Origin of the sequence: Lentzea sokolovensis, assembly GCF_033949975.1 — a bacterium.
Classification (GTDB): Bacteria; Actinomycetota; Actinomycetes; order Mycobacteriales; family Pseudonocardiaceae; genus Lentzea; species Lentzea sokolovensis.
Genome location: NZ_JAXAVU010000010.1, coordinates 280,533 through 337,750, shown reverse-complemented (window position 1 = coordinate 337,750; position 57,218 = coordinate 280,533). Strand labels below are relative to the sequence as shown.

53 protein-coding genes and 2 riboswitches (2 of these 55 cut by a window edge) are annotated in these 57,218 nt (G+C 68.7%); of the genes, 36 read left to right on the top strand and 17 right to left on the bottom strand.

Annotated features, from left to right (window positions below; translation table 11 throughout):
- Positions 1-648: the end of a SulP family inorganic anion transporter gene (locus tag SK854_RS23530; RefSeq protein WP_319977247.1), read on the top strand. Its footprint begins 681 nt before the window's first position; 648 of the gene's 1,329 nt are visible here — the last part of the coding sequence; the start codon falls outside the window, past its left edge; it ends in the stop codon at positions 646-648.
- 55 nt (positions 649-703) lie between these two features.
- Here the strand turns inward: SK854_RS23530 and SK854_RS23525 are convergent, their stop codons facing one another.
- Entirely contained in the window at positions 704-1,939 is a 1,236-nt protein-coding gene (locus SK854_RS23525) for a CHRD domain-containing protein (protein WP_319977246.1), read from the bottom strand.
- 165 nt (positions 1,940-2,104) lie between these two features.
- Between SK854_RS23525 and SK854_RS23520 the strand changes: the two genes are divergently transcribed.
- Both SK854_RS23520 and SK854_RS23515 read left to right on the top strand, forming a co-directional pair.
- Positions 2,105-2,542: a COG4315 family predicted lipoprotein gene (locus SK854_RS23520; protein ID WP_319977245.1), complete on the top strand. Its 438-nt coding sequence runs from the start codon at positions 2,105-2,107 to the stop codon at positions 2,540-2,542.
- 84 nt (positions 2,543-2,626) lie between these two features.
- A complete protein-coding gene (locus SK854_RS23515; RefSeq protein ID WP_319977244.1) occupies positions 2,627-3,439 on the top strand; it encodes a DNA/RNA non-specific endonuclease in 813 nt (270 codons plus the stop codon).
- Between the two features lie 58 nt (positions 3,440-3,497).
- On the opposite strand, the gene SK854_RS23510 is transcribed toward SK854_RS23515, so the two are convergent.
- Entirely contained in the window at positions 3,498-5,417 is a 1,920-nt protein-coding gene (locus tag SK854_RS23510) for a helicase-associated domain-containing protein (protein ID WP_319977243.1), read from the bottom strand.
- A gap of 75 nt (positions 5,418-5,492) precedes the next feature.
- Between SK854_RS23510 and SK854_RS23505 the strand changes: the two genes are divergently transcribed.
- Positions 5,493-6,143: a DUF2461 domain-containing protein gene (locus SK854_RS23505; protein ID WP_319977242.1), complete on the top strand. Its 651-nt coding sequence runs from the start codon at positions 5,493-5,495 to the stop codon at positions 6,141-6,143.
- Here the strand turns inward: SK854_RS23505 and SK854_RS23500 are convergent.
- Complete coding sequence (locus SK854_RS23500) at positions 6,088-6,435, bottom strand: VanZ family protein (protein WP_319977241.1); 348 nt, start codon at positions 6,433-6,435, stop codon at positions 6,088-6,090. The genes SK854_RS23505 and SK854_RS23500 overlap by 56 nt on opposite strands.
- Before the next feature lie 64 nt (positions 6,436-6,499).
- Between SK854_RS23500 and pyk the strand changes: the two genes are divergently transcribed.
- Together pyk and tesB are read left to right on the top strand one after the other, a co-directional pair.
- Positions 6,500-7,924: a pyruvate kinase gene (gene pyk / locus SK854_RS23495; protein WP_319977240.1), complete on the top strand. Its 1,425-nt coding sequence runs from the start codon at positions 6,500-6,502 to the stop codon at positions 7,922-7,924.
- A 109-nt stretch (positions 7,925-8,033) separates the two neighbouring features.
- Positions 8,034-8,945: an acyl-CoA thioesterase II gene (gene tesB / locus SK854_RS23490; protein ID WP_319977239.1), complete on the top strand. Its 912-nt coding sequence runs from the start codon at positions 8,034-8,036 to the stop codon at positions 8,943-8,945.
- Between the two features lie 117 nt (positions 8,946-9,062).
- Here tesB and SK854_RS23485 read toward each other — a convergent pair whose 3' ends face one another.
- A complete protein-coding gene (locus SK854_RS23485; protein ID WP_319977238.1) occupies positions 9,063-9,569 on the bottom strand; it encodes an Lrp/AsnC family transcriptional regulator in 507 nt (168 codons plus the stop codon).
- 60 nt (positions 9,570-9,629) lie between these two features.
- Between SK854_RS23485 and SK854_RS23480 the strand changes: the two genes are divergently transcribed.
- Positions 9,630-10,223, top strand: a complete 594-nt coding sequence (locus SK854_RS23480) for a LysE family translocator (RefSeq protein WP_319977237.1) — start codon at positions 9,630-9,632, stop codon at positions 10,221-10,223.
- Here the strand turns inward: SK854_RS23480 and SK854_RS23475 are convergent.
- Positions 10,206-10,508, bottom strand: coding sequence for a DUF2218 domain-containing protein (locus tag SK854_RS23475; RefSeq protein WP_189158634.1), 303 nt, complete (start codon positions 10,506-10,508; stop codon positions 10,206-10,208). The two genes, SK854_RS23480 and SK854_RS23475, sit on opposite strands and share 18 nt — an antisense overlap.
- Positions 10,509-10,629: 121 nt before the next feature.
- Here SK854_RS23475 and gndA point away from each other — a divergent pair, with 121 nt between their 5' ends.
- Positions 10,630-12,060, top strand: coding sequence for an NADP-dependent phosphogluconate dehydrogenase (gene gndA, locus SK854_RS23470; protein ID WP_319977236.1), 1,431 nt, complete (start codon positions 10,630-10,632; stop codon positions 12,058-12,060).
- Positions 12,057-13,592 (top strand): D-alanyl-D-alanine carboxypeptidase/D-alanyl-D-alanine endopeptidase, encoded by a 1,536-nt coding sequence (gene dacB, locus SK854_RS23465; protein ID WP_319977235.1) that lies wholly within the window; start codon positions 12,057-12,059, stop codon positions 13,590-13,592. Before gndA ends, dacB begins: the two co-directional genes overlap by 4 nt.
- A 54-nt stretch (positions 13,593-13,646) precedes the next feature.
- On the opposite strand, the gene SK854_RS23460 is transcribed toward dacB, so the two are convergent.
- Positions 13,647-15,860, bottom strand: a complete 2,214-nt coding sequence (locus SK854_RS23460; RefSeq protein WP_319977234.1) for a SulP family inorganic anion transporter — start codon at positions 15,858-15,860, stop codon at positions 13,647-13,649.
- A gap of 386 nt (positions 15,861-16,246) precedes the next feature.
- A complete protein-coding gene (locus tag SK854_RS23455; RefSeq protein WP_093597178.1) occupies positions 16,247-16,564 on the bottom strand; it encodes a hypothetical protein in 318 nt (105 codons plus the stop codon).
- A 166-nt stretch (positions 16,565-16,730) separates the two neighbouring features.
- On the opposite strand from SK854_RS23455, the gene SK854_RS23450 reads away from it, so the two are divergent.
- From SK854_RS23450 to SK854_RS23400, 11 genes are all read left to right on the top strand, one after another.
- The gene (locus tag SK854_RS23450) at positions 16,731-17,576 is read left to right on the top strand and encodes a helix-turn-helix domain-containing protein (RefSeq protein WP_319977233.1); all 846 of its coding nucleotides are present in this window, start codon (positions 16,731-16,733) and stop codon (positions 17,574-17,576) included.
- A 22-nt stretch (positions 17,577-17,598) separates the two neighbouring features.
- Entirely contained in the window at positions 17,599-17,790 is a 192-nt protein-coding gene (locus SK854_RS23445) for a DUF397 domain-containing protein (protein ID WP_319977232.1), read from the top strand.
- Between the two features lie 323 nt (positions 17,791-18,113).
- Entirely contained in the window at positions 18,114-20,948 is a 2,835-nt protein-coding gene (locus tag SK854_RS23440) for an AfsR/SARP family transcriptional regulator (protein WP_319977231.1), read from the top strand.
- Between the two features lie 70 nt (positions 20,949-21,018).
- On the top strand, positions 21,019-21,174 hold the full coding sequence (locus SK854_RS23435) for a hypothetical protein (protein WP_319977230.1): 156 nt from the start codon (positions 21,019-21,021) through the stop codon (positions 21,172-21,174).
- 11 nt (positions 21,175-21,185) lie between these two features.
- Positions 21,186-24,158 carry a helix-turn-helix transcriptional regulator gene (locus tag SK854_RS23430; protein WP_319977229.1) on the top strand — a complete coding sequence of 991 codons (2,973 nt, stop codon included), beginning with the start codon at positions 21,186-21,188 and terminating at the stop codon, positions 24,156-24,158.
- A 119-nt stretch (positions 24,159-24,277) separates the two neighbouring features.
- The gene (locus SK854_RS23425; RefSeq protein ID WP_319977228.1) at positions 24,278-25,030 is read left to right on the top strand and encodes an ABC transporter ATP-binding protein; all 753 of its coding nucleotides are present in this window, start codon (positions 24,278-24,280) and stop codon (positions 25,028-25,030) included.
- A 7-nt stretch (positions 25,031-25,037) separates the two neighbouring features.
- Complete coding sequence (locus tag SK854_RS23420) at positions 25,038-27,554, top strand: ABC transporter permease (protein WP_319977227.1); 2,517 nt, start codon at positions 25,038-25,040, stop codon at positions 27,552-27,554.
- 580 nt (positions 27,555-28,134) lie between these two features.
- Positions 28,135-29,397, top strand: a complete 1,263-nt coding sequence (locus SK854_RS23415) for an ABC transporter substrate-binding protein (protein WP_319977226.1) — start codon at positions 28,135-28,137, stop codon at positions 29,395-29,397.
- Positions 29,398-29,471: 74 nt separating this feature from the next.
- The gene (locus tag SK854_RS23410) at positions 29,472-30,371 is read left to right on the top strand and encodes a carbohydrate ABC transporter permease (RefSeq protein WP_319977842.1); all 900 of its coding nucleotides are present in this window, start codon (positions 29,472-29,474) and stop codon (positions 30,369-30,371) included.
- Positions 30,372-30,373: 2 nt separating this feature from the next.
- On the top strand, positions 30,374-31,198 hold the full coding sequence (locus SK854_RS23405; protein ID WP_319977225.1) for a carbohydrate ABC transporter permease: 825 nt from the start codon (positions 30,374-30,376) through the stop codon (positions 31,196-31,198).
- 2 nt (positions 31,199-31,200) lie between these two features.
- Positions 31,201-32,622, top strand: a complete 1,422-nt coding sequence (locus SK854_RS23400; RefSeq protein ID WP_319977224.1) for a GH1 family beta-glucosidase — start codon at positions 31,201-31,203, stop codon at positions 32,620-32,622.
- 76 nt (positions 32,623-32,698) lie between these two features.
- Here SK854_RS23400 and SK854_RS23395 read toward each other — a convergent pair whose 3' ends face one another.
- A complete protein-coding gene (locus SK854_RS23395) occupies positions 32,699-33,898 on the bottom strand; it encodes an esterase-like activity of phytase family protein (protein WP_319977223.1) in 1,200 nt (399 codons plus the stop codon).
- A 72-nt stretch (positions 33,899-33,970) separates the two neighbouring features.
- Here SK854_RS23395 and SK854_RS23390 point away from each other — a divergent pair, with 72 nt between their 5' ends.
- The 3 genes from SK854_RS23390 (at position 33,971) to SK854_RS23380 (ending at position 36,609) form a co-directional block, all read left to right on the top strand.
- Positions 33,971-34,993, top strand: a complete 1,023-nt coding sequence (locus SK854_RS23390; RefSeq protein WP_319977222.1) for a GNAT family N-acetyltransferase — start codon at positions 33,971-33,973, stop codon at positions 34,991-34,993.
- Positions 34,994-35,068: 75 nt separating this feature from the next.
- Positions 35,069-36,097: a LacI family DNA-binding transcriptional regulator gene (locus SK854_RS23385; protein ID WP_406601810.1), complete on the top strand. Its 1,029-nt coding sequence runs from the start codon at positions 35,069-35,071 to the stop codon at positions 36,095-36,097.
- A 53-nt stretch (positions 36,098-36,150) separates the two neighbouring features.
- On the top strand, positions 36,151-36,609 hold the full coding sequence (locus SK854_RS23380; RefSeq protein ID WP_319977220.1) for a hypothetical protein: 459 nt from the start codon (positions 36,151-36,153) through the stop codon (positions 36,607-36,609).
- Between the two features lie 70 nt (positions 36,610-36,679).
- Here the strand turns inward: SK854_RS23380 and SK854_RS23375 are convergent, their stop codons facing one another.
- Positions 36,680-37,030: a hypothetical protein gene (locus SK854_RS23375; RefSeq protein ID WP_319977219.1), complete on the bottom strand. Its 351-nt coding sequence runs from the start codon at positions 37,028-37,030 to the stop codon at positions 36,680-36,682.
- Positions 37,031-37,119: 89 nt separating this feature from the next.
- Here SK854_RS23375 and SK854_RS23370 point away from each other — a divergent pair, with 89 nt between their 5' ends.
- Positions 37,120-37,641 (top strand): DM13 domain-containing protein, encoded by a 522-nt coding sequence (locus SK854_RS23370; protein ID WP_319977218.1) that lies wholly within the window; start codon positions 37,120-37,122, stop codon positions 37,639-37,641.
- A 217-nt stretch (positions 37,642-37,858) separates the two neighbouring features.
- Complete coding sequence (locus tag SK854_RS23365; RefSeq protein ID WP_319977217.1) at positions 37,859-38,809, top strand: AraC family transcriptional regulator; 951 nt, start codon at positions 37,859-37,861, stop codon at positions 38,807-38,809.
- A gap of 1 nt (position 38,810) precedes the next feature.
- Here SK854_RS23365 and SK854_RS23360 read toward each other — a convergent pair whose 3' ends face one another.
- The 4 genes from SK854_RS23360 to SK854_RS23345 are packed head-to-tail and all read right to left on the bottom strand — an operon-like array spanning position 38,811 to position 42,723.
- Complete coding sequence (locus SK854_RS23360; RefSeq protein WP_319977216.1) at positions 38,811-38,939, bottom strand: hypothetical protein; 129 nt, start codon at positions 38,937-38,939, stop codon at positions 38,811-38,813.
- Positions 38,940-38,999: 60 nt separating this feature from the next.
- The gene (locus SK854_RS23355) at positions 39,000-41,027 is read right to left on the bottom strand and encodes a 3-hydroxyacyl-CoA dehydrogenase NAD-binding domain-containing protein (protein WP_319977215.1); all 2,028 of its coding nucleotides are present in this window, start codon (positions 41,025-41,027) and stop codon (positions 39,000-39,002) included.
- 3 nt (positions 41,028-41,030) lie between these two features.
- On the bottom strand, positions 41,031-42,233 hold the full coding sequence (locus tag SK854_RS23350) for an acetyl-CoA C-acetyltransferase (protein WP_319977214.1): 1,203 nt from the start codon (positions 42,231-42,233) through the stop codon (positions 41,031-41,033).
- A 55-nt stretch (positions 42,234-42,288) separates the two neighbouring features.
- Complete coding sequence (locus SK854_RS23345) at positions 42,289-42,723, bottom strand: GNAT family N-acetyltransferase (RefSeq protein ID WP_319977213.1); 435 nt, start codon at positions 42,721-42,723, stop codon at positions 42,289-42,291.
- Between the two features lie 106 nt (positions 42,724-42,829).
- Here SK854_RS23345 and SK854_RS23340 point away from each other — a divergent pair, with 106 nt between their 5' ends.
- From SK854_RS23340 to glyA, 8 genes are all read left to right on the top strand, one after another.
- The gene (locus SK854_RS23340) at positions 42,830-43,966 is read left to right on the top strand and encodes an acyl-CoA dehydrogenase family protein (RefSeq protein ID WP_319977212.1); all 1,137 of its coding nucleotides are present in this window, start codon (positions 42,830-42,832) and stop codon (positions 43,964-43,966) included.
- A complete protein-coding gene (locus SK854_RS23335) occupies positions 43,963-45,087 on the top strand; it encodes a CaiB/BaiF CoA transferase family protein (RefSeq protein ID WP_319977211.1) in 1,125 nt (374 codons plus the stop codon). Before SK854_RS23340 ends, SK854_RS23335 begins: the two co-directional genes overlap by 4 nt.
- Positions 45,088-45,424: 337 nt before the next feature.
- The gene (locus SK854_RS23330; RefSeq protein WP_319977210.1) at positions 45,425-45,604 is read left to right on the top strand and encodes a hypothetical protein; all 180 of its coding nucleotides are present in this window, start codon (positions 45,425-45,427) and stop codon (positions 45,602-45,604) included.
- Positions 45,605-45,768: 164 nt separating this feature from the next.
- Positions 45,769-46,260: a transcriptional regulator gene (locus SK854_RS23325; RefSeq protein ID WP_090012227.1), complete on the top strand. Its 492-nt coding sequence runs from the start codon at positions 45,769-45,771 to the stop codon at positions 46,258-46,260.
- Between the two features lie 172 nt (positions 46,261-46,432).
- Complete coding sequence (locus SK854_RS23320; RefSeq protein ID WP_319977209.1) at positions 46,433-46,813, top strand: hypothetical protein; 381 nt, start codon at positions 46,433-46,435, stop codon at positions 46,811-46,813.
- A 14-nt stretch (positions 46,814-46,827) separates the two neighbouring features.
- Complete coding sequence (locus tag SK854_RS23315) at positions 46,828-47,130, top strand: DUF3817 domain-containing protein (protein WP_093597120.1); 303 nt, start codon at positions 46,828-46,830, stop codon at positions 47,128-47,130.
- A gap of 45 nt (positions 47,131-47,175) precedes the next feature.
- Positions 47,176-47,266, top strand: a riboswitch (glycine riboswitch).
- Position 47,267: 1 nt separating this feature from the next.
- Positions 47,268-47,355, top strand: a riboswitch (glycine riboswitch).
- Positions 47,356-47,454: 99 nt separating this feature from the next.
- The gene (gene gcvT, locus SK854_RS23310) at positions 47,455-48,549 is read left to right on the top strand and encodes a glycine cleavage system aminomethyltransferase GcvT (protein WP_319977208.1); all 1,095 of its coding nucleotides are present in this window, start codon (positions 47,455-47,457) and stop codon (positions 48,547-48,549) included.
- A gap of 13 nt (positions 48,550-48,562) precedes the next feature.
- On the top strand, positions 48,563-49,828 hold the full coding sequence (gene glyA / locus SK854_RS23305) for a serine hydroxymethyltransferase (RefSeq protein ID WP_319977207.1): 1,266 nt from the start codon (positions 48,563-48,565) through the stop codon (positions 49,826-49,828).
- A gap of 166 nt (positions 49,829-49,994) precedes the next feature.
- Here glyA and SK854_RS23300 read toward each other — a convergent pair whose 3' ends face one another.
- Positions 49,995-50,672, bottom strand: coding sequence for a COG4315 family predicted lipoprotein (locus SK854_RS23300; protein ID WP_245822058.1), 678 nt, complete (start codon positions 50,670-50,672; stop codon positions 49,995-49,997).
- Positions 50,673-50,826: 154 nt separating this feature from the next.
- On the opposite strand from SK854_RS23300, the gene SK854_RS23295 reads away from it, so the two are divergent.
- From SK854_RS23295 to SK854_RS23285, 3 genes are all read left to right on the top strand, one after another.
- Positions 50,827-52,053 carry a cyclopropane-fatty-acyl-phospholipid synthase family protein gene (locus SK854_RS23295; protein ID WP_319977841.1) on the top strand — a complete coding sequence of 409 codons (1,227 nt, stop codon included), beginning with the start codon at positions 50,827-50,829 and terminating at the stop codon, positions 52,051-52,053.
- Positions 52,050-52,820 carry a DUF1295 domain-containing protein gene (locus SK854_RS23290; RefSeq protein ID WP_319977206.1) on the top strand — a complete coding sequence of 257 codons (771 nt, stop codon included), beginning with the start codon at positions 52,050-52,052 and terminating at the stop codon, positions 52,818-52,820. The genes SK854_RS23295 and SK854_RS23290 overlap by 4 nt, the downstream gene beginning before the upstream one ends.
- Positions 52,821-53,414: 594 nt before the next feature.
- Positions 53,415-55,463 carry a S9 family peptidase gene (locus SK854_RS23285; protein WP_319977205.1) on the top strand — a complete coding sequence of 683 codons (2,049 nt, stop codon included), beginning with the start codon at positions 53,415-53,417 and terminating at the stop codon, positions 55,461-55,463.
- Positions 55,464-55,523: 60 nt separating this feature from the next.
- Here SK854_RS23285 and SK854_RS23280 read toward each other — a convergent pair whose 3' ends face one another.
- The 3 genes in view from SK854_RS23280 to SK854_RS23270 are tightly spaced (at most 34 nt apart) and all read right to left on the bottom strand, a layout consistent with a single transcriptional unit that may run on beyond the window.
- Positions 55,524-56,339 (bottom strand): spermidine synthase, encoded by an 816-nt coding sequence (locus tag SK854_RS23280; protein WP_319977840.1) that lies wholly within the window; start codon positions 56,337-56,339, stop codon positions 55,524-55,526.
- A 29-nt stretch (positions 56,340-56,368) separates the two neighbouring features.
- Entirely contained in the window at positions 56,369-56,764 is a 396-nt protein-coding gene (gene speD / locus SK854_RS23275; protein WP_319977204.1) for an adenosylmethionine decarboxylase, read from the bottom strand.
- A gap of 34 nt (positions 56,765-56,798) precedes the next feature.
- Positions 56,799-57,218: the end of a type III PLP-dependent enzyme gene (locus SK854_RS23270; RefSeq protein ID WP_319977203.1), read on the bottom strand. The gene runs 747 nt beyond the window's last position; the window shows 420 of its 1,167 coding nt (coding positions 748-1,167); its start codon lies off the right edge, out of view; it ends in the stop codon at positions 56,799-56,801.

Genomic DNA, 57,218 nt, shown 5'->3' with positions numbered 1-57,218 from the left:
ATGCACAACGGCCCGCGCACTCAGTACAACAAGGAACTGGTCGCGCAGGGCGTCGGCAACACGATCTGCGGCCTGCTCGGCGCGTTGCCCATGACGGCGGTGATCGTGCGCAGCGCGGCCAACGTGTCGGCAGGAGCCCGGACGAAGGCGTCCAGGGTGCTGCACGGCGTGTGGCTGCTGCTGTTCGTGGTGCTGCTGCCGGGGTTGCTGACGCTGATCCCGGTCGCCGTGCTGGCGGCCGTCCTGGTCCACGCGGGCTGGAAGCTGCTGGGCCTGCGGGAAGTGGTCACGTCGTGGCGCACGGACAAGGCCGAGAGCTTCATCTTCGTGCTGACCGCCGGGCTCATCGTGGCGACCGATCTGCTGACCGGCACCGTTGCCGGTCTGCTGGCCGCCGTCATCAAGACGGCCTGGGACGTGTCCAGGCTGCAGGTGACCGTGACGCCGGAGGGTGTGGCGTTGCGAGGCAACGCGACGTTCCTGAAGTTGCCCGTGCTGCTCGACGAACTGGACCGCGTGGACCGGGAGCACGTCCGGATGGATCTGAGCGGGGTCCGGCACCTCGACCAGGCCTGCGGACAGGCGATCGACCAGTGGGTGGACGAGTCGCGGCGGGCGGGCAAGACCGTCGACCTCGTCGGCAGGTAGCGAAAGGCGCCGCGACCGTGGGGGTCGCGGTCGCGGCGCCTTTCCATTCAGTTGGCTAGTGAGTGGTGAACTGGCCGCGCACCGCGCCGCCGGGGAACGCCGCCGTGTGGAGGTTGGAGTAGAAGTCCTTCGGGGACTGCTTCAGCGCGTCCAGCGTGGCCTTGTCTGCGGTGGCCGTGCCCGAGACCGCGAAGATGCCGTTCGGGACGGCCGTGCCGAAGAACGTGATCTTCACGGCGCCGTTCACGCCCTTCGCGCCCTGGTGGACGTGGCCGAGCGTCGGTGCGTCGACGTTCACCCAGGCCAGTGAGAAGTCGACGCCGGTGGCGGTGGGTCGCACGAACGTGATGGCCTGGCCGTCCGGGTCGCCGGCCTTCGGGCCGTCCTGCACCGGAACCTCGTTGCGGCCGTTGGAGAACGCGCGGAGCTTGCCGCCCTTGATGATGTCCAGCGGGTTGATCTGCTTGCTCAGAGGCTTGAGCTGCCCGCGGACCGCGCCACCGGGCTTCTCGGTGCTGTGCAGGTTCACGTAGAAGCCGGCCGGGTTCCTGCGGATGTCCTCGGCGAGCTTCGCGTCGACCACGGTCTGGCCGGCGGCCGCGCCCAGCGTCTCCGGCATCGGGGTGGTGAAGAGGCCGACCTTCACCGCGCCGTTCTGGCCCGCCGCGCCCTGGTGGATGTGGCCGAGGGTGAGCTGGGCCGTCTTCTTCCACTCCAGCGCGAACGTCACGCGGTCGCCGCGCACCTCGACCAGTGCCTTCGCCGAGGCGTCCGCGTCGCCCACGGCGGGACCGCCGGCGGTCGGGACCTCCTGGCGGCCGTCCAGTTCGGCGGAGAAGAACACGGGCTTGCCGGTGGCGGGCTTGACCGGCGGGGTCTGGTCCGGTGCGGGAGAGGTCGTGTCGTGGCCGCCGTGCGAGGTGCTGTGATCCGGTGCGCCGCCGGACTTCGTGGCGGTCGGCTTCTGCGCGGAACCACCGGCGTCGATGTTCAGCGTGGGGCCGTCGGCGGAGAAGAACTCGAAGGCAGAGCCGCCGTTCTTCACGACCACGCGGACCTCGATCCGGCCACGGCCGGGCTTCACGGTGAAGGTGCGCGACTCGCCCTTCTTGGCGCCGTCGAGGCAACGGCCTTCCAGCTGGTCCGCGGCGCAGAGGCTCGCCTCGTAGCCGGCCGTGTTCGTGATCTTCACGGTGACGGTGTCCTGGGCGGCGGACGCCGGTGTCACCACGGCGAGTCCGAGCGTGGCGCCCAGAAGGCATGCGGCAGCGACGTTTTTGTTGACAGACATGGGATGTGCTCCAAGGCTCCGCTGTGGGAGTCGGGGGGTCTGGCGGACCCGACATGACCAACACGGACGTCGATCAGATTCGGTTCAGGGAATCTTCCGATGAACCGAACCGCGTCTCATTACGTGTCAACGTCGGAACAGGACACAGCCCGCTAGGAGACGAAGATGCGCGCACGTAAGGGAATTCTGCTGCTGCCGGTGTTGCTCGCCGGACTCGCTGCCTGCGGAAACGAGGCACCGCAACAGGATGCTCCCGCGAAGGTCGAGGTGAAGATCGCGCAGTCCGATCTCGGCCCGATCCTCGTCGACCAAACGGGACGGACGCTCTACGCCTTCACCAAGGACGAGAACAAGTCCAGTGCGTGCGACGCCGACTGCATCGCCGTGTGGCCCGCCCTCACCGCCGAGTCCAAAGTAGACGCAAAGGACGGCGCCGACGTGCAGCTCGTCTCGCAACTCGACGAGAGCTCGCAGGCCGTTTACGGAAAGTGGCCGCTCTACTACTACGTGGGAGACCAGGTCGCCGGTGACGTCAACGGCCAAGGCGTCGACGACGAGTGGTTCGCCATCGCCGCGGACGGGAAACTGGTCAAGAAGAGCTGATGAACACTGGGCCGTTCGGGTGTATCCGGCTAACGGCCCTGTGGGAGATGTCGACCCTCAAGATGAACCAGTAGGGGGCGACACATGACCAGCGCAGGCTTCGACGCGAAGTTCCTCGGCACGACCGCCGGGATTCCGGTCCTGACCGACTCGGGAGCGGCCGACGCGGTCGAGCTCGACGGCTCGACCACGATCGACTACACGCACTTCTCGCTCGCGATGAGCAAGTCGCGCAAGTTCGCGAGCTGGGTCGCGTGGAACATCGACGGCGGTGAGATGAAGGCCCTGAGCCGCACCGGCATCCCGTTCGTCAAGGACCCGCGCGTCCCGGCCGAGTTCCAGACCGGCGACGAGCTCTACCGCGACAACCGGCTCGACCGCGGCCACCTCGCCCGCCGCGCCGACCTGTGCTGGGGCCCGAAGGCCGAGGCGCAGAAGGCGAACAAGGACTCGTTCTTCTTCACGAACATCACGCCGCAGATGGACGACTTCAACCAGAGCACCAAGGAAGGGCTCTGGGGCCGGCTCGAGGACGCGGTGCTCGCCGACGTCGACGTCGACAACCTCAAGGTCAGCGTCTACGGCGGCCCGGTCTTCAACGCCGACGACAGGGTGTTCCGCGGCGTCGCGATCCCGCGCGAGTTCTACAAGGCGATCGCGTTCGTGGTGGACGGCGAGCTGCGCTGCAGCGCGTTCCTGCTCACCCAGAACATCGTCCTGGCCGAGGCGCTCGACCTGGACGAGTTCCGGGTGTTCCAGGTGTCGCTGACCGAGCTGGAGAAGCGCCTGAGCCTCACCTTCCCGGCCGAACTGCACGCGGCCGACACCGCGTCGGTCCAGCTGCTGGAAGAGGCGGAGAGGAAGCCGTTGGGCAGCCTCGACGACATTCAGTGGTGATGCTTGCCGCAGGCAGCAGCTGAGCGCGGAACTCTTCCAGCCGGGCAACCGGCTCTGTTCATTCCGGCAGCGCGACCTTGCGGACGTGCCCGATGTCGAACTCCCGGCTCGTGCCGTCCTCGCAGTCCGCGCTCAGCACGCCTTCGAGGTGCTTGGTCGGCACGATCACGTGCGTGTCGGTCCTGCGCGGCCCGGTCGCGTACTTGATCTCGACGCGGCTCCCGTCGACCAGCGCCGACGACAGCAGCACGACCTCCTCGTCGCGCAGGAAGACGTTCTGGTCGCGCAGCATCCGCGCCGCGTTGGCCCGTGGCGCGCCGGGTCCGACGCTCGGCCGTTCCTGCTCCACCAGCCGGACCGCCAGCTGGGTCAGCTCCAGGTCGTTCATCTCGGTGCGCCACCACCGCTCCGGCTTGCGCTCACCGCGGGCGGAGGCCCTCAGCCGGCCGACACTCTCCACAATGGACTTGTCACCGGCGTCGAGCCCGGTCGGCGCGTACCCGCACCGGCGCAACGCCGCGAGCGTCTCGGTCATCGGCTGGGCGGACGCCAGCACCGTCGGAGCGAGGAAGCGCAGTTTGAGCGACGCGAGCCGCTTCGACCTGGCGATCTCCTGCAGCAGGGTGGGATCCGAGCCCCGCACGCAACTCACCACGTCCGTCACGGTCAGCTGTCCGTGCCGCCGCGCCACGTCCTGCACCTGGTACTCGATCACCTGTGGCAACGAGGCTTCCGACACGGCGTTCAGCCGTGCGAGCACCTCGTCGGCGGACAGCCCAGAGTCCAGCGCGCGCCGCACCGACCCGGCGGACAGCCGCCACACCCGTGCGGCGTCGTTGTCCTCCAGGTCCGCCACCAGGTTCAGCGTCGCGCTCAGCTCGGGCGACGGCAGGCCGTTCACCACGGCGGTCATGTCCGTCTGGAACGCGGCCTTCTCCGTCGCCGGGGGCATCAGCTCGCCGGCGGCCGTGTCGACGTCGCCGTCGTGCAGCACCGCCACTCCCAGCGGCGTGAGCGCGCCGCCGGCCACCAGTCCCAGCGACTCCATTTCGCTGATCACCGCCGTGGTCGCCCGCGGGTCGTGCACGGCGGGGCGTTCCCAGACGAGATCGTCGACGAGTTCGTTGATGTTCGTGAAGGCCTCCTCCGCCGAGAACCGCTCCAGCGCGCTGCGGCGCAGCAGGAGCCCGGCGGCGCCGGTGTAGTCGCGCAACGCCGCCCGCGCCTGATCCGGTTCCGGCCGCCAGTCCATCCGCCGCCACGCCGCGACCAGCGCCGCGAGCCGCGGACCCGGCTGTGAGCCGAGCCACGCGTCACCCTGGCTGGTCGGCAGCAGCCGCGACCGCTCCACGCCGACCAGCTGGGCCTCGGCCGCGAGCTCCAGCCACAGCCGCAGCACGCCGTCCGAGACCCGCAGCGCCCGCGCGACCCGCCGGATCTCCACGGTCGCCACGCCACCGGTGTAGCGGGCGTCGAACGTGTCCTGCTCGCAGTACGCCAGCAGGCGCGCCACTCCGTCCACAGTGGACATAGCGGACACGATGGGGGAGACCTGGGACGCCTTGCGCTTACCGGGGGCCCTCGGCCGCAACGTCAGCTCGCCCTGCGCCGCGCCGCTCGTCCGCACCGAGTTCACCGCGACGAGCCGTGATCCCTCCGGCCAGGCCAGCGCCCGTTGCTTCAGCTCGCCGAGCGCCCGTTCGAAATCACCGACCGTGCAGTGCAGTTCGGCGCACACCGTGTCGACGGTGCCCGTGTTGTTCTGGGCCACGATCGCGCCGAGCACGTCGAGCGCACCCTGGTCCAGCGTGTCCTCGACGGCGTGCACCGAGTCGGAGTCGGTCAGTTGCGTCGCGAGGTCCTTCAACGTCCGGATGAAGCGGTCGGCGACGTCGCGGCGGTACAGGAGTATCGCGGCCACCTCGTCCGGCCCGAGTTGGAGGAGCCAGGTCGCGAGCGCGTTGATACGGCGTGGCATTCACCGGATTATGGCCTGATTGTGTGTTCTCAAACGAATTTTCACGCACATGGGCGATCCGCCTAGGCTGACTCGGTGACGTTCAGCGGTTTCGGCGAGTACGCCATTGACTTCTACGACGGCTTGGTCCTGGACAACTCGAAGGCGTACTGGGACGACAACAAGGAGACCTACCTGCGCGACGTGCGGGCCCCGATGGAGGCGCTGCTGCTCGCGCTGCAGAAGGAGTTCGGCGAGGGCAAGGTGTTCCGGCCCTACCGCGACGTGCGGTTCGCCAAGGACAAGACGCCGTACAAGGACCATTGCGGCGCTGTCATCGAGAAGGGACGCGGCGGCGGTGCGTACTACGTGCAGCTCAGTCCCGAGGGTCTGATGACCGGCGGCGGCTCGTTCCACATGCAGTCCGACCAGCTCACCCGCTACCGGGCCTCGGTCGACGCGCACGGCGTTCTGTTGCGCAAGATCGTGGACAAGCTGGTCAAGCAGGGCTGGCAGGTGGCGGGCGACGTGATGAAGTCGAAGCCGCGCGGGTTCGACGACGACCACCCGCACCTCGACCTGCTCAAGCACCGGTCGCTCTACGTCCGCAAGGTCTGGGAACCGGACGACGTGCTGCACGAGCCGGCTTGTCTGGACCGGGTGCGCAAGTCGTGGAAGCAGCTCAAGGACCTCAACGCGTGGTGCGAGGACCACGTCGGCGTGAGCGAGACCACCAGGTCGCGGTAGCCCACCCCAGGCCGATCCCGAGGACGTCCACCAGCGCGTCGAGCACGTCGCCGCTGCGGTGAAGTGGCGTGACCAGCTGCTGGAGCACCTCCGAAACGCCTGCGTAGACGACCAGCAGCGGCAAAATGCGAGGAAGTTTCGCGTACAGGCCGGTGAACGCGAGCAGGGCGAACAGCAGCGTGTGGACCACCTTGTCCGTACCAGGTGGCGAGCTCGGCACACCTGACTCGGGGGTGAACAACACGACGACACTGAGCGACGCCGCGATCACAAAAGGCAGTACTCGACCCATGGTCAGAACATTACTGAGTAGTAGTTCGGGATCGGTCCAGGAACGGGGTCTACTCTCTCTACACGTGAGTCGACGCGCAAAGATCGTCTGTACCCTCGGTCCCGCCACTGGCACGCCGGAAAAGGTCCGTGACCTGGTAGCGGCCGGTATGGACGTGGCCAGGATGAACTTCAGCCACGGCAGCCATGCCGACCACAAGCAGGTTTACGACATGGTCCGCGCGGCAGCCGACGAGTCCGGCCGCGCCGTGGGAATCCTCGCCGACCTCCAGGGCCCCAAGATCCGCCTCGGCCGTTTCGCCGCGGGTCCGGTGGACTGGAACACCGGCGACATCGTCCGCATCACCGTCGAGGACGTCGAGGGCACGCACGACCGCGTGTCGACGACGTACAAGGAGCTCGCGAAGGACGCCAAGGTCGGCGACCGCATGCTCGTGGACGACGGCAAGGTCGCGCTCGTGGTCGTGGACGTCGAAGGTTCCGACGTCGTGGCCGAGGTGACCGAGGGCGGTCCCGTCAGCAACAACAAGGGCCTCTCGCTGCCCGGCATGGACGTCTCCGTGCCCGCCATGTCCGAGAAGGACGTCGAGGACCTCGAGTTCGCGCTCTCGCTGGGCGTGGACTTCATCGCCCTGTCGTTCGTCCGCTCGCCGGCCGACATCGACCTGGTCCACCAGGTCATGGACCGCAGCGGCGGCAAGCGCCTCCCGGTGATCGCGAAGATCGAGAAGCCGGAGGCCGTGGACAACCTCGAGGCCATCGTGCTGGCCTTCGACGGCGTCATGGTCGCCCGCGGTGACCTGGGCGTCGAGCTCCCGCTGGAGCACGTCCCGCTGGTGCAGAAGCGCGCGATCCAGATCGCCCGCGAGAACGCCAAGCCGGTCATCGTCGCGACCCAGATGCTCGACTCGATGATCACGAACTCCCGCCCGACCCGCGCCGAGACGTCCGACGTCGCGAACGCGGTGCTCGACGGCGCGGACGCCCTGATGCTGTCCGGCGAGACCTCGGTCGGCCGCTACGCCATCGAGTCCGTGCAGACCATGGGCCGCATCATCGAGGCCGTCGAGACCGAGTCGGTCGTCGTGCCGCCGCTGACCCACGTCCCGCGCACCAAGCGCGGCGTGATCTCGTACGCGGCCCGCGACATCGGCGAGCGCCTCAACGCCAAGGCCCTGGTCGCGTTCACGCAGTCCGGTGACACGGTCCGCCGCCTCGCCCGCCTGCACACGCACCTGCCGCTGCTGGCCTTCACGCCGGAGCCGGCCGTGCGCTCGCAGCTGTCGCTGACGTGGGGCACCGAGACGTTCCTGGTGCCGCGCGTCGAGTCCACCGACGAGATGGTCCGCCAGGTCGACGTGGCCATGATCGAGATCGGCCGCTACTCCGCCGGTGACCTCATGGTGGTCGTCGCCGGATCGCCTCCCGGCACCATCGGGTCGACGAACCTCATCCGGGTGCACCGCCTGGGCGAGGACGACCACGCGTAAGTGCTCTGACTCTCAGTCAGGCCCGTCGTGATGCCGGCCCTGCTCCCGCATACTGGACGTGTGCCGGGAGCAGGGCCGGTGCCTTGCCCAGACCTAGGAGAGTTCCGCCGTGACTGAGGCCGCCCGTGCCGCCGCTTCGAGCCCTTCGGGCCTGAGTGGACAATCCGCAGTGGACGACCTGGTCGCGTTGCTCGACCTGGAACGCATCGAGGAGAACATCTTCCGCGGTGTCTCGCCCGCGGAGTCGCCCGTACGCGTCTTCGGCGGACAGGTGGCGGGCCAGGCCCTGGTCGCCGCGGGCCGCACCGTCCCGGTGGAACGGCGGGTGCACTCGCTGCACTCGTACTTCATCCGCCCCGGCGACCCGCGCGTGCCGATCGTCTACGAGGTGGACCGCATCCGCGACGGCCGCTCGTTCACCACCCGCCGCGTCGTGGCCGTGCAGCACGGCAAGGCCATCTTCTCGCTGTCCGCGTCCTTCCAGCAGGACGAGCAGGGCGTCGAGCACTCGTCGGAGATGCCCGACGTGCCGGACCCCGAGTCACTGCCGACGTGGAGCGAGTCCGCCAAGAGCTACCCGCTGGTGAACCTGAAGTTCCCGCGTCCCATCGACGTCCGCTACGTGACCGAGCCGCCGTGGGAGTCGCGTGAGGACGGTCCGGGTCAGGCCGCGTCACGGGTGTGGATGAAGGCCGACGGCAAGCTGCCGGACGACCCGATGCTGCAGCTCTGCGTGATGACGTACGCCTCGGACATGACACTGCTGGACGGGGTGCTGGCTCGGCACGGCGTTTATTGGGGACTGGACAAGGTTCTGGGGGCGTCTCTGGACCACGCCATGTGGTTCCACCGGCCGTTCCGGGCAGACGAGTGGTTGTTGTACGACACCACTTCGCCGTCTGCTTCGGGGAATCGTGGGCTGGCCACCGGGCGGTTCTTCACCCAGGACGGGGCGTTGGTGGCGACCGTGGTGCAGGAGGGGCTGATCCGGGTGATCAAGTCATCACCCGATGGGCAGTGAGCTCGCACCCCTGTGCGAGTGATCAAGGGCGGCTCGTGCCGCGTCGACGGGATGCCGGTGGAGATGCCGCCGCTCACGCCAAGACATCAGGTCGTGGCATCGATCCGAGCCTGCTGATCAGGCCTTGCGTCGCCGGTGAGTCGGCCGCAGGGTCGCCGGCGGCGTCAGCGCCCGCGTCTCCACCCGCTCCAGCACCACCGAACTCGTCAGGTTCCGCACCTCGGTCCGCGAAGCGATCTTGTCCATCAGGAACGCCTGCAGATGCGTGGATCCTGCGACAGCGATGTGGATCAGGAAATCGGCCTGCCCGGACACGTGGAAGATCGACCGTGTCTCCGGCTGAGCCATCACAAAAGCGCGAAAACCGGCCACCACCGCACGGGTGTGCGGCCGCACGTTCACCGAGATGACAGCCTCCAACGGCAGCCCGGTGGTAGCCGGGTCGACGACGGCGTGGCACCCCGTGATCACGCCCAGGTCCCGCAGCCGCCGCACCCGCTGCAGGCACGACGACGGCGCCAGCCCGACGATCTCCGCCAGCGCGCGGTTGGGCAGGGTCGCGTCGTTCTGCAACTCCTCCAGGATGTGCCAGTCGACCGAATCCAGTTCGGCTTGTTCGCGCATAACCGAACATCGTACTGACCTGCTGGAACTCGCACGAACAAACCACGGACGATCAGCGCCATGCACATCGCGTGGACGTCGTTCCTGCTGGCACTCGTGGTGATCACGGTCGTGCCCGGTCCCGACTTCGTACTGGTCATGGGGAACGCGGTCCGGAGCTTCAAGAAAGGCGTCGAGGCCGCGCTCGGTGTGCTGACCGGGCTGCTGATCCACGCGACGCTCGCGACGGTCGGGTTGTCCGCGCTCGTGGCGGCGGCTCCGGCGGCGTTGTTCGTGGTCAAGGCGATCGGCGCGGTCTACCTCGCGTACATCGGGTTCATGACGCTGAGGTCGGCCAGCAAGCCGCTGGACGAGCAGCCTCAGCAGAAGAACGTGTTCCTGCGCGGCATGCTGTGCGACCTGTTGAACCCCAAGGTGATGCTCACGTTCCTGAGTCTCATCCCGCAGGCGATGGACCCGAACGCCGCGCCCCTTCCCCAGGCGGCCGTGCTGAGCGCCGTCACGGTCGGGGTGTTCGCGGTGTTCTGGGTCATCGTGGTGCCGTCGGCGCGTCAGCTGGGCAGGCTGTTGAACAGGCCCAGGACGCGCGCGATGTTCGAGAGGGTCTGTGGGACCGCTCTCATCGGACTGGCCGCGTCAGTTCTCGCTACCTGAGTCCCACGTGACGGACAGCTCGTCGCGCGTTCCGAAGCGGACGAGGTGCCGTTCCACGACGTCCCGCAGCCGGGCCACGTCCTCCTCCGACGTGCAGACCACGCGCATGATCAACGCGTCGTCCGCGGCCTCGAACTCCGCGAGTCCGGCCGAGAAGCGGACGAAGCCGCGCGTGTCCTCCCAGGACCCTTCGAGGTCCTTCGCCGTGAAGTGCTTCACCAGCTGCGATCCGTACCTGGGGGCACGGTCGGTCGCCGAGCGTCCCACGCTCGTGAATTCCGTCATGAAGCCAACTTACGCCTAGCAATACGTACCGGCACGTGACGCGGTTCACCTGGCAAAACGGAGTCTGAGAACACCCTGTGACGTCTCGCGTAAAGGCGCGGAACACGGCAGGCTGTCGCGTATGACGGAAGGCAAAGCACGTATCGCGGTCACCGGTCTTGCCACCATGGGCAGCAACCTCGCGCGGAATCTCGCGCGGCACGGTTTCAAAACTGCCGTGCACAACCGGACGCCCGCGAAGATGAAGGCCCTGCTCGACGAGCACGGCCACGAGGGCGACTTCGTCGGCGCCGAGACGCTGCAGGATCTGGTCGACAGCCTGCAGACGCCGCGCCAGATCATCATCATGGTCAAGGCGGGTGGCCCGACCGACGCCGTCATCGACGAGCTGAGCGGGATCCTCGAACCCGGCGACATGGTCATCGACGGCGGCAACGCCCACTTCAACGACACGCGTCGCCGTGAGGCCGCGTTGAAGGAGAAGGGGCTGCTGTTCGTCGGCGCCGGCATCTCCGGCGGCGAGGAGGGCGCGCTCAACGGCCCGAGCATCATGCCGGGCGGTCCCGCCGAGTCCTACAAGCACGTCGGGCCGGTCTTCGAGGAGATCGCGGCCAAGGTGGACGGTCAGCCGTGCTGCGTGCACGTCGGACCGGACGGCGCCGGGCACTTCGTGAAGATGGTGCACAACGGCATCGAGTACGCCGACATGCAGCTGATCGCCGAGGCGTACGACCTGCTGAGCCGCATCGGCGGGCAGACGCCGGCGGAGATCTCCGAGGTCTTCACTCAGTGGAACTCGGGCGACCTGGAGTCGTACCTGGTCGAGATCACCGCCGAGGTGCTCAAGCACGTCGACGCGGACGGCACGCCGCTCGTGCAGGTCATCGAGGACGCGGCGGAGCAGAAGGGCACCGGCCGCTGGACCGTGCAGGAGGCGCTGGAACTGGGTGTGCCGGTCACCGGTATCGCCGAGGCCGTGTTCGCGCGCAGCCTGAGCGGCCACACCGACCAGCGCAAGGCCGTGCGCGAGGCGTTCGGCGCCAGCGAGGTCGTCGCGAAGCCGGACGCCGAACTGGTCGACGACGTCCGCCAGGCGCTCTACGCGTCGAAGGTCGTCGCGTACGCGCAGGGCTTCGACATGATCCGTGAGGCGTCGAAGAACTTCGACTGGAACATCGACCTCGGCGCGATGGCGACGATCTGGCGTGGTGGCTGCATCATCCGCGCGCAGTTCCTCAACCGCATCCGCGAGGCCTACGACGCGAACGCGGACATCGAGTCCTTGTTGGTGGACAACTACTTCCGCGACGCGGTGCGCAACGCCGAGGCCGCGTGGCGCCGGGTTGTGGTGCGAGCAGTGGAATCCGGCGTGCCGACGCCGGGCTTCGTGTCCGCTTTGGCCTACTACGACGGACTTCGGTCGGAACGTCTGCCGGCCGCGCTCGTCCAGGGACAGCGGGACTTCTTCGGGGCACACACCTACAGGCGCATCGACAAGCCCGGTAGCTTCCACACGTTGTGGTCGGGTGATCGATCAGAGGTGGAAGCGTGAAATTAGGCATTCTGGGGGCGGTCGTCGCTGTGACGGCAGGGTTGACCCTGACGTCCAGCGGCGGCGCCGTGGCGGTCGGCAACGAGGCCCTCACGGCTGATCTCGACACGATCCTGGCCGACAACGCGCTGAAGGGCGCGGATGTCGGCCTGGTCGTGCGGGACGCCAACTCGGGTGAAGTGATCTACACCAGGCAGAGCAGCAGGCGTTCCCAGGTGGCGTCGAACATGAAGCTGCTCACCACGACGACGGCGCTGGACCTGCTGGGTCCCGACTACCGCTGGAAGACCGAGCTCGTCTCGGCCGGTACGAAGACCGGAACGGCGCTCAACGGCGATCTGGTGCTGCGCGGTGGCGGCGACCCGACGATGTCCCGGCTGCGCTACCAGCAGCTCGCGGACACGTTGAAGGCCAGTGGCGTCACCACGGTGAACGGCGCGCTCGTCATCGACGACACGAAGTTCGACGCGCAGCCGTACGGAACGGGCTGGGCGTGGGACGACGAGCCGTACGCCTACAGCGCGGAGACGTCGGCGCTCACGCTCTCGCCGGACGCGAAGTTCAGCGCGGGCACCGTGGTCGTGCGCGTCAAGCCGGGCGCCGCGGCGGGCGCCCCGGCTGTCGTGACGACCGAACCGGCGAACGACCACGTGCAGATCGTGTCCACGGCGACGACCGGCAACGGCGGCGTCTCCGTGGAACGCGAACACGGCACGAACCGGATCTTCGTCAGCGGTTCCACGTCCGTCGAGACCACCGCGCTCTCGTCGGTCAAGGACCCGACCGGGCTGGTGACGTCGGTGTTCCAGAAGGCCTTGCAGGCCAACGGGATCACCGTCACCGGTGGTGTGAAGAGGCAGAAGGCGCCGGCGAACGCCGCCGTCCTCGCGACCGACACGTCGATGAAGCTCAGCGAGCTGATCGTCCCGTTGCTCAAGGACAGCAACAACATGCTGGCCGAGGTGCTGGTCAAGACCGCGGGTGGCTCGTTCACCAACGGCGTCAACCAGCTCAGCACCAAGTGGTCCGGTCTGGGCGTCGACCCGAACGCGGTCGAGGTCTTCGACGGTTCCGGCATGTCCAGGCTCGACCAGTTCTCGCCGGACGACCTCACCTCGGTGCTGGTCAAGGCGAAGACCAAGCCGTGGTTCGCCGCGTGGCAGGCGTCGCTGCCGGTCGCCGGTGTCGACGGCACCCTGGTCAACCGCATGAAGAACACCCCGGCCGCGGGCAACCTGAAGGCCAAGACCGGGTCGCTCTCCGGCGTCTCGGGCCTGTCCGGCTACGTGAAGACGCAGGCCGGCCGGGAGCTGGTGTTCTCGGTGGTGCAGAACAACGTCCTGTTGTTCAACAGCCCGAAGAACATCGAGGACAGGATCGCCGTGCGCCTGGCCTCCGACGGTGGCACGCAGCTGGTGTCGCCGCAGGTCCAGTCGGTGCCGCAGCAGCGCAAGGCTCCGGCGCAGGACCGCACGAAGGTTCCCGCGAAGGAGCGCTTCGACGTGGAGTGCTCCTGGATCGGCACCTGCTAGCCAGAAGCGTCAAAGGAGCCGCCCCGAGCGTTTTCGGGGCGGCTTCTCGCTCTTCTAGGCCGGTGCCGTCACCGGCTCGAGCCCGTTGCGGTCCGGGTCGACCAGGTACACGCGGGCGTTCGAGATGTCGAAGTACAGGCCCTTCAACGTGAGCGTGCCCGCGGCGATCGCCTCCCGCACGCTCGGATGGGCGAGCAGGTTGTCCAGCTGCTGCGCGACGTTCGCGACGGCGAGCCGGTCGGCCACCGGCAGGTCCGTGCAACCGGGCGACGTCGGCGCGTGGAACCGGATCAACGACGGCTCGGCGTTGCGCAGCCACGAGTGCAGGTGCGAGCCGCGTGACGCGGACCCGTTCACCAGGGCCTTCATCGCGCCGCAGTCGGAGTGTCCACACACGACGATCGTGGTGACGTTCAGGATCTCCACGGCGTACTCGATCGCCGCCCCGACCGAGCTGTCACCCGCCGCCGGCATCGGCACCAGGTTGCCGATGTTGCGCACGCAGAACAGATCGCCCGGCCCGGACGTGGTGATCAGGTTCGGTACCACGCGGGAGTCCGCGCACGTGATGAACAGCTGCTGGGGCTGCTGGCCGCGCACCGCCAGCTCGTGCAGGAACGGCCGCACCAACGGCGCGGACCGGCGTTCGAACTCGTGCATCCCGCGCAGCATCGGATCGCCTTCCACGGACGACCGCTGCTCCGGCAGCGTCACCGGGCCGGGCGTTCCCTGCCAGTGCGACCACGGAGCGAACCAGCGCGGCAGCGGGCCGGGCAACGTCTTGCGCCGCCCCGGTTTGCCCTGGTTCGCCCGGTCGTACCAGGTGTCGTGCACCTCGTCGACCTGAACCCGGCCACCGAGCCGTTCGTAGCCCTCGCGCCAGTCGTTGATCGCCTCGTAGGACGCGTGGTCCAGGTAGTCGACGTGCAGTTCCAGCACGACGGTCTCGCCCTGCGGCATCCTGCGCAGTTCCCGCACCAGCCGCCCGACTCCCAGGAACACCAACGATCCCCGCACGTACACCCGGTTGCTCTCGACCCGCACCGAGCAGTGCGTCAGCCGGTACAACGCGCGCAGCAACGCGATGGCGAGCCCGGCGACCACGCCCTCCAGCAGTCCGAAGAGGACGACGCCGAGCACGGTCGCCGCGTAGACGAGGAACTCCCGGTGCCGCACCAGGTTCCGCATCCGGGCGACCGACACGAGCCGGAGTCCGACGACGAACAGCACACCCGCGAGCGCCGACAACGGGATCAGCTCCAGGGCGGGGGCGAACGCCAGCACCGCCACCGCGATCCACACGCCCTGGAAGATCGCGGCGTAGCGGGTCTTCGCGCCCGCCGCGACGTTCGTGGAACTGCGTGCCAGGCCACCGCTGATCGGGAACCCGCCGAGCGCGCCCGCGAGCACGTTGCCGGTGCCCTGCGCGATGAGCTCCTTGTCCAGCCGGGCACGCGGCCCGTCGTGCAGCCGGTCCGTGGCGACGGCCGACAGCAACGACTCCATGCTCGCCACCAGCGCGACCGTGACGATCGCCGTGAGAACGGTGCCGACGCTGCCCCGCGGCATCTCCGGGAACACCAGCGCGTGGCTGTCCGGCAGGTCGACCCTGGCGACGTCGAGGCGCAGCACGAACGCCAGCGCGGTGGCCGTGGCGACGGCGACCAGCGGCGCCGGAATCAGCGAGACACGCGGAACACGGGGCCACAGCAGCAGAACCGCGATCGCCACGGCACCGGCCAGCACCGACCCGAGGTGGGCTCCGGCCAGTTCTCCCGGCAGCAGCGCGAGGTTCGCCGGGACCGTCGACGCCGCCGTACCGCCCAGCACCACCACGAGCTGCCCGACGGCGATGGAGATGCCGATGCCCGCGAGCATGCCGTGCACCACGGCGGGGGACAGCGACATCACCAGGCGGCTGATCCCGGTGAGCCCCAACGCGAGTTGCAGGACTCCCGCGGCCAGCGTGATCGCCGCGGTGGCCGCCCAGCCGAACTGCGCGACCAGCCCGGCCACGATCACCACGAGCCCGGTCCCCGGCCCGCTGATCTGCAACGGCGCTCCGCTGATCGCGCCGACGACCACGCCGCCGATGATCGCGGAGATGATCCCGGCCATCAGCGGCGCGCCCGTGGCGTGCGCGATGCCGAGCGACAACGGGATCGAGATGAGGAACAGCACGAAGCTCGCGGGCAGGTCGTGCTTGAGGATGAGCGGTGGACCGTGCGGGGTGTGGTCGCCGGTGTTGGACCTGGGCTGATGGTTCACGAGATTTCCCTTTGCTGAACAGCGGCATGGCCCTGTGCGACGGCTGCACAGGGCGGGGAGGGGAGTGAGCTCAGGAGATGGCGCTCTAGAGGCGCTCTAAAGGCAGCATGCGGCGCGGCCGGACGGCATCGAGCTCGTCGGCGCGGTCATGTGGGGTCGGCACGGGAACACCTCCGTGTCGGCACAGGCATCATGGGGCGGGATCAGGCCGCGTCGCCCTCAATGATGGGGCCGGAATCGGTGCTGTGACAGATCTTTCAGCCAACCGTGTTGATCTTGGGCGGCGTCGTCACGCGAGGTGATCACGAAGAAGGGCCGGCTCCGGTCGGGGGGTGCGGAGCCGGCCCAAGTCGGGTCGGAACTGAAGAACTATCGAGTTCCGGAATTCAGCCTACCGAGCGCAGATGCTTGCCGTGCGCAGTCTCCTGGCCCACGACGGTCAAAATCAGCTGCGCCGAGAGATAAGCACGGCACGGTGCGGGCATTCGCCGTGAGAACCAGCCGCGCTTGCAGGTCGCGCACCGGCCGTGCTCGTCGGGCTGGTGCTCGTCGAGCAACGCCTTCACCACCGCGACCACCCTCGGCAACTCAACCCTGGCGAGTACGAGAGCGGTCTGGTCGTCGCCACGTGCGGCGAGGTCGGTGAGTGTGGCCAGGTGGGAGTGCAGCGACTTGTCCAGTTGGCTGAACACCGTGACGGCCATCAGGCTCAGAGCTCCAGTCCTTACGTAAGCAGCCCCAGCAGACTGTCGCGTCGAACCTGCGATCTGCAAGTTGCAGTACACGAATGGATGACGTCTCTTTGCGACGAGCTCCTTTGCTCTCAAACTGGGTACGGCCAGGAGGTGTGGATGCCGTCCAGGAGGAGTCATGCGGGGTAGCAGCCCGACTCTGCGCAAGCGCCGGCTCGTGAGCGAGCTCCGGCGACTGCGTGAAGTGGCAGGGCTGACGATCGAGGAGGTGGGCGAGCGCCTGGAGTGCTCGGCCTCCAAGATCAGCCGCATCGAGACCGGCCGTGTGGGGGTGAGCCCGCGTGACGTGCGGGACATGCTCAACGTTTACGGCGCGGACGCCGCCACCCTCGAGGAACTGGTTCAGCTGGCAAGGGAAGCCCGTCGCAAGGCGTGGTGGGACGAGTTCGGCGACATCGTGCCCGGTCGTTACGTGGGGTACGAGGCCGACGCGGACTCGATCAGGACCTACCAGGGGCTGATGATCCCGGGCCTGCTGCAGTGCGAGTCGTACACGAGGGCGTTGATCTGCCAGGTGCTGCCGGACGCGCGCACCGCCGAGATCGACCGCCGCGTCCGGTTGCGCAAGGCCAGGCAGGCCCTGCTCAGCGAGGACGACCCGTTGCGCCTGCACGTCGTGATCGACGAAGCCGCCCTGCGCCGGCTCGTCGGCGGCGCCGAGGTGATGCGCGTGCAGATGGCGCGTCTTCTCGAAGTCGGTGCTTTTCCGAACGTCACGATGCAGGTCGTGCCGTTCAGCGCCGGAGGTCATGCTGCGATGGACGGCCCGTTCGTCATCCTGAGCTTTCCCGAGCAGCTCGACTCCGACGTCGTCTACATCGAGAGCACCAGAAGCGGCGTCTACCTGGAACAACAGTCGGACGTCCATTCCTACGCCGAGATGTTCGAGCGTCTCGTGAGTTCCGCCCTGACACCGCGGGAATCGGCAACCCTGATTCGTGAGATCGCTCGCACTCTCGCGTGACCGCGACCGGAGAGTGAACAGAGTGGAAAGCTTGCGTTGGCGCAAGAGCAGCAGGTCGTCGGCCGGTGGGCCCGAGTGCGTCGAGATCGCGCTCGTCTCATCAGGTGCGGCGGTTCGTGACAGCAAGAACGCGGACGGGGCGCGGCTGAGGTTCGGCGGCGCGGGATGGGACACGTTCCTCACCGCCGCGAAGACAGGGTCTTTTGTCAGCTGATCGAAAGACGAGAACGAGGAAGGCCCCGGCTGGATCAACCAGCCGGGGCCTTCTCGCGTAAGGGGACGTGGGCCGGCCGGCGTTCCGCCGCCGCGGGCTGGATGCCCCTTGCACGCCGGCCGACCCACGTCGATCATGGGGAGCAGCGGGTGTTCCGCTGTCCGGTCCAACCTGCACGGACTCCGCGATCTCCGGTTTCCGTTGATCTCGCGGTCTGTGGTTGGTTGGACACGCTAAGCGTAAGAATGGCTTCTACAGCACGACTGGAGCCCGACTGAAGTGATCTTCAAGCTCCAGGTGGACCACAGGCGAAGGACAGATCGGTGACGCACGGCGAGGAACCCCTTCGGTTCGAGGTTCTCGGCCTTCTCCGAGTCGTTCGCGCAGGTCAAGAGGTTGATCTCGGTGCGGCGAAGCAACGCGCCGTCCTCGCGGTCCTGCTGCTGGAGCGCAACACACCGGTCAACCGCGGGCAGATCATCGAGGCCGTGTGGGGCGACAACGTGCCCTCGAGTGCGGTGAACCTGGTCCAGACCTACGTCGCCGGACTGCGCAGGGCGCTCGAACCGACCCGTGCGCGCAGGGCTCCCGCCGAGCTGCTGACCTCGGTCGGCGACGGCTACCTCATGCGCGTCGAGCCCGGAGCCCTGGACCTCGACGTGTTCGAACGTCAGGTCCTGCTCGCGAACCGCATGCGCGCCGCCGGTGATCTCGCCGGAGCCGCGGTCGAACTGGACGACGCGCTGGCGTTGTTCCGCGCCGAACCGCTGGGCGGTGTCTCGGGCCTGCACGCCGACGTCGAGCGCGGCCGTCTCGTCGAACGCCGGCTGGCGGTGCTGGAGGAACGCGCCGAGCTGGGCCTCGCGATCGGGCAGGGCCCGGAACTGGTCTCGCAGCTCGGGTCGATGGTCGCCGAGCACCCGTTGCGCGAACGCGGCCACGGTCTGCTGATGCGGGCGCTGGTCCAGGCGGGCCGTCAGGCCGAGGCACTGGCCGCGTACCGGGAGGCCCGCGCCGTGCTGATCGAGGAGCTCGGCGTCGAGCCGGGTCCCGAACTGCGCCGGGTGCACCAGGCGGTGCTGGCGGGCGACAGTCCCGAGCCGGAACGCGCGCCGGTCCGCGTGCCGCACCAGCCGAGTGCTCCCGAACCCGTGCCGATGACGATCCCCGCCCAGTTACCGCGCGCTCCGGTCGCGCTGGTCGGCCGGGACCCCGAGCTCGGCCTCATGGACGCGTTGCTGCGTGGCCACGACGGCCCGGTGATGCTGGTGACCGGTCCTGCGGGGGTGGGCAAGACCGCGCTCGCCCTGCACTGGGCGCACCGGGTCCGCGAGGAGTTCCCGGACGGCCAGCTCTACGTCGACGTGCACGGCTACGACCCGAACCGGGAGCCGCTGGAGATCGGCGAGGTGCTCAACCGGTTCCTGCGCGCGCTGGGCGTTCCGGCCAGCGACACCCCGGTCTCGGTCGACGAACGCTCGGCGCTGCTGCGCACGTTGCTGGCCGATCGCCGGATGCTCGTGATGCTCGACAACGTCCGCAGCTCGGCCGATCTGCTGCCGTTGCTGCCGGGCGCGCCCTCGTGCGTCGTCGTGACCTCGCGCCGCCGGTTGGTCGGGCTCGTCGCGCAGGTCGAGGCGAAGCTGATCGAACTGGACATGCTCGACCCGGACGCCGCCGTCGACGTGCTGGGCCGCATCGCCGGCCGGTCGGACATCGAGGCCGGTGCGCTGCGCGAACTGGCCGAGCTGTGCGACGGCCTGCCGCTGGCGTTGCGGATCGCCGCGGCCCGTCTCGCCGTGTCCCCTCGTCTGCGCGTGGCCGAACTGGTCGAGGAACTGCAGGACGAGCAGGGCCGCCTGGCCGCACTCGGCCTGGAGGACGGTGAGGGCACCGTACGAGCCGCCCTGGACGCCTCACGCCGTGCGTTGCCCGCGGAACCGTCGCGGTTGCTGGCGATCGTCGGCCTGCACCCCGGCGCGGACCTGACCCCGCACGTGGTCGCGGCGATGGGCGACGTGGCGTTGCTGGAAGCCCAACGCGCGCTGGACGCGTTGACCGCCGCGAACCTGCTGTCCGTCAGCGAACCCGGCAGGCACGTCGCCCACGACATCGTCCGCGTCTACACGAAGACGCTGGCAGGAGAGCTGTCCGAGCCGGAGCGCCGTGCCGCCACCGGCCGGATGCTCGACTACTACCTGCACTGCGCGGACCTCGCCGACGGGTTGTTGCCGATCAACCGCGGCAGCGTCCTGGTCGCGCCGGAGCACCGGCCCGTCCACGTGCCGGCGATCTCCGGTGCCGCGGACGCGACGGCCTGGTTCGACGCCGAGCGCGCCAACCTGATCGCCGCCGCCGAGCTCGCCTCGGGTTCCGGCTGGCACGTCCACGCGTGGCAGCTGCCGTACACGTTGTCGCGGTATCTCTGGCTGCGGACCGAGCGCGAGACCTCGTTGCGCCTCACCGAGGCCGCGTTGCAGGCCGCGATCGCGCTGAACGACGACGACGCCCGGTTCGTCATGCAGTTCAACCTCGGCGTCGCGCTGCTGCAGTTCGAACGCTTCGAAGAGGCGTTGCAGGCCCAGCAGGGCGCGTTGGAAGTGGCCCGGCGCAAGGAAGACGTGCATCAGCAGGCGCGGGCCCTGACGACGGTGGCCGGCACGTTGCAGGACCTGGGCCGGGCCGCCGAGGCCGAGGCGCACTACCGCGAGGCCATGGAGATCTCGCGGATCGCGGGCTCGAAGTGGGCCGAGGCCAACGCCCACCACCACCTCGGCCTGTTGTACCTGAGCACCCAGCGCTTCGACGACGCGATGCCGTGGCTGCGCGTGGCGTTGCGGATGTACCACGAGGTCGGTGAGCAGTGCGGAGAAGCGGCCTGCCACGTCGACATCTCCACGGCTCTGCTGGAGACCGGTGACACGGACGGTGCGCTGACTTCGGCCCGTACGGCGTTGGCGGTGGCGTGCGATGCCGTCTCGCCGTACCACCAGGCGTTGGCGCACGACCGGCTCGCCGCGGTGTTCGAGCAGCTGAACGCGGCGGGGGCGGCGGCGCACTGGCAGCGCGCGCTGGCGTTGTTCAGCGAGCTGGGAGCGCCGGAGGCCGACGGGGTAAGGGCTCGGCTGGCTCGCGCACGTGCGGTGACGGTCGGGTAAGGGGTTTCGCGGGCAGGACTGCGCGATCGCCCGATGCCTGAGGTAAGGCCTCAGGACGAACCTTCTGTCCATGACCGAATGGACCCCTGAGGCGATCAAGGCAGAAATCGACTACCGACGTGGTACCGCGGCGTGCAACTGGCAGCGCTCGAACGGCAACGGGCCGTCGTGGCTGAGCCGGGTGATCCACCGCACCTCTGGAAAACCCAGCAGCACCCGCTCATGACCTGTGACAGCATGCCTCTTGTGGCGCGCCTGGGTTCCGGAATTCCGCTGGTCGCACGCGATCGGGAACTGGACCGGTTGCGTGCCGCGCTGGCACAGGCCGGGGAGGGCACCGCGGGGGCGGTGCTGCTCGCCGGTGACGCCGGTGTGGGCAAGACGCGGCTGATAGACGAACTGGCCGCCAGCGCCGACGACACCCTCGTCCTCATGGGACGGTGCCTGGACGTCGGCGAGACCGGCCTGCCGTACCTGCCGTTCGCCGAGGCGCTGGGCAAGTTGAAGGGCGACGTGGCGAACCGGCCGGCGCTCGCGATGTTGCTGCCGCAGCTGACGTTGCCCGCCGAACGCGAACCCGGCACCGAGGGCATGATCGCGCCGAGCCTCATTCCAGGCCGCAGGCCCGAGCAGGACGTGGGACAGCTCCAGCTGTTCGACGCCGTGCTCGGGCTTCTCGGTGATCTCTCCGAACGGCAGCGCGTGCTGTTCGTGGTCGAGGACCTGCACTGGGCGGACGCGTCCACCCGGTACCTGCTGTCGTTCCTGTTGTCCCGCCTGCGTTCCCAGCGTCTGCTGGTCGTCGGCACCTACCGCGCGGACGACCTGCACCGCAGCCATCCGTTGCGCCCCTTGCTGTCCGAGCTGGTCCGGCTGCCCGCCGTCGACCGCCTGGACCTCTCGCCGTTCAACGCGGCGGATGCCCGCCGGTTCGTCGAGGCCCTGTCCGACGACCTGCCGGAGGACGTCCTCCAGCAGGTCGCGGAACGCTCCGAGGGCAACGCGTTCTTCGCGGAGGAACTCATCGCGGTGGCCACCTGTGACGACGCCAGGTCGTTGCCGTCCGCGCTCGCCGACGTGCTGCTCAGTCGGGTCGAAGGCCTTGGCCCCGAGGCACAGCACGTCGTCCGCGTCGCATCGGTCTGGGGCCGCCGGGTCCGGCACTACCGGCTGCACGAGGTCGCGGGCATGGCGGACATCGCGTTCGACACCGCCCTGCGCGAGCTGATCCAGCACCACCTGCTCGTCGTGAACGACGACGAGGTCTACGCCTTCCGTCACGCCCTGGTCCGGGAGGCGGTCTACGGCGACCTGCTGCCCGGCGAACGGGGCCGGCTGCACGCCGCCTACGCGCATCACCTGGCCCAGCGGCCGGACGAACGCGGTGGCGCGGCGGCACTGGCCCACCACGCGTTCGAGAGTCACAACCTGCCGCAGGCCCTGGAGGCCTCGATCAAGGCGTCGAAGGAGGCCGAACGCGCCGGCGCGCCCGCGGAGTCGTTGCGGTACCTGGAAAAGGCCCTCAACCTGTGGAACGCCGTCGCCGCGGCCGACCGTCCGTCCGATGTGGACGAGTCAGTGCTGCTGCGGCGTGCCTCCTGGGTCGCGGGCACGGCCGGGCAACCGGAACGCGCCGTCGCCTTCGCCCGCAGCGCCACCAAGGCCATCGGCGCCGAGCAGACCCCGGAGGAGGCCGCCGAGGTCTGGCTGCGGCTCTCGCAGGCGCTCTCGATCCTCGACGGCAACGAGGAAGAGCACTTCCTGGTCCTCGGCAAGGCGCTCGCCCTCGTGCAGGACCGCGAGCCCAGCCCCACCCGCGCCCGTGTGTTCGCGGGCAAGGCCTCTTCCCTGCGCCAGCAACGCAAGGACGCCAAGGCCAGGGAGGCCGCCGAACTCGCGATCGCGGACGGCCAGACGGCGAACGCGCCGGGTGCGGTCGCGGACGGGCTCGGCACCCTGGCGATCCTCGACGACCACGCCGGTCAGCCCGAGGGGGCGAAGGCCAGCTTCGAGCGCGCCATCCAATGCGCACGCGAGGTCGGAGCGTTCAACAACGAACTGAGGGCTTGGTACTACTACGGCCTGATGCACTACGACCGCGGCGAACTGGCCGAGGCCGCCCGCGTCTACAACCTCGCGGGCGACCGGGCCAAGGAGACCGGCCTGACGTGGAGCATGTACGGGCTGGAGATCCGCATCCTGCAGGTGCTCGTGCACTACTACATCGGCGACTGGGACTACGCGGCGTGGGCCAGCGAACCGCCCGGCATGTCCGTGTCGTCGACGGTGCTGGCCCGGCTGGCGTCGGCGAGCACGCACCTCACGGTCTCGCGCGGCGATCTCGCCGAGTCCGAGCGGATGATCACGAAGCTGCGCAGCGACTGGCACCGCGACATCCAGATCGCGCTGATCAACGGCGGTACGGGCGCGGAGCTCGCGTTGTGGCGCGGCCGTCCCGAACTGGCCGTCGAGCGCGTCACGGACGCTTTGGCGTGGGCGCGCAAGCTCGGTGGTCCGTGGATGCTCGCGGGCATCAGGATCGGCGCGATCGGCATCGCGGCGCACGCGGAGATCGCCGCGAAGGCCCGTCGCAAGCGGGACGCCGAGGCCGAGAAGAACGCGGTCGCGGCAGGACACGAACTCGCCGAGCACGTGCGGCTGACCGCGGAGAACGGCAAGCCGCGCGCCGGAGTGCTGGGCCCGGAGGGACGTGCGTGGCTGGCCCGCGGGCTCGCCGAGGAGTCCAGGCTGACCGGCGCCGGTGACCCGGAGCTGTGGCAGGCCGCCGTCGACGAGTTCGCCTACGGGGTCGTGTTCGAGCAGGCGCTGTGCCGGTGGCGACTCGCGGAGGCGTTGCTGGGCGCGGACCGCCGCGAGGAGGCGGCCGAGCAGCTGCGCCTGGCCGACGAGGTGGCGACGAGGCTCAAGGCCGTTCCGCTCGCCGAGGCCGTGGCGTCGTGCGCCAAGCGGGCCCGCATCACCCTCAGGGCTGACGAACCGGTGCGCGAGCAGGTCGACCTCTTCACCCCGCGCGAACGCGCAGTGCTCGGCCTGGTGGCCTCGGGACGGACGAACCGCGAGGTCGGCGAGGAGCTCTACATCAGCGAGAAGACCGTTTCCGTGCACCTTTCCCGGATCATGGCCAAGCTGGGCGCGTCGCGGCGCGCGGAGGCCGTGGCCATCGCGTACGACCGGGGTCTGCTGGAATAGCCCTGGTTGTCATACCTCAGGCTGACGCGCAACGCGTCGCCGAGTTGATGTCCGCGCACTCAGCTTCCTCATAGCTTCTTCCTCATCGAGGAACATCCCCTGTGAGGAAGGCAAGTCACATGTCTGCACTGGTGTCCGAGGTCGGCACCCGGACCGCCGCGGCGGCCCACAACCTGGTGAAGGTCTACGGCAAGGGTGACACCGCGGTGCGGGCGCTCGACGGCGTCAACGTGGCATTCCAGGCCGGCCGTTTCACCGCGATCATGGGCCCGTCCGGCTCCGGCAAGTCCACGCTGATGCACTGCCTCGCGGGACTGGACACGGTGGACAGCGGCGCGATCCACATCGGACAGACCGAGATCACCAAGCTGAACGACAAGGACCTGACCAAGCTGCGCCGCGACCGCGTCGGCTTCGTGTTCCAGGCCTTCAACCTGCTGCCGACGCTGACCGCCGAGCAGAACATCCTGCTGGGCCTGGAGCTCGCCGGCCGCAAGCCCGACAAGGAATGGTTCGACACGATCGTCAACGTGCTGGGCCTGCGCGACCGCCTCACGCACCGCCCGACCGAGCTGTCCGGTGGCCAGCAGCAGCGCGTGGCCTGTGCCCGTGCACTGGTCGCCCGTCCCGAGGTCATCTTCGCCGACGAGCCGACCGGCAACCTGGACTCGCGCAGCGGCGCCGAGGTCCTCGACTTCCTGCGCATGTCGGTCCGCAAGATGGGCCAGACCGTGATCATGGTGACGCACGACCCGGTGGCCGCGAGCTACGCGGACCGCGTGGTGCTGCTCGCCGACGGCCGGCTCGCGGGCGAGATCCACCAGCCCACCACCGAGTCCGTCGTCAACGCCCTCACGCACCTGGGGGCGTGAGCTACCGATGCTGAAGACGATCCTTGCGGGCCTGCGAGCCCGCACGGCGAGGCTGGTGCTGTCCAGCATCGCCATCGCGCTCGGCGTCGCGTTCGTGACGGGCACACTCGTGCTCGGCGACGCCGTCGGGGAACAGACCAGGGACAACTTCGCCCGCAGCGCCCGCAACGTCGACGCGGCCGTGCACATGGGCGAGAACAGCCCGGACCGGGAGAAGGGCATCCCGGCCGACTTCCTGCAGAAGATCCGCAACACCCCCGGCGTCGACGGCGCGGACTCGCGTGAGTTCGGCAGCGCCGCGTTGCTCAGCGGGGAGGGCAAGGCGCGCAGCGCGCTGGTGCAGCCGCTGCCGACGACGGAGAAGCTGCGCGACTTCAACCTCAAGGACGGCAAGTTCCCGGTCAAGGCCGACGAGGCCGCGATCGACACCAAGACCGCCCAGGTCGCGAAGCTGAAGGTCGGTGACAAGCTCAAGCTGCTCGACGAGGGGAACGCGGAGCACGCGTTCACCATCGTCGGCACCTACCAGCAGGGCGCCAGCAGCATCTCGATGTCCGGCAGCGATCACGTCCTGGTCTCGCCGGAGGGCCTGCGCACGGTGATTCCGGAGCAGCAGATCTACGAGATCGTCGCGGTCGCCAAGCCCGGTGTGTCGCAGCAGCAGCTCGTCGACAACATCACCAAGGCCATCGGCACCGGCTACGAGGTGCAGACCGGTGAGCAGCTGACCCAGGCCACGCTGGCGCAGGTCGGTGACGCCGCGAGCGAGATCAAGACGTTTCTGCTCGCGTTCGCCGCGATCTCGCTCGTCGTCGCGGGCATGGTCATCTACAACACCTTCACGATCCTCGTCGCCCAGCGCACGAAGGAACTCGCACTGCTGCGCTGCGTCGGCGCGAACCGCTCACAGGTGTTCCGCAGCGTGCTCGCCGAAGCGCTCTTCATGGGCCTCACGGCGTCCGTGCTCGGCCTCCTCGGCGGAGTCGGCGTCTCGGCGGGCCTGCAGGCGTTCATCAGCACCGTCGGCGGTCCCGGCGGGGAGGACGCCCCGATCCGCCTGCCGATCTCGTGGGTGACCATCGCCGCGGGCTTCGGTGTCGGCGTGGTCGTGACCGTGCTCTCGGCCGTGCTGCCCGCCCGCCGTGCCACGAAGGTCGCCCCGGTGGCCGCCCTGCGTTCGCAGCCGGACAGCTCCGACGACGTCGCCCGCACCGGCAAGCTGCGGATCGTCATCGCGACGCTGATCGCACTGGCCGGTGGCGCCGCCGTCTACTTCGGACTCCAGCAGGAGAAGGAAGAGCCGGCGATGTTCATCACCGGTGGCGCCACGATGGTGCTGCTGCTGGCGGTGCTGCTGGTCGGTCCGCTCTACGTGCCGCTGGTGAACCGCCTGTTCGGCAAGGCGCTGCGCGGCGTCCCGGCGAAGCTGGCCTCGGCCAACGCGGGCCGCAACCCCAAGCGCACGGCCGCTACGACCGCGGCGTTGATGATCGGCGTGACCATCGTCGCGATGGTGACGGTCGTGGCCGGAAGTGGCCGCGCGACCATGAACGAGCAGGTCGACAAGCGTTTCCCCGCGGACTACGCGGTCAAGTCGAACGTCTACAGCCAGCCGCTCTCGCAGAAGTTCACCGACGACCTCGCGAAGGTCAAGAACGTCGCACAGGTCGCGCCTGAGCTCAGGGCCTACGGCGAGTCGCCGAAGCTCCAGTACGCCGACGTCACCGGCTACCCGACCGACGCGATCGGTTCCCTGGTGCGCCCGGACACGGCCGCCGGCACGCTGACCGGTCTCAAGGACGGCGAGATCGCCATGCGGGAGAAGGAGGCCAAGGAAGCGGGCCTCACCGTCGGCTCCACCGTTCCGATCAGCGGCAAGGACTTCAAGGTCGTCGCGCTGATCAAGGACAACAGCTACGGCACCGGCATCGTGACGCTCGCCTCGGCCCAGTCGCTGCTCAAGGAGCCCGCCAAGGGCTACCAGAACGTGCTGGTCAAGCTCGCGCCGGGCACGGACATCACGCAGGCACGCGCCGACCTGGAGCGGTTCATCGCGACCTCGCCGGTGGCGGTGCTGAACTCCGCCGCCGAGACCAAGGCGGAGCTGAACGGCCAGATCGACCAGATCCTGATGTTCATCTGGGCCCTCGTCGGCCTCGCCCTGATCATCGCCCTGTTCGGCATCGCGAACACGCTGACGCTCTCGGTGCTGGAACGGACCCGCGAGTCCGCCCTGCTGCGGGCACTGGGCCTGACCAGGGGCCAGCTGCGGCAGATGCTGGTGGTCGAATCGATCCTGATGGCGCTGATCGGCGCGGTCGTCGGCGTGCTCCTCGGCGCCGGGTTCGGGTGGCTGCTGGTCGAGGCGATCTCCAACTCGGAGTTCAAGATCAGCTTCTCGATCCCGTTCGGCCAGATCGGCATCATGCTCGGCCTGGCGGTGGTCGCGGCGATCATCGCGGCAGCCCTGCCCGCTCGGCGGGCCGCGCGGAACTCCGTGGTCGCGGGCATGGCGGAGGCGTAGGACACCCCGCCTGGCCTCGCTGTCGGGGGCCACGGCCAGGTGGGTTCGGGAGTGCGGAACAGGGGCCGCACGACCGGGGGATCGGTGGAGGTCCGGTGCTGTCGGGGCACCGGGCCTCCGCTGCGTTCACGGCTTGGCCGCTCTCGCTCGGTGCCACCCGGCGCTCGCCCTCGCAAGACGACGGCCCGCACGCAACCAGACCCACGAACGCCCCGGCCCGCAAGCCACTCAAATACATGTTCACCTGCATGAACAACCCACGCCGATACCCGCCTGGCAGCACCTGAACCACGAGTTCGGAAAAAATCTTGGACGGCACGCGTCACTTTTGGCCTGCAACCCCCTCTACCTGGGGTGAGGGACGACCGGAGCGAGGGCCCGGTCGTCCCTCTTCGTCGTTCTCAGGGGCCCGATGGCCGCCCCATCCGAGACGCTCGGCGTTTCGGTCCAGGTTTTTGTTGCCTGCCACGACAAAGTTACGGAACGATGTCGACCGCTTGACACCCGCGCCTCTCCGGTTGAGTGTGAGAGCGCTCTCATCACAGTTAAGCGCCGCTCACGGCGTCGTCGAGGAGGACGGATGAGCACAAGACTGGTCGGCAGCGTCGCTGCGACCCTCGCGATGGTTCTGGTCGCAGGATGCGGCGGGAGTTCCGGGGCCGACGGCAAGATCGAGCTGTCGCTGGGTCTGTTCTCCGACTTCGGGTACGACAAGCTCATCGAGGAGTACATGGCCTCGCACTCGAACGTCAAGATCGAGCAGCGCAAGGTCAAGATGGAGCAGCACAACACGCAGCTCGCGACTCAGCTCGCGGGTGGCCGTGGTGCCGCGGACATCGTTGCCCTCGAGGAGGGCGTGGTCTCGCAGTTCCGCGCCTCCAAGGACAAGTTCGTGAACCTGGCGGAGTACGGGGCCAAGGATCTGAAGGACCAGTGGGCCGGGTGGAAGTGGAACCAGGGCACGGCCGACGGCGGTGAGTTCGTGCTGGGGCTGGGCACGGACATGGGCAGCCTGGGGCTCTGCTACCGCAGCGACCTGTTCGCGGCGGCCGGTCTGCCCACCGACAGGGCCGAGGTCGCCAAGTTGTGGCCGACCTGGGCCGACTACGCGAAGGCCGCGGACACGTTCACGGCCAAGACGCCGAACGTGAAGTTCGTCGACACCGGCCGCAACGTCTACAAGGCGATTCTCGACCAGACCGAGGAGGGCTACTTCGCGAAGGACGACTCGTACATCGCGGAGAAGAACGACAAGGTCAAGACGGCGTTCGACACGGCGGCGGCGCTCGGCACCAAGCAGCAGACCGGTGCCCTGGAGCCGTTCAGCCAGGACTGGAACGTCGCGCTGAAGCAGGGTTCGTTCGCCACCACCACCTGCCCGGCCTGGGCGCTCGCGCTGATCAAGGCGGGTGCCGGCGACGCGGCTGCCGGGAAGTGGGACGTGACGACGGCGCCCGGCGGTGGCGGCAACTGGGGTGGCTCGTTCCTCGCCATCCCGAAGCAGGGCAAGCATCCCAAGGAGGCCTACGAGCTGGCCAAGTGGCTGACGGCCCCCGAGCAGCAGAAGCGGATCTTCAAGGAGACCGGCAACCTGCCGAGCCAGCCGAAGGTCTACCAGGACGCCGAGGTGCAGGCCACGGTCAACGACTACTTCAACAAGGCGCCGGTGGGTCAGATCTTCGCGACCTCCGCCGAGTCGTTGAAGCCGACCTACCGCGGCACGAAGGACTCGAAGGTCGGACCGGTGTTCGGCACCGCGCTGACCCGCGTCGAGCAGGGCAAGCAGTCGGCTGCTGACGCCTGGACGCAGGCGCTCAAGGAAGCGACGGACGCCGCCAAGTGACGGTGACGCGTCAAGAGACCGAGACGGCCCCGGCCGTCTCGGTTTCGCCTTCCAAGGAGCCGAAGCGGTTCCAGCTGAGCCACTGGGACGCCAGGTACACGCCGTACCTGATCATCGCGCCGTTCTTCCTGGTGTTCGGGATCTTCGGGCTCTACCCGCTGATCTACACGGCGTGGGTGTCGCTGCACGACTGGCAGCTGATCGACGGCAATCAGGGATTCGTCGGTCTCGCCAACTACGTCGAGCTGTTCGGCGACACCAAGTTCTGGAACGCGCTGTTCAACACGCTGAGCCTGTTCGTGCTCTCGACGGTGCCGCAGCTGCTGGCCGCGCTGGGGCTGGCCGCGCTGCTGGACCGGGGTCTGCGCGGCAGTGCGTTCTGGCGGGCCGGCGTGCTGCTGCCCAACGTCATCTCGGTCGCCGCGGTGGCGCTGGTGTTCGCGCAGTTCTTCGGCCGCGACTTCGGCATCGTGAACTTCCTGCTGGGCTTCGTCGGCATCGACCCGATCGACTGGCGTGCCGAGACGTGGGCCTCGCACCTCGCGGTGTCCACAATGGTCATGTGGCGCTGGACCGGCTACAACGCGCTGCTGTACCTGGCGGCGATGCAGTCGGTGCCCAAGGACATGTACGAGTCGGCCACTTTGGACGGTGCCGGTCGCTGGCGGATGTTCTGGTCGATCACCGTGCCGTCGATCAAGCCGACGATCCTGTTCACCGTCGTCACCTCGACGATCGGCGGTCTGCAGCTGTTCGCCGAGCCCGCGCTGTTCGACCCCGGGTTCGCCGCGAACAACTCGACCGGCGGCTCCGACCGGCAGTTCCAGACGCTGGTGCTCTACATGTACGAGAAGGGCTTCCGGTTGTTCGACGCCGGCTACGCGGCCACCGTCGCGTGGATGTTGTTCCTGGTCGTCCTCGTGGTCGCGGTCATCAACTTCACGCTGACCCGGCGCATCGCGGGCAAGGAGTGACCATGAAGAACGCCAAGGCAGGTCCACTGCTCTACGGGTTCCTGGTCGCCGTGCTGGCGGCCTCGATCTTCCCGCTGTACTACTCGTTCATCGTCGCGTCGAAGGACAACTCCGTCCTCGGCGAGAAGGTCCCGCCGCTGATCCCCGGCGGCAACCTGGTCGAGAACATCACCCGCGTCTTCGACACCGTCGACTTCTGGCTCGCCATGCAGAACTCGTTCATCGTCGCGGCGAGCGTGGCGATCTCGAACGTCGTGCTGGGCACGCTGGCCGGGTTCGCGTTCTCGCGGCTGCGGTTCAAGGGCCGTGACTCGCTGTTCCTCGTCGTGCTCGGCACCGCGATGGTGCCGACGCAGCTCGGCGTGATCCCGCTGTACATGCTGATGTCCGACCTCGACTGGTACGGGACGCTGCAGGCGGTCATCGTGCCGGTGCTGATCGGGTCGTTCGCCGTGTTCTGGATGCGTCAGGCGTGCGAGGAGACCGTGCCGTACGAGCTGATCGAGGCCGCACGCATGGACGGCTGCTCGGTGCTGCGGACGTTCTGGCACGTAGGGTTCCCGGCGGTGCGGCCACAGGCGGCGGTGCTGGGCATGTTCACGTTCATGACGGCGTGGAACGACTTCTTCTGGCCGTTGATCGTGCTCGACCCCAACGACAGCCCGACGGTGCAGGTCGCATTGTCGACGCTGGCCAGCGGGTACTACACCGACTACTCGTTGATGCTCGCCGGCGCCTCCATCGCGGTGCTGCCGGTGATCGCGATCTTCGTCCTGCTGTCGCGCCAGATCGTCGGCGGAATCATGCAGGGCGCGGTGAAGGGATGAGAATGACGACCGACTCGGACGTCGAGGTCGGGCAGGAGGTGCTGACCTTCCCGCCGGACTTCCTCTGGGGAGCGGCGACCGCGGCGTTCCAGATCGAAGGCGCGACCACCGCGGACGGTCGCGGCGCCTCGATCTGGGACACGTTCGCCGCGACGCCCGGCAAGGTGCTGGCCGGCGACACGGGAGACCCGGCCTGCGATCACTACCACCGCTATCAGTCCGATGTGGACCTGATGGAGTCCCTCGGGCTCGCCTCGTACCGGTTCTCCGTGGCGTGGCCGCGGATCCAGCCCAGCGGCAGCGGCCAGGTCGAGGAGCGCGGGCTCGCGTTCTACGACCGGCTGGTGGACTCGTTGCTGGAGAAGAACATCCAGCCGCTGGCGACGCTGTACCACTGGGACCTGCCGCAGGTCCTGGAGGACTTCGGCGGCTGGCGCAACCGCGACACCGCCTACCGCTTCGCCGAGTACGCGGCCATCGTGCACGAACGGCTCGGCGACCGCGTGCAGGCCTGGACGACGCTGAACGAGCCGTGGGTCTCGGCGTTCCTGGGCTACGGCAACGGAATCCACGCGCCGGGCATCACCGACGCGACGGCGTCCCTGGAAGCGGCGCACCACCTGCTGCTGGCCCACGGGCTCGCCACGCAGGCGTTGCGCGCGCAGGCACCCGACTCGCACCGGCTCTCGATCGTGCTGAACTTCAGCACCATCTGGGGCGACAGCGACTCGGAGGCGTCGAAGGAGGCCGTGCGCAAGGTCGACGGCCTGCAGAACCGCATCCTGCTCGACCCGGTCCTCGGCCGCGGCTACCCGCTCGACGTCCTGCAGGACACGTCGTGGCTGGGCGACTGGACGAACGTGGTGCGCGACGGGGACATGGAGACCATCGCGACCCCGATCGACTGGATCGGCGTGAACTACTACAACCCCACCCGCGTCGCGCCCGCCGACCCCGACTTCGTGCCGGCCGGTCCACACGCGGGGCTGCGCGGCGTGGCGTTGCAGCCGCCGCAGGGCGAGCTCACGGGGTTCGGGTGGGAGCAGAACGCCGACGCGTTCACCGAACTGCTGGTGCGCCTGTCCCGTGACGCGGGCGGGGTGCCGCTGGTGGTCACGGAGAACGGGTCCGCGTTCCCGGACGTCGTCGACCCCGCGGGCCGGGTGCACGATGTGCAGCGGAAGAAGTACCTGGTGGACCACGTTCGCGCGGTGCACAGGGCGATCTCCGAAGGCGCCGACATCCGCGGCTACCTCGCGTGGTCGCTGCTCGACAACTTCGAGTGGGCGGCCGGATATTCGCAGCGGTTCGGGATCGTGCACGTCGACTTCGAGACGCAGCAGCGGACCGTGAAGGAGAGCGCGGCCGCGTTGTCCCGGATCATCGGGCAGAACGGGCTTCCCGCGCACGGCTACACCGTTTAGCCGACAGGACGGGCCGAGGGGGCTCAGCGCTCTCACCTGCGGATACTTGTGTCCACAGGTGAGAGCGCTCTCTCGTTTAGCGCCTGCGCAGGACCCTGGGATCCGCGTGCAGGTTCTCGGCGAGCCTGATGGTGATGAACTCGTTGTCGTCCGGCTTGCCCGGCGTGCGGCCCGACGACGACGGGAAGTTGTTGTCGTTGAGCACCGCGATCGTGCGGTCGTCGAGGATCGTGACGTCCTCGATCGTGACGAACGGGAACTTGAACGGGTCCGCCTGCCCGCCGACGTGCTTCGGGTTGGCGAGGTTCAACAGGTCGGCGACCACCGTCTTGTCGAGCTTGCCGTCCTTGTTCTTGTCACGCTTGTCGGCGAGGTAGACGCGCTTGACGATCGCGTCGGCGCCCTGCGCGCTGTCCCGCTCGATGATCAGCAGCCGGTTGCCGTCGACCGCGATGGCGTCGCCGATGGCGAAGTTCGGGTCCTCCAGCTGGTACTTCCACGTCGTGCCGGTGAACGAGCCGGACGCGATGTCGAACTCGTTGAGGCGCAGCGTGCCCGGCGTGTCACCGGCGACGGTGCCCTCCAGCAGTGCGTTGATCTTCTTGCCGTCCGGGGAGAGCGTGATGCCCTCGAAGCCCTTGCTGCCGCCCAGGTTCGGGTTGCCGGCCGGGTTCTCCGGAGCCCGCACTCCCGGCAGCGCCGCAGGCGGGGCGAGCAGACGGCCCGCGCGGTCGAAGTGCAGCAGGTACGGGCCGAACTCGTCGCCCATCCAGTAGCTGCCGTCCGCGCCTCGGGTGACCGACTCGATGTCGATGTCGGCGCCGGTGATCACCCGGTCCTGCCTGGTCAGGGGGAACGGGATGTGGCCGTTCGGGTCGGTCAGCGTGATGCCGCCGAGCACGTCGACGCGGCCGGTCCTGAAGTCCGGTGCGATGCGGTGGACGCGCAGCAGGAAGTCCGCGCTGTTGGCCTTCGTGCCGTAGCCGTTGTCGGAGATGGCGTCGAACGTGCCGTCGCTGTTGCGGACGAGGCCGCTGAAGCCCTGGACCGGCTGGTCCGCGAAGGGCGGCGTGACCCCGTTGATCGGGGCCGTTCCCAGTGCCGCGCCGCTCGGTTCGCTGCCGGGCAGGAAGGTCAGTGCCGGGAGGAAGGCGAAGTTCGTCAGCGTGGCCTGCCGGGGAGGCTTCTGGCCGGCCGTGGCGGGAGCGGCGCTGGTGGGCGTGGCCAGTGCCGTGACGGTGAGCAAAGTGAGGCCTACGGCCAGTGTTCTCCTCATGCGGCGACCCTATGAGAATCGTTTTACCCGTGGTTCGCCTCGCGGCAACAACTTCCATGAACTCTTGACGTCATGACGACGACCTGGCGCCTGCGCTTCGAACTCAGCGACAGCCCCGGCGCGCTCGCGCGCGTCACCGTCCGGCTGGCCGCCGCCGACTGCAACGTCCTCGCGCTGCACGTGATCCCCGTTCCCGGCGGCGTGCTGGACGAGATCGTCGTGCGGGCAGCGGTCGGTGTGCTCCCCGCGGACCTCGTCGAGGCCGTGCGCAGCGAGGGCGCCAAGTGCGTCGGGATCACCCGGGCCGACATCCGCGATCTCGTGGACGAACCGACGGCCGTGCTGCGTGCGGCCCGGATGGCGCTGACCGACCCGGACCAGACCGGGGAGGCGCTCCGTCAGGTGCTGGCCGCCGACTCCGTCACGGTGGGCGAGGCTGGCGACGGCCAGGTCCAGTTGGGAGAGTGGGCGGCCCGGCGCGGCTGGGCCCGGTTCACCCAGGTCGAACTCACCCGCGCCCAGGCGTTGCTCGACCTGGTGGACGCGCCGGCGCCGTCGATGCGAGCACTGCTCACCGATGACGGCGCGGCACTGGTCCTGCGCCCCGGTTCCGCCGCCGACGAGGACGCCGTCGCCGGCCTGCACGCCCGCAGTTCGATGAGGACGATGTTCAACCGCTACCACTCCGGCATGCGCACCGTGCCCCGCCGCTGGCTGCACCGCCTGCTCAGCCCGCCCCGCGGCACCACGATCGTCGGCCAGTGCGGTGATCAGGTCGTGGCGCTCGGTCAGCTCATCCACACCGGCACACCGGACTGCGCCGAGGTCTCGCTGTTGGTCGAGGACGCCTGGCAACGCCGGGGAGTGGGCGCGGCCCTGCTCGACGCGCTGGCGGCGGACGCCCGTGCCGCCGGATTCTCGGAGCTCGTGGCGTGGTGCCTGCCCTCGGAGACCGCTCTCGTCCGGACCGCCGCCCGCGCCGGTCTCGCCGCCACGACACGCCGGGAGGACGGTCTGCTGAGGGTGTCGATCACGCCACGCGAGCGTGCTCTGAAGACGCCGATCACGACGGACGTCGCCGAAAAAACACGATGAACAGCGCGGAGACCCTCCTCGGAGATCGCTTGGGGCTAAGCTGCTTAGCGACTCAAAGGTTTTCATCGAGGAGTGGTGGTGCTCGTGTCCAACCACGCGCGTCCGACGTTGGAAGACGTTGCCGCGAGGGCAGGGGTTTCCCGCGCCACGGCGTCACGAGTGCTGAACGCGTCGCCGCGGGTCAGCCCGGAAGCGCTGGAGGCGGTCAACGCGGCCGTGTCGGCACTGGGCTACCAGCCGAACCGCGCCGCGAGGGCGTTGGTCACCCGCCGCACCGGCGCCGTGGCCGTGCTGTTCTCCGAGCCCGAGCCCAAGATCTTCGATGACCCGCACTTCGCCCGCCTGATCCGTGCGGGCGCGAAGGCGCTGGCGGACGTCGACGTGCAGATGGTGCTGATGCTGGTGCACTCGCCGGACGATCAGGCCCGTGCGCACCGGTTCCTGGCCGGCGGCCACGTCGACGGCGCCCTGGTGTTCGCACCGCACCGCAACGACGAGGTCGTCTCCGTCGTGAAGAAGCTGCCGCTGCCGGTGGTGTACGCCGGCAAGCCCTGGGGGTCGTTGCGGGGGATGCACCTCGTGGACAACGACAACGAGGGCGGCGCCGTTCTCGCCACCGAGCACCTGAAGTCGCTGGGGCGCAAGAAGATCGTCCACGTCTCCGGGCCGTTGGACGAGCTGTCCGCCATAGATCGGCTGAACGGGTTCAAGTCCGCCATGTCGCTGGACGACAAGGGGATCGCCCGGCTCACCGAGGACGGCGGGTTCACCCGCGAGGGCGGGCGGAAGGCCATGTCCTCGTTGCTGGCCAGGGTTCCCGCGCTGGACGCCGTGTTCGTGGCCTCCGACCTCATGGCCGCGGGTGCGCTGGAGTCGTTGCACGAGGCCGGGAAGCGCGTTCCCGAAGACGTCGCCGTCGTCGGGTTCGACGATCACGTGGCCATCGCCGAGCACACCTCGCCGCCGCTGACCTCGGTGCGGCAGGACTCGGACGAGCAGGTCAAGCACATGGTCGAGCACCTGATGAAGCTGCTCAGGGACGAGACCGTGAAGCGCAAGCAGCAGATGCTGCCCACCGTGCTGGTGCGGCGCGAGTCCGCCTGAAGGTCCTGACTCCCCGTCGCGCACACCCGTGCGCGACGGAGTGCTGGGATCAGTTGCCCAGGTTCTTGCAGGTGGGCGGCGGCAGCGGGTTCAGCGGGCTGCACGGCCAGCCGGACGAGGACGGTGGTGCCGTCGTCGTCTGCGCCGGTGCGGGCGGGGCCTCGGCCGGGTTCGTCGCAGCCGGGGGCGGGGTGGTCTTCTTCGGCGTCTGCTGGGTGCTCGGGGTCGAGCTGCTCGGGCTCGATGACGCGCTGCTGCTGTTCGCGGCCGAGCTCTCCGTCGAGCTCGGCGCGGTGCCGGGGGTGGACGAGATCCAGGTGGACGCGGGCGGTCTGCCCGGCGGTTCTTCGCCTGCCGCCCCGTGGATCGCCATGCCTACCAGCACGCCGAGCAACGCTGACCCGAGCACAGCGGAACCACCTGCGGCCCACAGTGCGCGCACAGCAGTCCTCCTCGTCAATGCTCACGGTGTGAAGTCGGGCGATCACGCTCTTCGGCAGATTACCGGGTAGCCCGGTCGCAGGAGAACGCTCGCCTGGATGCCTTATCGGCTCCTTGACGGCCCCGGTTGAGTGATCGCCGTCACTGATCCGTTATCCGGGCGAGCACCAAACTGGCCCCGGCAAGCCCTGCCACCAGCACGGTTCCGGTCAGATGCCACGTCGGAGCGTCACCCGAGCAGGTGAACACCTCGGTGAAGCGTTCCGAGGAGCAGGTGACGAACGGGACCGAGGAGAGGGCGATCGAGGAGGCCGCCACCCCGCCCAGCAGCGCCGAGCCGAACGTGCGCATCAGCGGGAACGCGGCGTTGGCCGTGCCCACCGCCGCGATGGCGAAGAGGAGCGGCACGGGTCTCGGGAACAGGCCCGTCAGCGCGCAGCCGACCATCAGGACGCCGAGCACGGCCTGGCCGATCCTCGCCTGTGTCGCCACGGCTAGGGACCCTAACAACTCCGTAAGCTCTTTTCGGTCCGGTTTGGGCCAGTATTTTCGGTATGCGTCATCGCCGATTCCTGATCCCCGTGTCAGTTTTGCTCGTCGTCGCGCTCGGGGTCGGGCTGTACCTGTTCCAGCCGTGGAGGCTGCTCACGGTTCGCGAAACGCACGACGCGTTGCTCGTGCCCCCCGCGCCGACTTCCACGTCCGTCTCGGCGCCGGTCTCCACGTCGGTCTCCGCGTCCGTCCCGGTGCCCGCGGAAACGGCGAAAGAGGTCGCGACGGGACAGTGGCGTTCTCTTGAGCACGCGACCACCGGCAAGGCCAGCCTCATCAAACTGCCGGGAGGCGGGCATTCGGTCCAGTTCGCCGCGCTGGACACGAGCGATGGTCCTGACCTGTACGTTTACCTGTCGCCGCACGCGTCGAACTCGTCGGAGAAGACGTTCGGGCAGGGATTCACGAGCCTCGGCAAGCTGAAGGGGAATCGTGGCGACCAGGTGTACGAAATTCCTTCCGGCGTGGATGTTTCCGGCATTCGGAGTGTCGTGATCTGGTGCCAGCGGTTCAGTGCGGGCTTCGCTGTAGCGCCACTGGAACAAGCCTGAAACATCGGCCTCCTGGCTGCTCTCTTCGCACTATTGACTTTCGTGGTCTAGACCACATAGCGTTAACGTCAACGGACACAACATCGTCCCTTGCCGATGGGCGTGCGGAAGCCCCGTTGGCAAGGAGCACGGCTCACTGGGTGGGCCCACTGCGGCGGTGACGCGACTCCTGCTCTCCCCGGAGCCGCGTCACCGCCGGTGGCGTTTACTGTGGGTCGTGCACACCAGGACCGTGGCGATCCACTACGTGCGTGCGGCGCTCCGCGCGTGCCAGGAGCCGTCTGTCGTCCTGCACGGCGCGGGCATCCCCTCAAGCCTTCTCGCGGACGACCGTGCGCGCGTGACTCCCGCTCAGTACACGAAGTTCATCCAGACGCTCTGGGAAGTTCTCGACGACGAGTTCATGGGCTTCGGGCCACGGCCGTCGAAGCGCGGCACGTTCGCCATGATGTGCCTGCTCGCCGTGCACTGCCCGGACCTCGAATCTGCCCTCAAACGCGGGCTCGCCTTCTACGCGCTCTTCGACGACCCGCTGGAGCTGTCGCTCGACGACGGCCGCTTCACGCTCCACATCCCCGGCGACCCCGACCACTTCCTCACCGAGTCGCTTCTCGTGCTGTGGCACCGGTTCTCGTCCTGGCTCATCGGCCGCCGCATCCCGTTGCAGAGTGCCGAGTTCGGTTACCCGGAGCCCGCGCACGCCGCCGAGTACCACCTGATCTTCGGCTGCCCGCTGCGGTTCGACGCGGGCGCGACCACGATCGCGTTCGACCCGAAGTTCCTGCGCATGCCGGTCGTGCAGGACGAGGCGGCGCTGAAGCGGTTCCTGCGGCACTCGCCGGCGGAGTTGTTGTCGCGCCGGGACCACGGCGCGGACACGGCGGGGCACGTGCGGCGGCTGCTCGGGCGCGGTGTGTCCGGGCTGGAGGCCGTGGCGGCGCAGCTCGGGGTGTCGGCACCGACGTTGCGCAGGAGGCTGGCGGGCGAGGGGACGTCGTTCCGCGAGGTGCGCGAGCAGTTGCTGCGCGACCAGGCGGTGGCGTCGCTGGTGCGGGGCGGGGAGTCGGTGGAGGAACTGGCGCTGCGCCTCGGGTTCTCCGAGGCGAGCGCCTTCCACCGGGCCTTCAAACGCTGGACCGGCTCGTCGCCGGGCTCCTACCGGGCCTGACTCACCAGTCCCAGGCGTCGCCGGCGGCGACCGTGTCGGTGGCCGGCAGGTACGAGTCGATCGCGGCCGGACCCGCCAGCGCCAGCATCGCGGCCGCGGCGGACACCATCGCGACGAAGAATTTTCTCATGTGAAAGAGAATGCGGCCGCCACGAGGACGGCCGCAAGCACTCCAAAACGTCCCAAAAGGTCAGAACCTGTCGCGCTCCCGCAGCGAGGCCGGCGGCCGGAACCGCTCCCCGTACGTGTCGGCGAGGTAGTCCGCGCGCTCCACGAACGCCTGCACGCCGTAGGAGTTGATGAACTGCAGCGTGCCACCGCTCCACGGTGCGAAGCCGAACCCGAAGATCGAGCCGATGTTCGCGTCCGCCACGGACGTCAGCACGCCCTCGTCCAGGCACCGCACGGTCTCCAGCGACTGCACGAACAGCAGCCGGTCGCGCACGTCCTGCTCGGACACCCCGGCGTCGGCCTTCGCGTACCGCGTGGTGAGCTCGGGCCAGAGGAACTTCTTGCCGCCCTCGGGGTACTCGTAGAAGCCCGCGCCCGTCGACTTTCCGCTGCGCCCCAAGGACACCAGCTCGCGGATGAGGTCGTACGCCGGGCTCTCCGACACCAGCGACGGGTCGTCGGCGACGGTCTGGTCGTGGATCTTCAGCTGCAACGACAGCGTCACCTCGTCCGACACCGCCAGCGGGCCGACCGCCATGCCGGACTTCTTCGCCACGTTCTCGATCAACGCCGGCGCCACGCCCTCGGCCAGCATCGAGATCGCCTCGATCACGTACGTGCCGAACGTCCGCGAGGTGTAGAAACCGCGCGAGTCGTTGACCACGATCGGCGTCTTCCCGATCTGCCGCACGTAGTCCAGCGCGCGCTGGAGCGTCTCCTCGGACGTCTTCTCGCCGCGGATGATCTCCACCAGCCGCATCTTCGGCACCGGGGAGAAGAAGTGCAGGCCGATGAACCGCTCCGGCGCCGTCACCGCCGACGCGAGGCCGGTGATCGGCAGCGTCGAGGTGTTGGACGCGATCACCGCGTCCGGCAACGCCTTCGCCTCCGCCGCGGGCAGGACCTTGTTCTTCAGCTCGCGGTTCTCGAACACGGCCTCGATGATCAGGTCGCAGCCCGCGAGGTCGTCGTCGGAGTCGGTCGGCGTGATGCCTTCCAGGCCCTGAGCGCCCTTCTGGGCACCTTCGAGGCTGACGTCCTTCAGGACTACCTCGATGCCGGCCTTCGCGGACACCTCGGCGATTCCGGCGCCCATCATGCCCGCACCCAGCACGCCCAGCTTGGCCACGCGCTGTCCCGTCGCGGACGCGCGGCCGTTGACCTCGTTGAGGTTGAACCAGAACGCCGTGATCATGTTCTTGGAGACCTGACCGGAGGCCAGTTCCACGAAGTAGCGGCCCTCGATCTGGAGCGCCGTGTCGAAGTCGACGTAGGCGCCCTCGACGGCCGTCGCCATGATCTTCTCCGGCGCCGGGTACACGCCGTGCGACTTCTTGCTCAGCACGGCGGGAGCCGCGGCGAGAAGGCCGTAACTGTTGGGGTCGCCGAACTTCAGGTCCGGCACGCCCGCGCCCTGCACGTCCCACGGCTGTGTCGGCGCCGGGTTCGCCAGGATCCACGCGCGTGCTTCGGAGATCAGTTCCTCGCGCGTGTCCACGACCTGGTGCACGATTCCGGCCTGCAGCGCGCGTTCCGGCCGCAGCTGCTTGCCCTCCATGAGCAACGGCAACGCCTTCTGCACGCCCAGCAGGCGCACCATGCGCGTGACGCCACCGCCGCCGGGCAGCAGACCGAGCGTGGCCTCCGGCAGGCCGACGCGGATGCTGTTGTCGTTCAGGACGATCCGGCGGTGCGAGGCGAGAGCGATCTCGAACCCGCCGCCGAGCGCGGTCCCGTTGATCGCCGCCACGACCGGCTTGCCGAGCTTCTCCAGCCGGCGCAACTGGGACTTGAGCTCCTCGACGCCTTCCAACGCCTGCGAGGCGTTCTCCGGCGTGATCGCGATCAGCACGTTGAGGTCGCCGCCCGCGAAGAACGTCTTCTTGGCGGACGTGATGATCACACCGGTGATCTCGTCACCTTCGAGCTTCGAGACGGCGTCGCCCATCAGCTCGCGGTACTCGTCGTTCATCACGTTGGCGGAGCCGGACATGTCCATCGTCAGGGTGACGATGCCGTCCTCGCCCTTGTCGTAGTGGAACGGCATGCCTCAGACCCTCTCGATGATCGTCGCGATACCCATGCCGCCGCCCACGCACAACGTGGCGAGGCCGCGGCGCAGGTCCCGGCGCTCCAGCTCGTCCAGCAGCGTGCCCAGGATCATGCAGCCGGTGGCGCCCAGCGGGTGGCCCAGCGCGATCGCGCCGCCGTTGACGTTGACCTTGTCCTCGGGGATGTCCATGTCCCGCAGGAACTTCAGCACGACCGACGAGAACGCCTCGTTGACCTCGAACAGGTCGATGTCCTCGACCGAGAGCCCCGCCTTGTCCAGCGCCTTGCGCGCGGACGGTGCCGGTCCGGTGAGCATGATCGTCGGCTCGGTGCCCACCACGGCGACCGAGACGATCCGGGCGCGCGGGGTCAGTCCGAGAGCCTTGCCCGTCGCCGCCGATCCGATCAGCATCGCCGCGGCGCCGTCGACGATCTGCGACGAGTTGCCGGGCGTGTGCACGTGGCTGATGCGTTCGACGGTGGGGTAGCGGTCGATCGCGACGGTGTCGTAGCCGAGGTCGCCGTGGAACTGGAAGCTGGGCTTGAGCCTGCCGAGTGACTCCACGGTGGACTCGGGACGGATCGTCTCGTCCTCCTTGAGCACCACCGTGCCGTTCTGGTCGACGACCGGTACCACGGACCGCTCGAACCGGCCGTCCTTCTGCGCCTCGAACGCGCGGGCGTGCGACCGGGCGGCCCACGCGTCGACGTCCGTGCGGGAGAAGCCCTCCAGCGTCGCGATCAGGTCGGCCGAGACGCCCTGCGGCACGAACGACAGGTCGAAGTTCGTCGCGGGGTCGATCGCCCACGCGCCGCCGTCCGAGCCCATCGGCACGCGCGACATCGACTCGACGCCACCCGCCACCACCAGGTCCTCGAACCCGGACGCGACCTTGGCCGCGGCGAGGTTCACCGACTCGAGGCCCGACGCGCAGAACCGGTTGAGCTGCACCCCGGCCGGGCGCTGGTCCCATCCGGCGGCCAGCACGGCGGTGCGGGCGATGTCGCCGCCCTGCTCACCGAGCGGAGACACCACGCCGAACACGACGTCGTCCACGGCGGAGGTGTCGAGAGAGTTGCGTTCGGACAGCGCGCGCAGCACACCGGCGGCCAGATCGACGGGCTTCACGCTGTGCAGCGATCCGCGCTTCCCCTTGCCGCGCGGCGTGCGCACCGCGTCGAAGATCAAGGCTTCGCTCATGACACCACGCTAAGCCCGCGCGTGAGAGCTGGCCATGACCGTGAAGGGTGACCGATTAGCTCACCCGGAACTCCATGTGCTCCGGCTCTTCGGCGGCGACGAAGCCCAGACGTTCGTAGAGACGGCGAGCAGGCAGGTTGTGGTCGTACACCCGCAGGCGCACGACCTTCCAGCCTTCCTCGGCCGCCCACGTCTGCACCGTTCTGACCAGCGCCTCGCCGACGCCCCGGCCGCGGTGGGAGTCGCGCACCCACATCGAGTAGAGGTAGAGGCCCTCTGGCTGCGCGGTGGCGGCGACCAGGGCGACGGGACGGACGTCGAGCGCCACGAGCTTCAGGCCCTCCGCCGCGCGGTCACGCCACTCGTTCTCGGTGTACGTCTGCTCGCGCGCCAGGGTGGAGCCGAACTCCTCGGGGTTGCTGGCCAGTGCGTCCAGGCGGGTGTCGCGCCAGAGCTCCCAGTCGTCGGGCATGACCTGGTGGATCTGCATACGAGGCAGTCTGGACGACCGGGGTGGGAATTTCGCTCAGTTTTTCGGGCCCGTGCAGGCGCGGCGGTCATGGCGTGGATCACCGCCCGGTGGTTACGTGGACCGCATGGCAGAGCGTCGATCGCGGTGGATGGACAGCGACCTGGACCAGTTGCGCCAGCTCGCCCGCACGTTCATGGAGAAGGAGGTCGCGCCGCACCAGGAACGCTTCGCCGAGCAGAAGCAGGTCGACCGCGACCTGTGGCGCAAGGCCGGTGAGCTCGGACTGCTGTGCATCAGCATCCCCGAGGAGTACGGGGGCGGTGGCGGCACGTTCGCCCACGAGGCCGTGTTGCTGGAAGAGCAGGCACGCGCCGGCGACAGCTCGTGGGGCAACAGCGTCCACAGCGGCATCGTGGCGCACTACCTCAACTCCTACGGCTCCGAGGAGCAGAAGCAGCGCTGGCTGCCCAAGCTCGCTTCCGGCGAGTACGTCGGCGCGATCGCGATGACCGAACCCGGTGCGGGCTCCGACCTGCAGGGCATCCGGACGAAGGCCGTCAGGGAGGGCGACGAGTACGTCATCAACGGCTCGAAGACGTTCATCACGAACGGCGTGCACGCCGACCTGGTGATCGTCGTCGCGAAGACCGACCCGGCGCAGGGTGCCCAGGGCATCTCGTTGATCGTCGTCGAGAACGACATCCGGCGCGGCCGCGTGCTCGACAAGGTCGGCATGAAGGGCCAGGACACCGCCGAGCTGTTCTTCGACGACGTCCGCGTGCCCGCCTCGAACCTGCTGGGCGACCAGGAGGGCCTCGGATTCATCCAGCTCATGCACCAGCTGCCGCAGGAACGGCTGATCATCGGCGTCTGCTGCATCGCGGGCATCGAGGCGGCCGTCGACGTGACGCTCAAGTACGTGAAGGAGCGCACGGCGTTCGGCAAGGAGCTGATGAAGTTCCAGAACACCCGCTTCAAGCTCGCCGAGTGCGCCACCGAAGCCGCTGTGACCAGGGCGTTCATCGACGAGTGCGTCGAGAAGCACCTCAAGGGCGAACTCGACGTCCCCACGGCCGCGATGGCGAAGTGGTGGGCCAGCGACCGGTTGGGCAAGGTCGTCGACGAGTGCGTGCAGCTCTTCGGCGGCTACGGCTACATGAACGAGTACCCGATCGCACGTGCCTGGTCCGACGCCCGCGTTCAGCGGATCTACGGCGGTACGAACGAGATCATGAAGGAAATCATCGCGAGGTCCCTGTGAGCGGGCCCCTCGCAGGTCTGAAGGTCGTCGAACTCGCCGGTCTCGCGCCCGCGCCGTTCGGTGCCATGGTGCTGGCCGACCTCGGCGCCGACGTGATCCAGGTGCACAAACCGGGGAGCGTGCAGACGATCCCCGGCGACTTCCTCGGCCGCAACCGGCGCTCGGTCGCGATCGACACCCGCACGCCCGAGGGCGCTGAGCTGGTTCTCGGGCTGGTCGAGCGTTCGGACGTGCTGATCGAGGGCTTCCGGCCGGGCGTGACCGAACGGCTGGGCATCGGGCCCGCGCAGTGCCTCGCCCGCAACCCGCGCCTTGTATATGGACGCATGACCGGCTGGGGCCAGGACGGGCCGCTCGCCGACCGCGCCGGCCACGACATCAACTACATCGCCGTCGCGGGCGCGCTGGAGCCGCTGGGACGCGCCGGAGGGCCGCCGTCGTTCCCGATCAACCTCCTGGGCGACTTCGGCGGGGGAGGGCTGCTGCTGGCGCTGGGCGTGCTCGCCGCGCTGTATGAACGGGAGCGCTCCGGACGCGGCCAGGTCGTGGACGCCGCGATGGTCGACGGGGCGGCGTTGCTGACCACGTTCCTGCACGGGATGCGGTCCGCGGGCATGTGGTCGGGCGGTCGCGGCGAGAACATGCTCGACGGTGGAGTGCCGTTCTACGACGTCTACGAGGCCGCCGACGGGCAGTACGTGGCGGTGGGTGCGCTGGAGGAGAAGTTCTACGCCGACCTGGTGCGCGTGCTGGGCCTGGAGGACGCGCCCTCGCGCAACGATCCGGCGAACTGGCCTGAGCTGCGGGAGCGCATCGCGGCGGCGGTGAAGACCCGGCCGCGGGACGAGTGGGCGGACCTCGCGCGGGACACGGACGCCTGCCTGGCTCCGGTGCTGACCCCCGCTGAAGCGGCGCGGCATCCGTACAACGAGGCGCGTGCCGCGTTCGTGGACGTGTCCGGTGCTCCGCACCCGGCTCCGGCGCCCCGGTTCGACCGCACTCCCGCGGCGGTTCCGACAGCACCGGTTCCCGTCGGGGTGAACACCCGGGAAGTGCTTGCCGACATGGGTGTGGCGGACGGCCGAATTATGGAACTGCGGCGGTCTGGAGTAATTGGATGAATGCTCGGGTGCGCATTAATAGCGCCACGAAGGCGTGACGGTGCGTGATGGGGTGAGTTCGGCATCCGGGTGAGCCCCGGTGCAACAGTCTCTCTTCCAAGCTGTGGGATGCGAGGGAGTCCGTGTTCACCTCGTGCCCAGGACATCGGCGCTGTTGAGGCCCGTCTTTAGCCGCCATTCGGGTGACGTTGGCCGTCGTGCAGGCGTGCGTCGCTGGTGGATCCTGGGATGACTTGGGCGTGGTCGTTGTTCATCGCAAGGGTGAATGAGGGACCATGACGGGTGACACGGGCGGTCCGCCGCCTGACCGGTGAACCACACGGACGGAGAGGTACCTGTGAACCTCAAGAAGGTGCTAGTGCTGGCGGGCGTCGCGCTGGTGCTGTTCCTCCTGATCACCCGGCCAGAAGAGTCCGCTTCGGCGGTCCAGACGGCTCTCGGCTGGCTGCGGGACGGCGCGGAGTCGATCATCACCTTCGTCAGGAGCCTCTTCGGCACGGCCACCCCGATCAGCTAGTGACGTTGAGTGATCTTCGGCCGTCTGCGTTGAGCCGGATGGGTGGAATGAGGCCAATCACGCACTGGTAACGGGTGTTCTGGGGATTCAGGGTCTGGCGATTGTCAGACCTACCGAATACCTTCCGCTGCAATGGCCGATCCCCGACCGACGAGGAGGCACATATGGTCGAGGACTCCGGGGTCCACGAGCTGTTGCAGCAGTGGGCGGCTGAACGGTCTGACGACGCAGAGATGCAGGAGGTGAACCGGATCAAGAACGCGTGGCTCGCGGAGGCTCCCCCCTCGGCGCCAGGCATCCCCGTGCAGCGGGGAGGCAGGAGCGGGTCGCGTGGCTTGGTCAAGGTCGACTCTGCGGATCCGGCCTACGTGGCCGCGATGCGCAAGCGGGCGCCGGAGGCACCCGAGGCACTGCTCGCCGCCGCGGCGAGCTACTGGCAGCTGGTGGGCGACGTCGCCGAGGCCGAGCAGTGGTGGGACGCGGGCATCAGCCCGTTGGACCAGCGCGCGCTCGACTACCGCGCGGCCGGCCTGTCTCCTGCCGATCTCGGGAGGCGCCTGGGACCGATGACGGTTCTCCAGCACCTTCGTCGTGGCTCCGCCGCGGCCTGGTGCGTTGCTCGTCTGCAGAGGCAGCGCCGAGACGGCGTGGCGTAGGTCGGGAACGGGGCTCCACGATTGGGGCCCCCATGTTCGCGGAATGCGCTCACCTCGATCGCTTCGCGTGTTTTGTGGGGGCCAAGCCCCCACGCCCCAGCCGGGGGCAAGCCCCCGGATCCCCCACGGGGTGGCCTCCGTCAGGAGGCCTCACCCAAGTAGTCTTGGGGTCGTGCGCGGCCTCCTTACCCCCCAACGAGTGCTGATCGCGTTCGCCTGTCTGGCGGCGTTGGTCGCCTGTTGCGGACTCGCGTGGTGGCAGTGGCAGCGCTTCGAGTCCGCCAGCGGCACGTTCCAGAACCTCGGGTACGTGCTCCAGTGGCCGCTCTTCGGCCTCTTCCCCCTCTTCATGGTGTGGCGGTTCCGTCGTTTGGCGCGCCAGAACAGTGACGCGGATCTCGCACCCGAGCCGGTTGCGGCCGCCCCGAAGCCGATGGCTACCGTTGACGCCGTCAAACCCGCGCCTGTCGAGCACTTCGACGACGAAGAAGACGCGGAGCTCGCGGCCTACAACCGCATGCTCGCGAACCTCAACGCGCGGGACGGTCGTTGAGCGAAGGCGGGCAGATGAAGGGTGCGTTGACCCGGTTCAGGGTCATGGCTTACGTGGTCGGAGTCTTCCTGCTGCTCCTGGTCGTGGCCATGGTGCTCAAGTACGCCGCGGACATGGGTGGCGCGATGAAGGTCGTCGGCCCGATCCACGGCTTCCTCTACGCCATCTACCTGGTGATTTCCGTCGACCTGGCGCTCAAGCTCCGCTGGTCGATCAAGGGCACCCTGCTGGTGCTGCTCGCCGGCACGGTCCCGTTCCTGTCGTTCTGGGCGGAGCGCAAGGTGGTCGAGAAGACGGCGCAGGGCGTGCCGCTGTGACGTTTGGCCTGCTAGCGTCTGGGGCTACCAACTGAACACGGCCGTCGATGTCGCGCGGAAGAGACCCCTCCAGCAGGGGCGCCGAAGGAGCAATCCCTCCCCGGAATCTCTCAGGCACAGGTACCGCGCGACGAAGGCAACTCTGGAAAGCAGGCTGCTCGGCAGCCTCGCCCACGGTGCAAGCCACTTCGGTGGTGAAGCTCTCAGGCTCATGACAGAGGGGGAGGCTCGCTCTAGTGAGGAGTCTCCGATGGACCGTGTCATTCTTCTGATGCCTCAGCCGGCCGCGTCCGGCTCTTCGGCGCACCCTGGAGGAGCGTTCTGATGTCCCGCCTCACGCCTCTGAACGCCGAGCACGAGCAGCTCGGCGCGATGTTCACCGACTTCGCGGGCTGGCGGATGCCGCTGCGCTACTCGTCCGAACTCGCCGAGCACCACGCGGTGCGCACCACCGCGGGCCTGTTCGACCTCACGCACATGGGTGAGATCGTCCTGACCGGACCGCAGGCGGGCGAGGCTCTCGACTACGCGCTGGTCGGCCACATCTCCGCGCTGGCCGTCGGCAAGGCCCGCTACACGATGATCACCCAGGCCGACGGCGGCGTGCTGGACGACCTGATCGTGTACCGCCTGGGCGACGAGGAGTTCATGGTCGTCGCGAACGCCTCCAACGCTCTTGTCGTCGCCGAGGCCCTCGTCGAGCGCGCCGCCGGTTTCGACACCGTCGTCACGGACAAGTCGACCGACTACGCGTTGATCGCGATCCAGGGCCCGAAGTCGGTCGAGATCCTGTCCGGCCTGACCGAGACGGATCTGGCGTCAGTCAAGTACTACGCCTCGTACCCTTCCACCGTGGCCGGTGTCGAAGCGTTGCTCGCGCGCACGGGCTACACGGGCGAGGAGGGCTTCGAGCTCTTCGTCGCGCCCGCCGATGCCCCGGCCGTCTGGGCGGCGCTGCTGTCCGCGGGTGAGGCGCACGAGCTCAAGCCGTGCGGCCTGGGCTGCCGCGACACGTTGCGCCTCGAAGCCGGAATGCCCTTGTACGGCAACGAGCTCACGACGTCGCTGACGCCGTACAACGCGAACCTGGGCCGGGTCGTGAAGCTCGACAAGCCCGGCGACTTCGTCGGCCGCGACGCGCTGGCCAAGGTCGCCGAGTCCGGGGTGGACTCGGTCCTGGTCGGACTGAAGACCCCCGAGCGCCGCGCCCCGCGCCACGGTTACGCGGTGCTCAACGGTGACGAGGTCGTGGGCGAGGTGACGTCGGGCGCGCTGTCCCCGACCCTCGGCTACTCCGTCGCCATGGCCTACGTGTCGCGGGCCAGTGCCGAGCCCGGCACCTCACTGCTGGTCGACGTCCGCGGCAAGAAGCAGCCGGTCGAGGTCGTCGCACTTCCGTTCTACAAGCGCGCCAAGTAGGGAGATTCTCCAGATGTCCGACCAGTTCAACGCTTCCCTCGCGGAGTACGACCCCGAGGTCGCCGAAGCCGTTGCGGCCGAGTTGGCGCGCCAGCAGGGCACTCTCGAGATGATCGCCTCGGAGAACTTCACGCCCGTCTCGGTGCTGCAGGCCCAGGGCTCCGTCCTCACCAACAAGTACGCCGAGGGCTACCCCGGCCGTCGCTACTACGGCGGCTGCGAGCACGTGGACGTCGTCGAGCGTCTCGCCATCGAGCGCATCAAGTCGCTCTTCGGCGCGGGCTTCGCGAACGTTCAGCCGCACTCGGGCGCGCAGGCCAACGCGGCCGCGATGTTCGCGCTGCTCCAGCCCGGCGACACGATCCTGGGCCTGGACCTCGCGCACGGCGGTCACCTGACGCACGGCATGCGCATCAACTTCTCCGGCAAGCTCTACAACGTCGTGCCGTACCACGTCGCGGACTCCGACGGCCGCGTCGACATGGCCGAGGTCGAGCGCCTGGCGACCGAGCACCGCCCGAAGCTGATCGTCGCCGGCTGGTCCGCGTACCCGCGTCAGCTGGACTTCGCCGAGTTCCGCCGCATCGCGGACTCGGTCGACGCCTACCTGATGGTCGACATGGCGCACTTCGCCGGCCTCGTCGCCGCCGACCTGCACCCGTCGCCCGTGCCGCACGCGCACGTCACGACGACCACGACCCACAAGACCCTCGGCGGTCCCCGTGGCGGCGTGATCCTGTCGAACGACGCCGACATCGCGAAGAAGATCAACTCGGCGGTGTTCCCCGGCCAGCAGGGCGGTCCGCTGGAGCACGTGATCGCGGCCAAGGCCGTGGCGTTCAAGCACGCCGCCTCGCCGGAGTTCGCCGACCGTCAGCGTCGCACGCTGGAGGGTTCGCGGATCCTGGCCGAGCGGCTGTCGCAGGCGGACGTCGCCGCGGCCGGCGTGAAGGTGCTGACCGGCGGCACGGACGTGCACCTGGTCCTCGTCGACCTGGTCGACTCCGAGCTCGACGGCAAGCAGGCCGAGGACGTGCTGCACCAGATCGGCATCACGGTCAACCGCAACGCCGTTCCGAACGACCCGCGTCCGCCGATGGTGACGTCCGGTCTGCGGATCGGTACGCCGGCGCTGGCCACCCGCGGGTTCGGCGAGGTGGACTTCATCGAGGTCGCCGACGTGATCGCGGAGGCCCTGAAGCCGGGCGCGGCGATCGACGAACTGCGTGCGCGCGTTGAGGTTCTGGCGGCGAAGCACCCGCTGTACTCCACGCTCTGATCCGAGAAACCGAAGGGGCGCCACCGGAGATCCGGTGGCGCCCCTTCGGCTTGGGTGACCCTGGAGCGAAACGACGGGAACCCCGGCCCCTTCCCCAGGGCCGGGGTTTCACCGTGTCAGGGTGATGTGTGTTTCAGAAGGACCGTCCTAACGGGATGCTGTGGGGTTACGCAGCCGGCACCGTCACACCAGGCGGGAGGCACTCGACGTTGCGCTTGCCGTTGGGCTGGATCACGAACCACGTGTTGCCGATGCCCTGGCCGGCCCACTTGCCCGGCGCCGGGTCCTTCGAATACGTGTAGAGAGCCCAGCCGTCGATGGCGACCTGCTTCTTGCCGTCAGCGCGGGTGATCAGCGAGACCAGCTTCGAGTCGACGCCTTCCAGCTGCGGGATCGTGTCCGACAGCATCGGCGGCCACGTCACGGCGCACTGGTCGTTGCAGTTGGACTTGCCTTCAGGCTTCGGAACGTCCTTGTCGAAGCGGTAAAGGGTGCGGCCATCGCCGTCCTGGACGACCTGGCCCATCTTGTCCACGCTCTTGCCGACCAGCCTCAACGTGCTGACCGGGGCTGCTGCGGGGGGCTGCGCCGCAGGGGGCTGCGCGGCCGGAACTTCCGGGGCCTGCTGCTGAACTGGGGCTTCGGGGGCCTGTGCGGGCTCCTGGAGTACCGGGGGCTGACCCACGTCGCCGTAGTCACCGAGGACGCCCAGATCGGTTTCGGTTTGTGCCACCGGCTTGGAGTTCGTGCCACTGCCAGTGGCGCTCCAGACACCCAGACCCAGCACAACTGCCAGTCCCGCGGCGAGCCCGATGGCAATGCGGTTACGTCGGATCACACTCATGTCCTCCTCGTCCATCCGTTCGCTCTATCCAGGCCATACGGCCGGGGTTGCGTCTCGGTTCAGAAACGAACCGAACCTCGTCCTGTCTCGAACGTCTGGCGGAGCCAGGTCACGCAGGAGGTGCAGGGTGGTCGTCGCTGGTCAGCTGGCGGGAATGGCCGAACGGGTGCTGGGCGCGCCGTTGCCAATCGGATTTCGAGCCTGGGACGGAAGTGTGGCCGGGCCGCAGGACGGCACGGTGCTCGTGATCCGCTCCCGCGACGCGTTGCGGAGGCTCGTCTGGAGTCCGAACGAGCTGGGGCTCGCCCGCGCGTACGTAAGCGGCGAGCTCGACGTCGAGGGTGACCTCGCGACCGGTCTCTCGCAGATCTGGGGGCTCGTGCGGCGGGGAGTGACCCGGCGGCCTCGGCTCTCGGAGGTCGCGAAACTCGCATTGCGATTGAAAGTGCTGGGGCCGAACCCGGACGCGCCGAAGGAGGAGGCACGGCTGCGGGGCGCGCTGCACACGAAGAGCCGTGACCGTGATGCCATTTCGCATCACTACGATCTGAGCAACGACTTCTACCGGCTCGTGCTCGATCCGAGCATGGCCTACTCGTGCGCGTACTTCACGTCCGAGGACGAGTCGGTCGCGCAGGCGCAGCACAACAAGCTGGACCTCGTGTGCCGCAAGCTCGACCTGCGGCCGGGCATGCGCCTGCTCGACGTCGGCTGCGGATGGGGTTCGATGATCATCCACGCCGCGAAGCACTACGGCGTGCACGCGACCGGCGTGACGATCTCCGCCCAGCAGCGCGCGCACATCCTCGGCCGAATCGAGGCCGAGGGGCTGACCGGTCGCGTCGAGGTGCGGTTGCAGGACTACCGCGAGGTGAGCGGCGAACCGTTCGACGCGATCTCCACGATCGAGATGGGCGAGCACGTCGGCGAGAGCAACTACCCCGAGTACGCCTCGACGCTGTACCGGTTGCTCAAGCCCGAGGGACGCCTGCTGCTTCAGCAGATGTCGCGCGGCCACAACGCACCCGGCGGCGGGGCGTTCATCGAGTCGTACGTCGCGCCGGACATGCACATGCGCCCGGTCAGTGCCACCACCGGCTTCCTCGAAGGCGCCGGCCTGGAGATCCGTGACGTGCACGCGTTGCGCGAGCACTACGTTTGGACCGTGCGGGCGTGGGCGCGGACTCTCGAAGAGCGGTGGGACGAGGTCGTCGCCCTGGTCGGCGAAGGACAGGCGCGGGTCTGGCGGCTGTACCTCGCGGGCGGCGCGCTGACGTTCGAGGAGGGCAGGATGGGCGTGGACCAGATCCTCGCGGTGCGCAGGAGCGAGAACGGCCGCAGCGGCATGCCGCGCGTGCGTCGTGAGCTGGTGGCCCGATGAGCTTCCTGATCAGCTTCGTCGTGGTCTTGTTGTTGCTCAGCGGCCTGTTCCTGTACGCGGACTCCCGCAAGCGCTACGACCTGATCGACTCCGTGTGGGGCCCGGGTTTCGCCGTGATCGCGGTGATCACGCTCCTGTTCGCGGAGGGCGAACCAACTCGGCAGTGGGTGGTCACCGCACTCACCGTGGTGTGGGGCGTACGCCTGGGCGTGCACATCCACTCCCGCAACCGGGGCAAGGACGAAGACCCTCGCTACCAGGACATCCTGAGGCGTGCCAAGGGAAACCCCCGCCTGCGGATGTACCGCGTCTACCTGATCCAGGCCGTGCTGATGTGGATCGTGTCGCTGCCGGTCCAGGCCGCGCAGCATCTTTCGGCCCCGTTCGGGGTGTTGGATTGGGTGGGCACTGGCGTGTGGACGGTCGGCTTCGTCTTCGAGGCCGTAGGTGACTGGCAGCTCTCCCGGTTCCGGGCGGACCCGGCGAACAAGGGCGCCGTGATGGACCGCGGATTGTGGCGCTACACAAGGCATCCGAACTACTTCGGCGACTCGGTCGTGTGGTGGGGCCTGTACCTCTTCGCACTGCACTCGTGGCTCGCCGCGCTCACGATCATCGGCCCGGTGATCATGACGTGGCTGCTCGCGAAGGGCAGCGGCAAACCGTTGCTGGAGAAGGACATCGTGTCGCGCCGCCCCGGCTACGCCGAGTACGTGCGACGCACCAGCGGCTTCTTTCCGTTGCCTCCCAAGAGCAAGGTGAGCTAGGCGGCGGGCCGGGTGCGGTATCCGTTCGTGCTGGGCGGGCATTCCGCTCGGCACGGACGGCGTCAGGCTTGCCACCGCGTCCCGTCCCGGCACCTGCCGTCCGCCGTCGGCTCGCTGCGCACGCGACGTGTGTGGTGCGCCGCTGGTGTGCTGCGCCGCCCCGCACCCCGCGTCGCTGACCCGCACCCGCTACCCACCGCCCGCCAACTCGTCCCGCGCCGCTGACCGCACCCGCCGTCCACTGCCCGCGCGCTGTCGGCTCGCGGCGCGCACGACTCATGTGTGGCGTGCTGCTGGCCTGCTTCGTCGCCCCGCGCCCCGCGCCGATGGCTCGCACCCGGCGCCCGCCAGCTCGCGGCGTACGCGACTCGTGTGTGGCGCACCGCTGGTGTGTTGCGCTGGGCCCACGTCCCGCACCGCAACCCGTCCGCGTCTCGCACCGTCCGTCCACAACCGTCACCACCGTGGCGCGGACAGGCGGCCGCGGCGCACGCCCAGCCATGACGCTCACAACCCCCTCCCGGTCTGTATCGCGCCAGGCAGCGCACGTCACAGGCCCCCGTGCGGCACGCGTGCGCGGGTTAGTGTTGGTGGGTGGGCAACGACATCTCCTTCCCGCGCCAACAGGCGCGTACCCAGCGGTTCACCGTCGGAGCACCGAGGACCTTCGCGGTGTCGGCGGACGGCGCACGTGTCTTCTTCCTGCGCCCGGCCACGGCCACAAGCCGTGCGAACGGGCTCTGGGAGCTGAACACGACCACCGGCGTCGAACGGCTGCTCGCCGACCCGGCGACGCTGCTGTCCGATCCGGAGGACCTGCCCGCGGAGGAGAAGGCACGCCGCGAGCGCACGCGTGAGTCCGGCGCGGGCATCGTCGGCTACGCGCTCTCCCGGGACGCCTCGGTGGCCTCGTTCGCGCTGTCCGGGCGTCTGTTCGTGGCCGACCTGACGGACGGTGCCGTCCGTGAGCTGCCGACGCGCGGTGGCGTGATCGACCCGCGTGTAGACCCGACGGGCCGGCGCGTGGCGTACGTCACGCACGGCACTCTGCGGGTGGTCGAGCTGTCCTCGGGCGAGGACTACGCCGTCGCCGAGCCGGACGGTGAGGACGTGACGTTCGGCCTGGCCGAGTTCATCGCGGCCGAGGAGATGTCGCGCTACCGCGGTTACTGGTGGGAGCCGAACGGCGACCGCCTGATCGTCGCGCGCGTGAACAACGCCGAGGTGCAGCGCTGGTACATCGCCGACCCGGCGAACCCCGCCACCGCGGCCACCGAGATCGCCTACCCGGCGGCGGGCACGACCAACGCCGCGGTGTCGCTGCACGTCGTGTCGCTGGACAGCACCTTCGTGCCGGTCCTGCTCGACTTCGACTACCTCAACGACGTGCACTGGTCGTCCGGTGGCGCCCCGCTGATCACCACGCAGACCCGCGACCAGCGCACCCGCAAGATCTACACGCTGGCCCCCGAGACCGGCACCGTCACCGAGCTCGCGGCAGAGACCGACCCGACGTGGCTCGAGGTCACCGACGGCGCTCCCGCCTGGACGCCGGACGGCCGCCTCGTGCGGATCGTGGAAGAGGGCGACGAGTACGCGCTCCGGGTGGGCGACGACGTTCTGACCTCCGGCCTCCAGGTGCGGCGGGTGCTCGACATCGCCGACGACTCGATCCTGATCACCGCCTCCGCCGACGACCCGACGCAGACGCACGTCTACTCCGTTGGCGAGACGGTCGAGCAACTGTCCTCTGAGGACGGTGTGCATTCTGCGGTTCGGGGCGGTAAAACGGTTGTCCTCGTATCGGCCACTTTGGACACTTTCGGTGCAAGGGTGCGCGTCGGCGACCACGTGATCGAGTCGTGGGCGGACACGCCGGTCCTCACGGCGTCGCCGCGCATGCTGACCCTCGGCGAACGCTCCCTCCGCGCCGCCCTGCTGCTGCCCACCGGCCACGTCCCCGGCACCAAGCTCCCGGTGCTGATGGACCCGTACGGCGGCCCGCACGCCCAGCGCGTCGTCTCGGCCCAGAACGCCTTCCTGGCCTCGCAGTGGCTCGCGGACCAGGGCTTCGCGGTCATCGTCGCCGACGGCCGGGGCACCCCGGGCCGAGGCCTCGCCTGGGAGCGCGCGATCGCGTTCGACTTCGCCGGCGCCACCCTGGAGGACCAGGTGGACGCCCTCCACGCGGCCGCCGCGCTCGAGCCGGACCTGGACCTCACGCGAGTGGCGATCCGAGGCTGGTCCTACGGCGGCTACCTGAGCGCCCTGGCGGTCCTGCGTCGCCCGGACGTCTTCCACGCGGGCATCGCGGGCGCCCCGGTGACCGACTGGCGCCTCTACGACACCCACTACACCGAGCGCTACCTCGGCCACCCGGACGACAAGCCCGAGGTCTACGACTCGAACTCGCTCATCGCCGACGCGGACAAGCTCTCCCGCCCGCTGATGATCATCCACGGCCTGGCGGACGACAACGTGGTGGCGGCTCACACCCTGCGCCTGTCCAACGCCCTGCTGGCCGCCGGCCGCCCGCACACCGTGCTGCCGCTGTCCGGCGTCACCCACATGACCCCGCAGGAACAGGTGGCGGAGAACCTGCTCCTCCTGCAGGTCGACTTCCTCAAACGGTCACTCGCCTAGGGGACGAGCGAAAGGGGCGCCTCCCGCGAACGGGAAGCGCCCCTCTCGACAAGCCTGCGATCAGGCCAGCGACTGCCGCACCCGGTAGGGCGGAATGCTGTTGCCCAGCAACGCCAGGTCGTCGATCGACTCCGGCTGGTACCCGGCCGTCTTCAGGCGCTCGACCATCAGCGCGGTCGGGTCCTCGACGACGTCCGCGCGGCCGAACAGGTACGCCCACTCGTGCTCGTCGGAGCCGTAGTAGGCGACGGTGTCGAACACCTCGTTGAACCGCTGCCAGGAGCGGATCAGGGTGGTGTTGCGCCACATCGTCTGGCAGCCGGACTGGTTGACGACGACGCCGCCGGGACGCAGCAGCGCCTTGCACATGCGCAGGAAGTCCGCGCCGTACAGGCGGTTGTGCTGCGCCTCTTCCTCGCGCTCGTCGGGCAGGTCCACCAGCACGATGTCGTACTTCTCCGACGTCGTGCGGATGTACTCGAACCCGTCGATGTACTGCACGCGGATCGGGCCGTCACCCTTCTCCGCGGCAGCCAGCTCCGAAGACGTGTAGCCGTACGGCAGGTGCTCCGCGCACAGCTTGACGGCCTGCTCGTCGATGTCGATGTGGTCGACGACCGTAGCGCCGTGCTGCACGGCCATCTGGCACACGACGCCCTCGGAGGAGCCGATGACCAGCACGCGCTCGACGGTGTCGGCCAGCAGCAGCGCCGGCACCATCAGGGCCTCGTGGTAGGTCAGCTGGCTGAACTCCGTCGACTGGCGGTCGTTGTCGCAGAACAGCGACAGACCCTGGGCCGTACGGGCGATCACCAGGTGCTGGAAGTCGGTCTTGGTGTCGACCAGCACCTCGTCCACCTGCCAGTGGCGGGTCATGCCATCGGCGAGCGGCTCGTTGATCGTGTTCACGCGACATGCTCCTTGACGCCACGAGTGACGAGGTCCGTGCTCACGTGAGCAGCGCCCAGAGCGTCAGCGAGTAGTTGGACGGCCAGCGCTGGTTTCGCACGGGTACCGCAGGTGAACACGTCGACGAACACCGAACCCACTTCGGGATAAGTGTGGATCGACGCATGGGATTCCGACAGCAGGGCCAGCACGGTGACTCCTTGGGGATCGAACTTCTTGGAGATCACCTCCAGCACGGTTGCGTCGGCCTGCGTGAGAACCTCACCAAGGGCGTGCCGCAGGAACTGCTCGTCGTCGAGCAGATCCGCACTCACACCCGAGAGCTCTGCAAGTACGTGCTGTCCCGCGAACAAACCGACGGTCTCCTCGGTCTGACAGGGCGCTTCGGACATCAATCACTCCAAACTATGTGAATTGCGAACAGGCTTAGACGCAGTACGTGGCCAACGGCGGGAAGCCGTTGAAGCACACGGACGAATAGGAGGAGGTGTAGGCGCCCGCGTGGAGGATGTCCACGTGGTCACCCGCCTTCAGGTCGAGCGGCAGGTCGTAGCGGGTGTGCTGGTAGATGACGTCGTCCGCGTCGCACGTCGGACCTGCGAGGACGATCGGGCCGACCGGGCCGCCGTCGCGCGAGGTCCGCAACGCGTAGGCGATCGCCTCGCCCTCGGTCTCGGCGAGGCCCTGGTAACGGCCGATGTCGATGTACACCCAGCGGCGTTCGTCCGAATAGGACTTCCGCGACACCAGCACGACCGAGGAACGGATCATCCCGGCCTCGGCGGAGATCGCGCGGCCGGGCTCGATCATCACCCTGGGACGCACGGCGCCGAAGTGGCGGGCGAT

Coding starts and splice junctions, on each gene's coding strand:
- SK854_RS23350 (WP_319977214.1), bottom strand. CDS start 42,233: ATGAGCGAAGCCTTGATCTTCGACGCGGTGCGCACGCCGCGCGGCAAG.
- SK854_RS23355 (WP_319977215.1), bottom strand. CDS start 41,027: ATGCCGTTCCACTACGACAAGGGCGAGGACGGCATCGTCACCCTGACG.
- SK854_RS23315 (WP_093597120.1), top strand. CDS start 46,828: ATGAAGGGTGCGTTGACCCGGTTCAGGGTCATGGCTTACGTGGTCGGA.
- gndA (WP_319977236.1), top strand. CDS start 10,630: ATGACGGAAGGCAAAGCACGTATCGCGGTCACCGGTCTTGCCACCATG.
- SK854_RS23295 (WP_319977841.1), top strand. CDS start 50,827: ATGGCCGAACGGGTGCTGGGCGCGCCGTTGCCAATCGGATTTCGAGCC.
- SK854_RS23290 (WP_319977206.1), top strand. CDS start 52,050: ATGAGCTTCCTGATCAGCTTCGTCGTGGTCTTGTTGTTGCTCAGCGGC.
- SK854_RS23420 (WP_319977227.1), top strand. CDS start 25,038: ATGCTGAAGACGATCCTTGCGGGCCTGCGAGCCCGCACGGCGAGGCTG.
- gcvT (WP_319977208.1), top strand. CDS start 47,455: ATGTCCCGCCTCACGCCTCTGAACGCCGAGCACGAGCAGCTCGGCGCG.
- SK854_RS23400 (WP_319977224.1), top strand. CDS start 31,201: ATGACGACCGACTCGGACGTCGAGGTCGGGCAGGAGGTGCTGACCTTC.
- SK854_RS23500 (WP_319977241.1), bottom strand. CDS start 6,435: ATGGGTCGAGTACTGCCTTTTGTGATCGCGGCGTCGCTCAGTGTCGTC.
- SK854_RS23340 (WP_319977212.1), top strand. CDS start 42,830: ATGGCAGAGCGTCGATCGCGGTGGATGGACAGCGACCTGGACCAGTTG.
- SK854_RS23425 (WP_319977228.1), top strand. CDS start 24,278: ATGTCTGCACTGGTGTCCGAGGTCGGCACCCGGACCGCCGCGGCGGCC.
- SK854_RS23405 (WP_319977225.1), top strand. CDS start 30,374: ATGAAGAACGCCAAGGCAGGTCCACTGCTCTACGGGTTCCTGGTCGCC.
- SK854_RS23345 (WP_319977213.1), bottom strand. CDS start 42,723: ATGCAGATCCACCAGGTCATGCCCGACGACTGGGAGCTCTGGCGCGAC.
- SK854_RS23525 (WP_319977246.1), bottom strand. CDS start 1,939: ATGTCTGTCAACAAAAACGTCGCTGCCGCATGCCTTCTGGGCGCCACG.
- SK854_RS23485 (WP_319977238.1), bottom strand. CDS start 9,569: ATGCGCGAACAAGCCGAACTGGATTCGGTCGACTGGCACATCCTGGAG.
- SK854_RS23480 (WP_319977237.1), top strand. CDS start 9,630: ATGCACATCGCGTGGACGTCGTTCCTGCTGGCACTCGTGGTGATCACG.
- SK854_RS23325 (WP_090012227.1), top strand. CDS start 45,769: ATGGTCGAGGACTCCGGGGTCCACGAGCTGTTGCAGCAGTGGGCGGCT.
- SK854_RS23520 (WP_319977245.1), top strand. CDS start 2,105: ATGCGCGCACGTAAGGGAATTCTGCTGCTGCCGGTGTTGCTCGCCGGA.
- SK854_RS23510 (WP_319977243.1), bottom strand. CDS start 5,417: ATGCCACGCCGTATCAACGCGCTCGCGACCTGGCTCCTCCAACTCGGG.
- SK854_RS23475 (WP_189158634.1), bottom strand. CDS start 10,508: ATGACGGAATTCACGAGCGTGGGACGCTCGGCGACCGACCGTGCCCCC.
- SK854_RS23280 (WP_319977840.1), bottom strand. CDS start 56,339: ATGACCCGCCACTGGCAGGTGGACGAGGTGCTGGTCGACACCAAGACC.
- SK854_RS23300 (WP_245822058.1), bottom strand. CDS start 50,672: ATGAGTGTGATCCGACGTAACCGCATTGCCATCGGGCTCGCCGCGGGA.
- SK854_RS23435 (WP_319977230.1), top strand. CDS start 21,019: ATGACCGAATGGACCCCTGAGGCGATCAAGGCAGAAATCGACTACCGA.
- speD (WP_319977204.1), bottom strand. CDS start 56,764: ATGTCCGAAGCGCCCTGTCAGACCGAGGAGACCGTCGGTTTGTTCGCG.
- SK854_RS23455 (WP_093597178.1), bottom strand. CDS start 16,564: ATGGCCGTCACGGTGTTCAGCCAACTGGACAAGTCGCTGCACTCCCAC.
- SK854_RS23390 (WP_319977222.1), top strand. CDS start 33,971: ATGACGACGACCTGGCGCCTGCGCTTCGAACTCAGCGACAGCCCCGGC.
- glyA (WP_319977207.1), top strand. CDS start 48,563: ATGTCCGACCAGTTCAACGCTTCCCTCGCGGAGTACGACCCCGAGGTC.
- SK854_RS23415 (WP_319977226.1), top strand. CDS start 28,135: ATGAGCACAAGACTGGTCGGCAGCGTCGCTGCGACCCTCGCGATGGTT.
- SK854_RS23450 (WP_319977233.1), top strand. CDS start 16,731: ATGCGGGGTAGCAGCCCGACTCTGCGCAAGCGCCGGCTCGTGAGCGAG.
- SK854_RS23395 (WP_319977223.1), bottom strand. CDS start 33,898: ATGAGGAGAACACTGGCCGTAGGCCTCACTTTGCTCACCGTCACGGCA.
- SK854_RS23360 (WP_319977216.1), bottom strand. CDS start 38,939: ATGAGAAAATTCTTCGTCGCGATGGTGTCCGCCGCGGCCGCGATGCTG.
- SK854_RS23430 (WP_319977229.1), top strand. CDS start 21,186: ATGCCTCTTGTGGCGCGCCTGGGTTCCGGAATTCCGCTGGTCGCACGC.
- SK854_RS23515 (WP_319977244.1), top strand. CDS start 2,627: ATGACCAGCGCAGGCTTCGACGCGAAGTTCCTCGGCACGACCGCCGGG.